The 47,023-nt window shown below is 69.3% G+C and carries 43 protein-coding genes (1 of these 43 only partly in view); 23 read left to right on the forward strand and 20 right to left on the reverse strand.

The genetic code is table 11. From position 1 onward, the window contains the following. Nucleotides 1–59, forward strand: partial view of a GH25 family lysozyme gene (locus CJ197_RS05475; RefSeq protein ID WP_102235730.1) — the 3' end only. 829 nt of this gene lie to the left of the window's left edge; the window shows 59 of its 888 coding nt (coding positions 830–888); its start codon lies beyond the left edge, outside the window; its stop codon occupies nt 57–59. A 94-nt stretch (nt 60–153) separates the two neighbouring features. Here CJ197_RS05475 and CJ197_RS05480 read toward each other — a convergent pair whose 3' ends face one another. The 5 genes from CJ197_RS05480 to CJ197_RS05500 all read right to left on the reverse strand — a co-directional run bounded on the left by CJ197_RS05480 (nt 154) and on the right by CJ197_RS05500 (nt 3,696). Beyond that, entirely contained in the window at nt 154–603 is a 450-nt protein-coding gene (locus CJ197_RS05480; protein ID WP_102235731.1) for an SRPBCC domain-containing protein, read from the reverse strand. A gap of 203 nt (nt 604–806) precedes the next feature. Continuing rightward, on the reverse strand, nt 807–1,604 hold the full coding sequence (locus CJ197_RS05485; RefSeq protein WP_102235732.1) for a thioredoxin domain-containing protein: 798 nt from the start codon (nt 1,602–1,604) through the stop codon (nt 807–809). Between the two features lie 106 nt (nt 1,605–1,710). Then, entirely contained in the window at nt 1,711–2,400 is a 690-nt protein-coding gene (gene pdxH / locus CJ197_RS05490) for a pyridoxamine 5'-phosphate oxidase (protein WP_102235733.1), read from the reverse strand. Between the two features lie 172 nt (nt 2,401–2,572). Beyond that, nucleotides 2,573–3,175: an N-acetyltransferase gene (locus tag CJ197_RS05495; RefSeq protein WP_233190657.1), complete on the reverse strand. Its 603-nt coding sequence runs from the start codon at nt 3,173–3,175 to the stop codon at nt 2,573–2,575. A gap of 89 nt (nt 3,176–3,264) precedes the next feature. After that, nucleotides 3,265–3,696: a hypothetical protein gene (locus CJ197_RS05500; protein WP_102235734.1), complete on the reverse strand. Its 432-nt coding sequence runs from the start codon at nt 3,694–3,696 to the stop codon at nt 3,265–3,267. A gap of 232 nt (nt 3,697–3,928) precedes the next feature. Here CJ197_RS05500 and CJ197_RS05505 point away from each other — a divergent pair, with 232 nt between their 5' ends. Together CJ197_RS05505 and CJ197_RS05510 are read left to right on the forward strand one after the other, a co-directional pair. Continuing rightward, complete coding sequence (locus tag CJ197_RS05505) at nt 3,929–5,146, forward strand: acetyl-CoA C-acetyltransferase (protein ID WP_102235735.1); 1,218 nt, start codon at nt 3,929–3,931, stop codon at nt 5,144–5,146. Further along, on the forward strand, nt 5,146–6,492 hold the full coding sequence (locus tag CJ197_RS05510) for an acyl-CoA dehydrogenase family protein (RefSeq protein WP_102235736.1): 1,347 nt from the start codon (nt 5,146–5,148) through the stop codon (nt 6,490–6,492). The genes CJ197_RS05505 and CJ197_RS05510 overlap by 1 nt, the downstream gene beginning before the upstream one ends. A 164-nt stretch (nt 6,493–6,656) precedes the next feature. On the opposite strand, the gene CJ197_RS05515 is transcribed toward CJ197_RS05510, so the two are convergent. Continuing rightward, nucleotides 6,657–6,956: a helix-turn-helix transcriptional regulator gene (locus tag CJ197_RS05515; RefSeq protein ID WP_102235782.1), complete on the reverse strand. Its 300-nt coding sequence runs from the start codon at nt 6,954–6,956 to the stop codon at nt 6,657–6,659. A 508-nt stretch (nt 6,957–7,464) separates the two neighbouring features. Between CJ197_RS05515 and CJ197_RS05520 the strand changes: the two genes are divergently transcribed. From CJ197_RS05520 to CJ197_RS05540, 5 genes are all read left to right on the forward strand, one after another. Next, nucleotides 7,465–8,511 carry a LacI family DNA-binding transcriptional regulator gene (locus tag CJ197_RS05520; RefSeq protein WP_102235783.1) on the forward strand — a complete coding sequence of 349 codons (1,047 nt, stop codon included), beginning with the start codon at nt 7,465–7,467 and terminating at the stop codon, nt 8,509–8,511. A 215-nt stretch (nt 8,512–8,726) separates the two neighbouring features. Beyond that, on the forward strand, nt 8,727–10,115 hold the full coding sequence (locus tag CJ197_RS05525) for an extracellular solute-binding protein (RefSeq protein WP_102235737.1): 1,389 nt from the start codon (nt 8,727–8,729) through the stop codon (nt 10,113–10,115). Beyond that, the gene (locus CJ197_RS05530) at nt 10,112–10,993 is read left to right on the forward strand and encodes a carbohydrate ABC transporter permease (RefSeq protein WP_102235738.1); all 882 of its coding nucleotides are present in this window, start codon (nt 10,112–10,114) and stop codon (nt 10,991–10,993) included. Before CJ197_RS05525 ends, CJ197_RS05530 begins: the two co-directional genes overlap by 4 nt. 52 nt (nt 10,994–11,045) lie before the next feature. After that, nucleotides 11,046–11,867 carry a carbohydrate ABC transporter permease gene (locus CJ197_RS05535; RefSeq protein WP_102235739.1) on the forward strand — a complete coding sequence of 274 codons (822 nt, stop codon included), beginning with the start codon at nt 11,046–11,048 and terminating at the stop codon, nt 11,865–11,867. 46 nt (nt 11,868–11,913) lie between these two features. Beyond that, entirely contained in the window at nt 11,914–13,191 is a 1,278-nt protein-coding gene (locus CJ197_RS05540; RefSeq protein ID WP_102235784.1) for a glycoside hydrolase family 32 protein, read from the forward strand. Nucleotides 13,192–13,320: 129 nt separating this feature from the next. Here the strand turns inward: CJ197_RS05540 and CJ197_RS05545 are convergent, their stop codons facing one another. Next, on the reverse strand, nt 13,321–14,436 hold the full coding sequence (locus CJ197_RS05545; RefSeq protein WP_102235740.1) for a PLP-dependent cysteine synthase family protein: 1,116 nt from the start codon (nt 14,434–14,436) through the stop codon (nt 13,321–13,323). A 41-nt stretch (nt 14,437–14,477) separates the two neighbouring features. Here CJ197_RS05545 and CJ197_RS05550 point away from each other — a divergent pair, with 41 nt between their 5' ends. From CJ197_RS05550 to CJ197_RS05560, 3 genes are all read left to right on the forward strand, one after another. Beyond that, complete coding sequence (locus CJ197_RS05550; protein WP_146007710.1) at nt 14,478–15,509, forward strand: hypothetical protein; 1,032 nt, start codon at nt 14,478–14,480, stop codon at nt 15,507–15,509. Nucleotides 15,510–15,767: 258 nt separating this feature from the next. Next, nucleotides 15,768–17,945, forward strand: a complete 2,178-nt coding sequence (locus tag CJ197_RS05555; protein WP_102235742.1) for a 3-hydroxyacyl-CoA dehydrogenase NAD-binding domain-containing protein — start codon at nt 15,768–15,770, stop codon at nt 17,943–17,945. Between the two features lie 181 nt (nt 17,946–18,126). Beyond that, nucleotides 18,127–19,188 carry a hypothetical protein gene (locus CJ197_RS05560; RefSeq protein ID WP_102235743.1) on the forward strand — a complete coding sequence of 354 codons (1,062 nt, stop codon included), beginning with the start codon at nt 18,127–18,129 and terminating at the stop codon, nt 19,186–19,188. 63 nt (nt 19,189–19,251) lie between these two features. Here CJ197_RS05560 and CJ197_RS05565 read toward each other — a convergent pair whose 3' ends face one another. Beyond that, nucleotides 19,252–20,481, reverse strand: coding sequence for an aminotransferase class I/II-fold pyridoxal phosphate-dependent enzyme (locus tag CJ197_RS05565; RefSeq protein WP_102235744.1), 1,230 nt, complete (start codon nt 20,479–20,481; stop codon nt 19,252–19,254). 47 nt (nt 20,482–20,528) lie between these two features. After that, nucleotides 20,529–21,110 carry a GtrA family protein gene (locus CJ197_RS05570; RefSeq protein WP_233190658.1) on the reverse strand — a complete coding sequence of 194 codons (582 nt, stop codon included), beginning with the start codon at nt 21,108–21,110 and terminating at the stop codon, nt 20,529–20,531. Between the two features lie 282 nt (nt 21,111–21,392). Here CJ197_RS05570 and CJ197_RS05575 point away from each other — a divergent pair, with 282 nt between their 5' ends. The 6 genes from CJ197_RS05575 to CJ197_RS05600 all read left to right on the forward strand — a co-directional run bounded on the left by CJ197_RS05575 (nt 21,393) and on the right by CJ197_RS05600 (nt 26,468). Further along, nucleotides 21,393–22,196 (forward strand): hydroxymethylpyrimidine/phosphomethylpyrimidine kinase, encoded by an 804-nt coding sequence (locus CJ197_RS05575; protein WP_102235746.1) that lies wholly within the window; start codon nt 21,393–21,395, stop codon nt 22,194–22,196. Nucleotides 22,197–22,332: 136 nt separating this feature from the next. Further along, entirely contained in the window at nt 22,333–23,106 is a 774-nt protein-coding gene (locus CJ197_RS05580; protein WP_102235747.1) for an amino acid ABC transporter ATP-binding protein, read from the forward strand. Between the two features lie 88 nt (nt 23,107–23,194). Beyond that, nucleotides 23,195–24,172 (forward strand): glutamate ABC transporter substrate-binding protein, encoded by a 978-nt coding sequence (locus tag CJ197_RS05585; RefSeq protein ID WP_102235748.1) that lies wholly within the window; start codon nt 23,195–23,197, stop codon nt 24,170–24,172. A gap of 99 nt (nt 24,173–24,271) precedes the next feature. Continuing rightward, the gene (locus CJ197_RS05590; protein ID WP_102235749.1) at nt 24,272–24,973 is read left to right on the forward strand and encodes an amino acid ABC transporter permease; all 702 of its coding nucleotides are present in this window, start codon (nt 24,272–24,274) and stop codon (nt 24,971–24,973) included. Further along, a complete protein-coding gene (locus tag CJ197_RS05595) occupies nt 24,970–25,797 on the forward strand; it encodes an amino acid ABC transporter permease (protein WP_102235750.1) in 828 nt (275 codons plus the stop codon). Before CJ197_RS05590 ends, CJ197_RS05595 begins: the two co-directional genes overlap by 4 nt. Before the next feature lie 182 nt (nt 25,798–25,979). Beyond that, a complete protein-coding gene (locus tag CJ197_RS05600) occupies nt 25,980–26,468 on the forward strand; it encodes an SRPBCC domain-containing protein (RefSeq protein WP_102235751.1) in 489 nt (162 codons plus the stop codon). Between the two features lie 52 nt (nt 26,469–26,520). On the opposite strand, the gene CJ197_RS05605 is transcribed toward CJ197_RS05600, so the two are convergent. Both CJ197_RS05605 and CJ197_RS05610 read right to left on the reverse strand, forming a co-directional pair. Further along, nucleotides 26,521–27,240 carry a type 1 glutamine amidotransferase gene (locus CJ197_RS05605; protein ID WP_102235752.1) on the reverse strand — a complete coding sequence of 240 codons (720 nt, stop codon included), beginning with the start codon at nt 27,238–27,240 and terminating at the stop codon, nt 26,521–26,523. 90 nt (nt 27,241–27,330) lie between these two features. Then, nucleotides 27,331–27,759 (reverse strand): hypothetical protein, encoded by a 429-nt coding sequence (locus tag CJ197_RS05610; protein ID WP_102235753.1) that lies wholly within the window; start codon nt 27,757–27,759, stop codon nt 27,331–27,333. A gap of 311 nt (nt 27,760–28,070) precedes the next feature. On the opposite strand from CJ197_RS05610, the gene fdhD reads away from it, so the two are divergent. After that, nucleotides 28,071–28,943, forward strand: coding sequence for a formate dehydrogenase accessory sulfurtransferase FdhD (fdhD, locus tag CJ197_RS05615; protein ID WP_102235754.1), 873 nt, complete (start codon nt 28,071–28,073; stop codon nt 28,941–28,943). A 17-nt stretch (nt 28,944–28,960) separates the two neighbouring features. Here the strand turns inward: fdhD and CJ197_RS05620 are convergent, their stop codons facing one another. The 3 genes from CJ197_RS05620 to CJ197_RS05630 form a co-directional block, all read right to left on the reverse strand. Further along, nucleotides 28,961–29,500, reverse strand: a complete 540-nt coding sequence (locus tag CJ197_RS05620; protein WP_158239380.1) for an RloB family protein — start codon at nt 29,498–29,500, stop codon at nt 28,961–28,963. 80 nt (nt 29,501–29,580) lie between these two features. Then, the gene (locus tag CJ197_RS05625) at nt 29,581–30,909 is read right to left on the reverse strand and encodes an ATP/GTP-binding protein (RefSeq protein ID WP_158239381.1); all 1,329 of its coding nucleotides are present in this window, start codon (nt 30,907–30,909) and stop codon (nt 29,581–29,583) included. 163 nt (nt 30,910–31,072) lie between these two features. Further along, a complete protein-coding gene (locus CJ197_RS05630) occupies nt 31,073–32,044 on the reverse strand; it encodes a sugar-binding transcriptional regulator (protein WP_102235757.1) in 972 nt (323 codons plus the stop codon). 127 nt (nt 32,045–32,171) lie between these two features. Between CJ197_RS05630 and CJ197_RS05635 the strand changes: the two genes are divergently transcribed. From CJ197_RS05635 to CJ197_RS05645, 3 genes are read left to right on the forward strand one after another with little or no spacing between them, the layout of a single operon-like run. Continuing rightward, nucleotides 32,172–33,965 (forward strand): glycerol-3-phosphate dehydrogenase/oxidase, encoded by a 1,794-nt coding sequence (locus CJ197_RS05635; protein WP_102235758.1) that lies wholly within the window; start codon nt 32,172–32,174, stop codon nt 33,963–33,965. Beyond that, complete coding sequence (gene glpK / locus CJ197_RS05640) at nt 33,962–35,509, forward strand: glycerol kinase GlpK (RefSeq protein ID WP_102235759.1); 1,548 nt, start codon at nt 33,962–33,964, stop codon at nt 35,507–35,509. Before CJ197_RS05635 ends, glpK begins: the two co-directional genes overlap by 4 nt. Continuing rightward, complete coding sequence (locus tag CJ197_RS05645) at nt 35,506–36,300, forward strand: hypothetical protein (protein WP_146007711.1); 795 nt, start codon at nt 35,506–35,508, stop codon at nt 36,298–36,300. The genes glpK and CJ197_RS05645 overlap by 4 nt, the downstream gene beginning before the upstream one ends. A gap of 34 nt (nt 36,301–36,334) precedes the next feature. Here CJ197_RS05645 and CJ197_RS05650 read toward each other — a convergent pair whose 3' ends face one another. Next, nucleotides 36,335–37,807, reverse strand: a complete 1,473-nt coding sequence (locus CJ197_RS05650) for an MFS transporter (RefSeq protein ID WP_102235761.1) — start codon at nt 37,805–37,807, stop codon at nt 36,335–36,337. Nucleotides 37,808–37,902: 95 nt separating this feature from the next. Then, nucleotides 37,903–38,385, reverse strand: coding sequence for an NUDIX hydrolase (locus tag CJ197_RS05655; RefSeq protein ID WP_102235762.1), 483 nt, complete (start codon nt 38,383–38,385; stop codon nt 37,903–37,905). Nucleotides 38,386–38,663: 278 nt separating this feature from the next. On the opposite strand from CJ197_RS05655, the gene CJ197_RS05660 reads away from it, so the two are divergent. Then, the gene (locus CJ197_RS05660) at nt 38,664–39,539 is read left to right on the forward strand and encodes a hypothetical protein (RefSeq protein ID WP_102235763.1); all 876 of its coding nucleotides are present in this window, start codon (nt 38,664–38,666) and stop codon (nt 39,537–39,539) included. A gap of 187 nt (nt 39,540–39,726) precedes the next feature. Next, nucleotides 39,727–41,166: a glyceraldehyde-3-phosphate dehydrogenase gene (locus CJ197_RS05665; protein ID WP_102235785.1), complete on the forward strand. Its 1,440-nt coding sequence runs from the start codon at nt 39,727–39,729 to the stop codon at nt 41,164–41,166. A gap of 299 nt (nt 41,167–41,465) precedes the next feature. On the opposite strand, the gene CJ197_RS05670 is transcribed toward CJ197_RS05665, so the two are convergent. The 4 genes from CJ197_RS05670 to CJ197_RS05685 all read right to left on the reverse strand — a co-directional run bounded on the left by CJ197_RS05670 (nt 41,466) and on the right by CJ197_RS05685 (nt 46,837). Beyond that, the gene (locus tag CJ197_RS05670) at nt 41,466–42,491 is read right to left on the reverse strand and encodes a Sir2 family NAD-dependent protein deacetylase (RefSeq protein ID WP_199173881.1); all 1,026 of its coding nucleotides are present in this window, start codon (nt 42,489–42,491) and stop codon (nt 41,466–41,468) included. A 47-nt stretch (nt 42,492–42,538) separates the two neighbouring features. Next, nucleotides 42,539–43,081: a hypothetical protein gene (locus CJ197_RS05675; protein ID WP_146007712.1), complete on the reverse strand. Its 543-nt coding sequence runs from the start codon at nt 43,079–43,081 to the stop codon at nt 42,539–42,541. A 172-nt stretch (nt 43,082–43,253) separates the two neighbouring features. Continuing rightward, nucleotides 43,254–43,439 carry a hypothetical protein gene (locus CJ197_RS05680; RefSeq protein ID WP_102235765.1) on the reverse strand — a complete coding sequence of 62 codons (186 nt, stop codon included), beginning with the start codon at nt 43,437–43,439 and terminating at the stop codon, nt 43,254–43,256. 521 nt (nt 43,440–43,960) lie between these two features. Next, nucleotides 43,961–46,837, reverse strand: coding sequence for a type I restriction endonuclease subunit R (locus CJ197_RS05685; RefSeq protein ID WP_233190659.1), 2,877 nt, complete (start codon nt 46,835–46,837; stop codon nt 43,961–43,963). Nucleotides 46,838–47,023 lie beyond the last annotated feature (186 nt).

Below are 47,023 nucleotides of genomic sequence, written 5' to 3' on the forward strand. Positions count from 1 at the left end.
AGACCGCCGCGATCGCCCCGGGCGACGGCGCCCTGGAGCCGGACGCCGCCACCGACTGAGCGGCGAGGGATTTCTCAGCTGCGGCGCGGGCAGCGGCGATGAGCGCAGCTGCGCGCATCCGCGAGTGCCCCGGAGATCTCGGAGGGCCGCAGCTCAGCCCGGCAGGTCCAGCACCACTGCACGCTCGCTCGAGCAGGTGTCCACGAGCGCATCCAGCACCCCGGTCCAGTGCTCGAGCAGGTCTTGCCGCTCGGCCGCGCCCAGCAGCCGCTCCTGGTGGAGCGTGATCTGGGTGCCATCGCCCTCGTCCTGCAGGGTCACCTGGAAGATCGTCTCGTGGTCGAGGTCCTTCGGGGTCCAGCGCACACGCACCCGTCGGCCCACATGGGCACCCACCACGCGGCCGCGCAGCACGGCGCCGTCCCGCAGCGGCGCCCCCACCATTTGCGGGACGGAATCCACGCCCAGCCAGCGCGGCAGCCACTCGCTGAGCAGCCGACGCCACACGTCGTCGGGCTCGGCCGGCAGGGTGCGGGAGACGGCCAGGCGCCACCCGGCATCAGGGGTCAGGCCATCGGGGGAGAAGCTGGTCATGCGGTGCATGGCCTCACCGTAGGCAGGGGGCCGACGGGGCGCGAGAGGCCGCGACGAGATATCCGGAAGAGTTCCGCTCCCGGTCAACCCTGCGTCACCTCAGATCGGCGCGTCACCTCAGCCTCGCGCGTCACCTCGGCCCGGCGTCATCGAGCCCGTGCGCGGCCCCGCGCCCTCAGGCCACCAAGCCCGCGGGCAACCTCGCCTTCAGCTCACTGAGCGGCGTCGATCTGGGCGGTGAGCTCTCCGGCCACGGACCAGTCGCCCTCGGCCATGGTGCCGTTGATGAACACGACGGGCGTGCCGGGCGTGGACTGCCGTGCCTCGGGCTCCACGACGTCCTGCAGCCAGCTGACATACGTCTCGCCGGTGACGCAGTCGGTCACGTCGATGTCAGTGGCATCCTCCACGACGCCTGCGAGCTCCTCGGGGCTCATGCCGGCGCCTTCCGCCTGGATCTCGAACAGCGCCTCTTCGGCGTCGAACCAGTCCTCGGGATCCCCCGTCTCGGCGTAGGCGCACACCGCGGCGTTCGCGGCGCGGCTGGAGTAGCCGGGCGGGGTGGTGCGCTCATCGAGCATCGGCCGCGGGTGGATCTGCAGGGTGATCTCGCCTTCCTCGACCATCTCCTCGAGGTCATCGCCGTTCACATCGGAGAACACGGCGCAGTGCGGGCACGCGAAATCGGAGTAGACATCCACCACGACTGGGCCATTGCCCATGGTCAGATACGTCTGGCCGTCCTCGACCCCCGGCGGCAGGGCCATCTGTTCCCCGCCCCCGTCGCTGGCGCCACCGCCGTCGCTCGCGCCGCCGCCGGTCTGCGGATCGGTGGCGGTGGTGACGGGATCACCCGACGGGGTGGGATCCTCCTGGCCGCCCATCCCGAACAGATACCCGCCGGCGATGAGTGCGACCACCAGCACGCCGATGATCAGCAGGCAGGCGGCGCCGAGGATGCCGCCGATGAGCCAGGGGGAGCGGGAACGGGACGGAGTGGGTGCGGACACGGGAATCCTCTGGGGCCGATGGGCTGGACATAGCCGAACACAGGGAGGGTACTCCGCGGATCCGGGCGGTGGCCGTGACGTTCAGCCCGGCAGTCGGGGACTCTGCTCAGGGCTGCAAGCGCTGCCGCTGCCATGCCCCATCGTCGGCGCGCTCATAAACCAGACGGTCATGCAGGCGGTCGCTGCGGCCCTGCCAGAACTCGATCCTCTGCGCCACCACGCGCAGCCCGCCCCAGTGCGGCGGGCGCGGCACGTCCTGGCCCTCGTATCGCTCCGCCACCTGCGCCTGCTGCTGTTCGAGCGCTGCCCGGGAGGCGATCGGTGCGGACTGCTGCGAGGCGCACGATCCCAGCTGCGAGCCGCGCGGTCGCGAGGCCCAGTAGGCATCGGACTCCGTGGCGGGCAGCTGCTCGATGGGGCCCTCGATCCGCACCTGCCGCTGCAGCGGGTACCAGGGCAGCAGCAGCGCCGCCTGCGGGGTCGCCGCGAGCTCCCGGCCCTTGGCGGAGTGGTAGTTCGTGAACAGCACGAAGCTGTCCTCCTCGCGGCCCTTGAGCAACACGGTGCGTGAGCGCGGCTGGGGCACAGGCCCGTTCAGGTCCACGGTGGAGAGCACCACTGCTGATGGTTCGGGCAGGTCTCCGTGTGTCTCGCGGCGGGCGAGGGCGTCCTCGAGCCAGGTGTCGAACAGCGCGAGCGGATCCGTCGGCGCATCATCACCGAGCATGCCGGCGGTGTAGTCCAGGCGCTCGGAGGCCAAGCGGTCACGGGGGTCGACGGGCGGGGGCGTCGTCATGCTTCGAGGATAGGCCGCGCAGGTCAGGTGTGGGCCAGGTGCGGGGCCCGGGGGAGGGGGTGCGCCGTGGTGCTCTCGCGCGGGGGTCTGCGCGGCAGGATGCGCCGACGGGGGTGCCTGCCGCGTCAGCCTGCGGGGTCGAGACCGTCCCCCTGGGGTCTGATCTGGCTGTTCAGCGGATCATGCGCACGTCCACGAGGCCCTCGTACATGGGCTCGACCTTGCGGGCGCCATCCAGGGTGAAGCCGTGCTTGGCGTAGAAGCGGATGGCTCGCGGATTGTCCTCGGCGACCCACACGCTCGCGGGTGCATCGCCGAGCGTCGCCTCGATGAGCGCGGCCCCGAGCCCGGTGCCGAACCAGTCCGGATCCAGGTACAGGATCGCGAGCTCGAGCTCCCGCACCGGCGGCTCATCCCGGGAAGGCGCGGCGACCGCGAAGCCGAGCGGCGTGCCGTCGGCGTCGCGGCCGATGCGGATCGTGAGCGGTCCGGGCAGCCCGGGGGTGCCGGGGAAGGTGCCGGCAGGCAGAGCGCTGTCGGCAGCACGGGGAGCGCCGGTCTGCGGCGCCCCGTCGGCCCCGTCGGCGCTTGTGGTTCCGGGAGCGAGCATCTGCGTCCACTGGGCCTCGCGTCGCTGGATCGCGGGCTGGCCGAACCACTTCTCGCCCGAGAGCACATGGCCGTAGGCGGCTTCCCAGCTGCGCACATGGACGCGCGCGAGCGCGGGGGCGTCGGCAGGACGCGGCGTGTCGAGGGTGAAGGAGGGGGAGGCCACGGAGGGAGTCTGGCATACCCGGGCGGATGCGGGGCGCACCAGGCCGCGCCCCCGGGGGCGTGCCCTCGCAGCCGTGCTCGAAGGGTCAGTCACTCGCAGTGCGCCTCGCCCTGAACCGGCAGCATGCACCACGTCTCCGGCATCTCCTCCGCGCGGATGATGACCCGCGCGCCCTCGCCCTCGCCGTCGGCCGGGTCCAGGGGCTCGATGCGCCAGATGTCGGGCGTGAGCGCCTTGCCGTCGTTCGCCACGTCCAGCTCCACCGCGGAGAGCTCCCGGCGCCCCTCGCGCAGAGAGAGCCGCACCGTGGACGGCCCGAAGATGACGGCCTGCCCCACCTCCTGCACGATGACGGTGCGGCCACCGAGCTCAACCTCGTCCAGGGTGGTGCGCCGCGCGGTGAGCTGCCACCACGCCACCGCCATGATCCCCACGATGACCAGGGCCAGGGCGAGAAGCAGGCTGAGGATGATGAGGACGATGCGGCGAGCGGTGGAGACGCGGTTCGACGACGGAGTCATGACCTGATGATCGGCGTGTCCACCACGTGCGGCGAGCCCGCGCCCGAACCCTCTGCGGAATCTGCACCGCATCCACCAGAACTATCCGATACCGCGAGTATCACTCATCGTGTACGCTCGGTCCCGTCGGCCCGGGTGCCCCGAGCATCCCGTCGGCCGTCGCACGCCCGCTCGGCGTGCTGCGGCACCCGCCCCGAGCTCGTCTGCTGACACCGTCGTCGAAGGAGACCCCGTGCCCGAAGCCGTGATCGTCGCCGCCGCCCGCTCGCCCATCGGCCGCGCCCGCAAGGGCAGCCTCGCCGCCCTCCGCCCCGACGACCTCGCCGCCCAGATGATCACCGCAGCCCTGGACCAGGTCCCGGCGCTGGACCGCACCGAGGTGCAGGACCTCATGCTCGGGGTCGGCATGCAGGAGGGCGTGACCGGCGGCAATATCGCTCGCCCGGTTGCTCTGCTGTCCGGGCTCGCGACCACGCCCGCCACCACGGTGAACCGCTTCTGCGCGAGCTCCATCCAGACCACCCGCATGGCCTTCCATGCCATCCGCTCCGGCGAGGCCCACACCCTGATCTCCGCAGGCGTCGAGTCCATCTCGATGCTCGGTGCCAAGATCATCGACGAGGACGCCCGCAACCCCCGCTTCCAGGACGCGTGGGAGCGCAGCGAGAAGCGGGCCACCCGCGAGATCCCCGCCCCCTGGACCGATCCCACTGAGGACGGCGCCCTGCCGGACCCGTACATCGCCATGGGGCAGACCGCCGAGAACGTCGCCGAGCTGCGCGGCATCACCCGCCGCGAGCAGGACGAGTACGCCGTCCAGTCGCAGCAGCGGGCCGAGCGCGCCATCGCCAGCGGCTTCTTCGAAAGCGACATCACCCCCGTCACCCTTCCGGATGGCACGGTGATCACGGCCGACGATTCGCCGCGTCCCGGCACCACCTACGAAAAGGTCGCGGCGCTGGACCCCGTGTTCCGCGAGGACGGCACGGTCACCGCCGGGAACGCCTGCCCGCTGAACGACGGCGCCGCGGCGCTGGTGATCATGTCCGATGAGCGTGCCCGCGAGCTCGGGATCCAGCCGCTGGCCCGCGTCGTCGCCACCGGCGTGAGCGGGCTGAACCCCGAGATCATGGGGCTTGGCCCGGTGGAGGCGACCCGTCGGGCCCTCGCGAACGCCGGGATGAGCATCGGCGACATCGACCTGGTGGAGCTCAACGAAGCTTTCGCCGCGATGGTGCTGCCCACCGTGGCGGACCTCGGCATCGACCACGAGAAGCTCAATGTCCACGGCGGTGCGATCGCGCTCGGCCACCCCTGGGGCCAGACCGGCGCCCGCATGACCACCACCCTCATCAATTCCCTGCGCGCCCGCGACGGGCAGCTGGGCCTGGCCACCCTCTGCGTGGGCGGCGGCCAGGGCATGGCCCTCATCATCGAAAGGATGTCCTGATGTCTGCCGACGCCTCTGCTTCCGACGCCGCCGCTGACGCCGCCTCTGCTGCTGACGCCTCCGCCCGCCCGCTCGCCTCTCGGCCCGCCGGCACCCCCGTCGGCGCCCTCCCGCAGGGCCGCATCGTCTCCCACCTGCCGGTCGTGGACACTCCCGCCGAGCTGCTGCCCGGGGCGCTCGACCACTACCAGCTGTTCCAGGACGTCAGCGGCGATGATCTCGCCGCCTGGGCCGCGGCCCGTTCGATCGCCCCTGAGGTGATGGAGCGAATCGATGGCCTGTGGGACCGCCACGAGTACGACACCTCGCTGCTGCAGGTGCTCGCCGGGGCCGATCTGCTCACCGACGGCCTCGACGTCCCGGGGCACCGCCAGCTCTCCCCGCTCGGGGCGGGGCTGGTGAACATGGAGCTGTCTCGCATCGACGGGTCAGTCGCCACGATGGTGGGGGTGCAGGCTGGCCTCGCACTGCGCTCGATCGTGCTGTTGGGCTCGGAGGAGCAGAAGCAGCGCTGGGTCGAGCCGCTGGTCACCGGGCGTGAGTTCGGGGCCTTCGCCCTCACCGAGCCCGATCACGGCTCCGACTCGGTAAGCCTGGAGACCGTGGCCCGCCGCGACGGCGAGGACTGGGTGATCACCGGGGAGAAGCGCTGGATCGGCAACGGCGCGGGCGGGCACGTCTCGGTGGTGTGGGCGCGGGTGGATGACCCGGCCGACGCGGCACTGCACGGCCAGGTCTCCGGTTTCCTCGTGGAGCAGTCGCTGCCCGGCTATGAGGCTGAGCGGATCGTGGGCAAGACGGCCCTGCGCGCCATAGACCAGGCGCATATCCGCCTGGACGGCGTGCGGGTGCCCGATGCGGCGCGCCTGCCCGGGGCCCGATCCTTCAAGGACACCGGCCGGGTGCTGTACGCGACGCGGGCCGGGGTGTCCTGGGGCGCGCTCGGGCATGCGCTCGCCTGCTTCGAGGCGGCCGTGGAGTACGCGGGCGCGCGCGTCCAGTTCGGGAAGGTGCTTGCCAAGCATCAGCATGTCCAGGTGCGCCTGGCCCGGATGCTCGGGACGCTCGTGTCGATGCAGCTGCAATGTCTGCGTCTCGCACAGCTCGAGGCGGCCGGGGAGGTGCGGGCCGACCAGGCCTCGCTCGCCAAGGGATTCTGCACCCGCGGTGCTCGCGAGATCGCCGCGGATGCCCGTGACCTGCTGGGCGGCAACGGGATCCTGCTGCAGAACTCCGTGGCCCGGCATATGGCGGACATCGAGGCACTGCACACCTATGAGGGCACCGAGACGATGCAGGCCCTCATCGTGGGCCGCGCGATCACGGGGGTGAGCGCCTTCGCGTGAGGCAGTTGGGGTCGTCCGCGTCGGCTCGTGCGCCCTCGCCTACTCGGGGGTCGTTTCCGCGAAGGGGACTCTCACGACCGGCCGCGTGCATTATGCAGGCGGCCGGTCAACTGAGTGCCGTCCATGGAATCAGGCCCGGCCATAGCTGAATCCGTCTTGTGTGCTCAGCCTTGTGTTGTTGCGACCGGTGGGGCCGGGCGGGGGCTAGACCGGTCCGGGGCGACGTCGATGGAGATGCGCGCTCCGACGGCGAGGGCGTATCGCCGCACCGATGCGAGGGTCGGATTGGCGTCGTAACGCTCGAACTGGGAGACGGCGCTTTGGGTAACCCCCATGCGTTCAGCGACGTCGCGCTGTGACAGGCCCTGCTGTTCGCGCAGGTCCACCAGGTCCTCGAGGAGTCGATCGAGGGTTTCTGCCAGTGCGGCGGCTCGCTCACGGACTGCTTCTGACGTCTCGGACATGAGGTATAGCTTATATCTCGGGAGGTTTGGCGACAGGCCTCCGGGAAGATTCGCGCTGAGCTCGGCCACCCCCCAGTTGTCCACAGCCCCGGTGGTTGCCAAACTCAGTGCGTGGTCGATCTCGATGTTTTGGGCCGCGCTGAGCTTTCATGAGTAGTTGATGGAACTGCCCTTCGCAATCGGCGCGCACGTACTCGTTGATATCAAATCGGTCGACGACCGACATCAGGCGCTCCATGGCTCGCGCCAGGTGCTGGCCGTCCACGCACATGCGCCAGTAGAACTTCACAGGCCTCTTGCGCGAGCAGACGCTGATGTGGGCGGGCATGGTGACGGTCGTCGAGATCTGCGTTCTTCGGCGAATTTGCCATTGTGGATAACTTCTCGCGCTCTCACCCGCGCCGGGCCATGGTGTGCATCCCGGAGGGGGCTGCGGACAAGTCCCTGCGCAGCTGTTCTCTCAAGCGGGGAACGCGAGCTCGGGCATCGGACCACATACCCTGTGGCTGTGACTCCACCTCGCCGCCCCACCTCTGCTGACGTCGCCGCGCGTGCCGGAGTCTCTCGAGCGACCGTCTCGATGGTGCTGAACGGCCGCGTGGCCGGGACAGTCTCGACGGCCACACAGGAGAAGGTGCTCGCGGCCGCGGATGAGCTCGGGTACACCCGCTCCGCCCTGGCGATCTCCCTGCGGGAGCGGCGCACCCGCACCATCGGTCTGATCACCGACGAGATCGCCACATCTCCCTTCGCGGGACGCATGGCCCGAGCTGCCTCGCTCGAAGCCGCTCGGGCCGACTATCTGGTGATCACGGTGGACCTCTCCCTGCGGGAGCAGTCCGTCTCCGAGGCCGCGCGGCTCCTGGCCGAGCGTCAGGTGGACGGTCTCATCTACGCGACGATGGGGCATGTGCGGGTACCGCGCCCCTCGATCCCGCCGGGTATCCCGCTGGTCCTGTTGAACTGTGCACTTGAGAACCCTGAGGATCCAGGTCCGCCCCTGCCCTCGTTCATTCCCGACGACTACGGGGCAGCCCGGCGCGCGGTCTCGCGCCTGCTCGAGGCCGGGCATCGAAGAATCGCCATGATCTCGGGCGAGGACGACTCCGTCGCCGTCCGTGACCGTGAGCAGGGGTTCCGCGACGAGCTCGCCGCGCACGGGCTGGATGGCCGGGTGCTCTCAGCAGGCTGGCAGATGGATGACGGGTACCGGGCCGCATCGCATCTCCTGGACGGTGAGGACGTGCCCACCGGTGTGTTCTGCATTCGTGACCGGGTGGCCGGTGGCGCGCTTCATGCTGCAGCGGCACGCGGAGTCTCGGTTCCCGAGGGGCTCTCCGTGGTCGGGTTCGATGACGAGGAGTTCTTCGCCGCGTACCTCACTCCGGCGCTGACGACCATGGCGCTCCCGCATACGGAGATGGGGGAGCGAGCTATGGCGGCTGTGCTCGCGCAGCTTGAATCTGATGATTCAGCAACGGCGACGGGACAGCCCACCGCGGTCGCGTGCTCCCTGGTCGAACGCAGCTCGGTCGCTGGCCCGTCAGGGAGCTGAGGCCGGCGGCACGGCGCCGTGCCGGCTCCGCGCGCCGGCCCCCCGCGTCTCCCGTCGTCCGCTGGGCCTCTCCGCCAAGCCTTGACACGTGTGAAAGCCCGGGCGCATACTGACGGCACACGACCTAGACACGTGTGAAAGTCGGAGTCGGAGCGCACCAGATCGACCTGGTGCGATACCCGAGCCGAACGCCCGCACTCGACGAAGAGGACCGCATGGCACGTCGATCCACCATCACCCGCCGCGCACTGCTCGGCGCCGCTGGCCTCACCGGCATCGCCGGGGCCGCAGCCGCGTGGCCGCGTCTCACCGGGAGGGACATCCCGGGCCGCGGAGAGGACGCCCTGACCATCCTCATCCTCGGTACCGCACAGGATGCCGCCGGTCGCCAGGTCATCGCCGACGCCTTCATGGAGGAGCACCCGGACATCCCCGTGCTCATCCAGTCCGTGCAGGCCACCGACTGGGGAGACTTTTTCGCCAAGATCCTCACCATGGTGGCGTCCGGTACCCAGCCGGACGTGGTCTACACCGCGACCGAGGGTGCGCAGCTCTTCGCGGAGCGCCTGGCGCTGCCCCTGGACGACTACATCGCTCGTGATGCCGACCAGATGCACGACTACTTCGACGACGTGCACCCCAGCCTCATCGAGGCGTTCATGTACAAGGGCTCGCTGTACCAGCTCCCTTTGGACTTCAACGCCGCCAACATGTACCTCAACCTCGACGTCCTCGAGCGCAACGGCCTCGAAATGCCGGGCGAGGACTGGACGAAGGACGACTTCACCGAGCTCCTGCGCGGCATGCACGGCGACTCCACCCCCTACTACTGGACCAACCGCCTCTTCGGCGGGATCGTCCCCTGGCTCTACGTCAACGACACCTCCTTCCTCACCGAGGAGAAGGCCGATGGTGCCCAGGAGTTCTGGTCCACCTTCTACCCCGGCGAGGAGCGATCAGGCGGATACCTCTGGGCCGGATCGAACGCCGCCGACGAGAGGGTCCACGAGAGCTTCGAGCATCTGCGGGGCCTGGTGCAGGAAGGGCTCGCGGTGCGTCCTGAGGAAGGCGGCGGGAACACCCTGGTCGGCCTATTCGCCTCCGGCCGCATCGGCACGACCCCGGCCGGCGGCTACTGGGTTCAGGGACTGAGTGAGGGAGGCATGTCGCCCGAGCAGTACGACGTCCAGTTCTTCCCGAAATGGCGCACGCAGCGTCACCAGTTCGGCGCCGCGGGCTACGCGGTCATGAGGACCACCAGCAGGGCGGACCAGGCGTGGGAATGGATCAAGTTCAGCGCCAGCAAACAGGCGATGGAGCTGGCGTTCCCCACTCCGGCCACCACCCCCACCCGCCGCTCGATGGTGAACGACAACTTCTACACCCAGATCGGGCCGGAGAACTGGTCGCGCTTCTACGACACCCTCGACCGCTTCCCGACAACCGGCCCGATCCCGGCCCCGCCCCAGCAGGCCGCCGTCGAGACCGCGCTCATCCGGCACGTCTCCACGGCGCTCTCCGGCGGCCCGGACCAAGTGCAGCGCTCTCTGCAAGCCCTCGACCGTGACCTCCGCGAGGTCCTCGCCCAGGAGGAGATCCGATGAACAAGGACCGCAGCTCCGTCGTCCTGCGCTGGCTGTTCCTCGCCCCGACGATGCTCGGCATCGGACTGTTCGTGGTGGTGCCGATCCTCGGGTCCCTCGTGCTGGCATTCTTCCGCTGGGACATCATCACCTCCCCTCAATTCGTGGGCCTGCAGAACTTCGCCGAGATCGCGACCGACTCCACGGTGGCGGTGTCCTTCGCCAACACCGCGGTGTTCGTGGTGGTGGCGGTCATCGCACAGCTCTGCGTCGCCATGCTGCTGGCCGTCCTGGTGCAATCCTCGATGCCGGGATGGCTGAGGGTCTTCTTCCGCTCCACTTTCTTCTTCCCGCTGGTGCTCTCCGCTGCGAGCGTCTCCATCCTCATGAAGTACCTCTTCAACGAGAGCTACGGGGTGGTCAACTGGGCGCTGTCCCTCGTGAACATCCCCGCCGTCCCATGGCTGACCAGCCCACAGTGGGCCATGGTCGTGGTCATCTGCGTCTACGTGTGGCAGAACTTCGGATTCTCTTTCCTGCTGTTCATCGGAGGGCTCGGCGCCATTCCCACCGAGGTCTATGAAGCCGGTGATCTCGACGGCGCCACGGGCCCGCGGCGCTTCTTCCACCTGACCTTGCCGCTGGTGAGCCCTACCCTGCTGGTCGCCTCGGTCATGGCGATCATCTCGGCCCTCCAGGTCTTCGATCAGCCGTACGTCCTCACCCGCGGCGGCCCCGGCGACTCCACCCGCACCGTTGTCATGGTGATCTACGAGAGCGCCTTCCGGCAGCTCGAGTTCGGCCGGGCGAGTGCTATCGGGCTGATCCTCATGGTCCTGATCATGCTGGTCACCGCCGCGCAGTTCCGCCTCGCCCGCCGATTCGTGTTCTACCAGTGAGTCGCCTGACCGCCTCAGCGAGCACCCCCGTGCACCTCCGGAAGGACCTGTGATGCAATCCCGACTCCCGTCTCTCGCCAAGTACGCCGTGCTGCTGGTGGCCGCCGTGCTCACCCTCGGGCCGGTGTGGTGGACCTTCACCACCTCGCTCCGTCCGGCCGCAGAGTCCTTCAATCTGCCGCCGAGCTTCTTCCCGCTGTCCCCGGACTTCTCGAGCTACGCGGCGGTCTTCGAGCAGATCAAGGTCCCTCTGCTCGTGCTCAACAGCGGACTGGTCACGGCGCTCATCGCCGCAGGCCAGATGATCACCGCCGCGATGGCCGGGTATGTCTTCGCCCGCATGGAGTTCCGAGGCAAGAATCTGCTGTTTTCGATCGTGCTGTCCACCATGATGGTCCCGGCACAGGTGACCATCGTGCCGGTGTTCATGCTGATCCGAGGCATCGGGCTGTCGGACACGCTGCTCGCGCTCATCCTGCCCGCGATCCCCACCGCCTTCGGCACATTCCTCATGCGCCAGTACTTTCTGGGGCTGCCGCTCGAGCTCGGTGAGGCGGCTGCGATCGACGGCGCCAGCCCGTGGCGCACCTTCTTCTCGATCTACGCGCCTCTGGCGCTACCCGGGATGGCGATCGTCGGCGTCCTCGCCTTCAACTTCCATTGGAACGAGTTCTTCCGGCCCCTCATCTTCATGATCTCCGAGCAGAACTACACGCTCCCGCTGGGCCTGGTGACCCTCCAGGGCAACCTCGGGACCGGATCGATCTCGATCGTCCTGGCCGGTGTGATCCTCTCGATGATCCCCGCTGTGGTGGTCTTCCTCTTCGGCCAGCAATACCTGCGAGACGGCCTCACCGCCGGATCGTCCAAGTGACCGCCCCCTCCCTTGAACCGTCCCGATGACCCAGGAGAACTGCTCCATGACAACCGACATCGCTTTCCCCGCTCTGCACCGGGTGCACCCGCGCGGCTGGCTCAACGACCCCAACGGCATCCTGCGCAGCGCTGACGGGCGCTGGCACGTGTACTTCCAGTTCAACCCGCACTCGGCCCGCCACGAGAGGATCCACTGGGGGCACATGTCGTCCCCGGACATGGTCACCTGGCGCCAGGAGCCGCTGGGCCCGGTGCCCCGGCCCGGTGAAGCGGACCAGGACGGCTGTTGGAGCGGCGTGGGTCTCATGGACGGTGATACCCCCACCCTCGTCTACTCCGGTGTGGACGGAGCGAACAACCAGTTCTCGCGGGTGATCGTGGCTCGCACGGATCCGTCGGCCGCGGAGCTCATCGATCCTGGCCGCGTGGTCGCAGAGATTCCGGAGGTGGAAGGCCTGATCGGGGTGCGCGATCCCTTCCTCTTCGAGCACGATGGCCGACGCTGGGCGGTGCAGGGTGCGGGAGTGCGCGAAGGCGGCGGCTTCGTCGCCACCCTGCTGCTGTACGACGCGGAGGATCTCGAGGACTGGCGCCTCGTGGGAACCCTGCTGCACGGTGATGACCCGGTCGCGCAGGAGCACGCCCCGGCCGACCTGTGGGAATGCCCCCAGCTGGTCAAGGTGGGGGAGCGGTGGGTGCTGCTGCTGAGCCTGTGGCGCCACCGGGAGAACGGCGACGAAGGCCCGGTCCAGGTGAATCATCTGGTGGGCGACTTGGTCACGACCGACGACGGAACCCCGCGGTTCATCCCCTCCGGGGGCGGACGCGCCGAGCTGGGGCCAGACTTCTATGCTCCGCAGGCCGTGGCGGACAACGGCCGGGCCCTGCTGTGGGGCTGGGCGTGGGAAGAGGCTGAACGGACTCAGGAGCAGACAGACGCCCAGGGCTGGGCCGGCACCCTCACCTCTCCGCGCGTGCTCCGGCTGCGTGGTGACACCCTGCTCATGGATCCCGCCCCGGAACTCGCGGTGCTGCGCGGTGATTCGCTGGAACCAAGCGAGACTGGACTCCAGATTCCTGCCCCGTTCCGGGCCGAGGTCCGTGTCACCGGACCCGCTCACGTGGTGCTGCGCCGAGCCGATGGGGAGGAGCAGGAGCTGCTCGCCGCCCAGGGGCCGGCCACGATCCTTCTGGACGGTGGCCTGCTCGAGGTGCTTGAGCAGGAGAGCACCGCTGCGACCCGTCGCTTCCACCCGAGAAGCGGAGACATCGTGCTCGTGCGTGGGCAGGTCGACGCCGCCTGGGAGCTGCGCCGGCCGTAGTCGATTCCATGAAAGACACGCAGACGGCCGGCCAGCTGCACTATGCGCGCGGTCGGTCGTTTGCGTGCCGTCTGTGGAATCCCACGCCGTACTGCGCCACGGATCGACATCACGCCGCCGGTCCTGCCCTCACCCGCCCTGCAGCGGCAGCATCCCCTCAAGCGCCTCGAGCCATGGCCCCAGCTCCCAGCCCTGCGCAGCGACCCAGGCGTCGTCGAAGTAGGTGTCGGTGTAGCGGTCTCCGGGGTCGCACAGCAGTGTGAGCAGCGAGCCTTCCTCCCCCCGTTCGCGCATCTGCGTGATCAGCTGCGCGCACGCGATGAGATTCGTGCCGGTCGAGGCGCCCACGCGGCGGCCCAGCACCTGCGAGAGGTAGCGCGCACCGGCCACCGAGGCGGCATCGGGCACGCGGATCATGCGGTCCACCACACCGGGCACGAAGCTCGGCTCCACCTGCGGTCGCCCGATCCCTTCGATCCGCGAGCCGCAGCTCGTGGTCACGCCCGGATCGTCCTGCACCCAGCCGTCGAAGAACGCCGAGTTCTCCACGTCCGCAACGCACAGGCCTGTGGGCAGCCGCAGATACCGCAGGTAGCGCCCGAAGGTGGCACTGGTCCCGCCGGTCCCGGCGCCCACCACCACCCAGCGCGGCACCGGATGCGGCTCGAGGGCCAGCTGCGCGAATGCACTGACGGCGATCGAGTTGTTGCCCCGCCAGTCGGTGGCGCGCTCGGCGTAGGTGAACTGGTCCACGAACAGGCCGCCGCATTCATCGGCCAGGCGCTGCGCCTCGCGACCCAGTCCTGCTGCGCCGTCCACCTGGTGACAGGTCCCGCCCGCCGCTTCGATGAGCGCGATCTTGCGGGCACTCGTGCCGTGCGGCACCACGGCCACGAAGGGGATATCCAGCTGGCGTGCCACATGCGCTTCGCTGACAGCCGTGGAGCCGCTGGAGGCCTCGATCACGGGCATCCCTGGCCGCAGATGCCCGTTGACCAGGTGATACAGGAACAGCGAGCGGGCCAGGCGATGCTTCAGGCTGCCGGAGAAGTGCGTGGATTCATCCTTGAGGTACAGCTGGATGCCCCACTCGGCGGGCAGCTGCAGCGGCAGCAGATGCGTATCCGCGCTGCGCCGCCCATCGGCCTCCAGGCGCCGCACCCGCTCGGCCACCCAGCACCGCAGCTCCTCATCGCTGCGATCCACGTCCTGCAGTTCCTGTGGCCACCGTGCGCACTCATCCATGGCATGACCGTAGCGGCTCGCCCGGCCCTATGCTCGACGTCGTGACGAACCAGCGGGCGCAGGCCGACGGGGACTCGGGCGCGCAGGAGGGCGCGCCCGAGGACCCCGAGGTGATCGACGCCGTCCCCCTGGACCCTGAGGCGCTACGCAGTCCCACCCTCCCGAACTTCGGCGAGCACGACATTCCTGGTGTGACCAGCGCCGATACTGCAGTCCGCGGCAGCGCAGCGCCCGGCAGCACCGTCCCCGTTAGCGCAACCTCCGGCAGTGCAGCCACCGACGCCCGTGCCGCCGCGTCGCTCCCGCTCCCGGGCGCGCCAAGCCCCGGCCCCGAGGGTCACCGCATCCCGCGCGGCCTCGATGACCCGGACCTGCAGGACGGCCCGCGCCGTCGCGGCCGGTGGCGTGGCAATCTCCCAGCCTGGGCGATCCTGGGCATCGTCGCCGTACAGGCCGTGGTCGTCGTGCTCGTAGTCGCGATGGTCACCGGCACTGTCCGCACCGCCCTGGCACCACCAGCCCCTGCCACCTCCTCCGCCTCCCCGAGCATCCCGCCGGCGAGCCCGCGCGCCACCCCGTCGGCCACCCCCACCGAGCAGGAGAAGGAACCCGGCACCGTCACTGACGCTGAGGGGGAGAAGATCGCGATCGGCACCGATCCCGATGACCCGGCCGTGGTGGGGGAGCACACCTTCGCCTGGGAGGTGTGGACCAGCGGCACCCTGTCGGTCACCGCCCGTGAGGTGGACACCGATGCGCAGCTGCCCGGCGCGGAGGACCTCGTGGCCGACGGGTATCAGCTGGTCATCGCCACCTATGAGGTGCGGTACGACGGGCCGACCCGCCTCGCGCCCGTCGAGGAGTTGTGGCCGACCGCCGAATCGGCCCGCCGCTACTACCCGGATATCGCCGAAGGGCTCGTCGATGATCCGATGCGGCAGGTGGACGCCCTCTCCAGCGGCGAGAGCGCTACGTTCCGCAGCGTCTTCATGGTGCCGACGGAGGAGCTCGACTCCTTCCTGCTGGCAGTGGAGACCTATAACGGCGAGCGCCTCTACTACGCGGCCGACTGAGCAGCCCGCGAGGGCTCCCGCACCGCCCGCAGACGGCCCGTCCACGCCGGGCCTGCCCCGTGAGTGTGAGCATCCCGCCAGGTGCACGGCCGTTTCCGCGCCGCGGGCCCTCCGCCCGTACCCGGTCCCAGCCGTCGCCCAGCCCTCCGGCCGCGGTGGACAGCCCCCGGGCCCCTGCGGCATGATCTATATGAAACCCGGGGTATCAGGCATTCTTTCTGCACCCCGCCCTCGACGGAGAGACCACGGAAGGCCGCCATGACCAGCTACATCGAGCACGTCACCCGAGTTCTCACCGAGGATCGCGAGCATCCGGGCCTCGGCGCCGTGGCCGTGCTGACCTTCGCCCCGCCGGAAGGGCAGGAGCGCCGCCCCGCGACCCTGGGCCCGCGCTCCATCCAGGCCGTGACCGGCGCGATTTCCACCGCGCTGGACCGCGCCGAAGCCGGGGACATCGCCGCGATCGCCCTGACCGGCACCGGGAAGGTGTTCCTCGCCGGCGCAGACCTGTCGATGTTCGCCGACCCCACCGCCGTGAACCACGTCGAGGAGATGACCCGCGTCGCCCATGACCTGCAGATCCGCGTACGCACGAGCCCCGTGCCCGTGCTCGCACACCTCAACGGCGCAGCGCTCGGCGGCGGCCTCGAAGTGGCGCTCATGGCCGACGTCCGCACCGCCGCTCCCGGCGTGCGCGGCATCGGGCTGCCGGAGACGGGCCTGGGGATCCTGCCCGGCTGGGGCGGCACCACGCTGCTGCAGTCCGTGGTCGACCCCGAGACTGCGGTGCGCATGATCCTCGAGGACCCTGCCCGCGACCGACAGCTGAGCGCCGAGCAGGCCCTCGAGATCGGCCTCGTGGACGCTCCTGCGGCGGACCTTGCGGAGGCGCTAAACCAGTTCGCGGCCCTCATCGCCGCGCATGCGGATGTCGAGGACACCGACGGGGACGTGGTGGATCCCGCCGTGGCGGGCGCCTGGGCGGGCCGCACCCACCCGCTGCCCGATGCCGCCGGCCCCGAGGCCGATGCGCTGCGCGATGCCCTGGATGCCGCCCACGGTCCTGCTGAGTCCCGCCGCGAGTGGGCCCAGCGCCTCGCCGCTGCCGGCGCCCCGGCCGTGGCCCGTGCCGTCGAGCTGCTGGGGCAGCTGCCCGGCTCCACCCTCGAGGACGCCCTGGCCCGCGAAGGTGCGGCGCTCGGGGAGCTCGTGCGCACCGATGCCGCCGCAGCCTCCCTGTACGCCGCGGAGATGCTGCGCCGCGGCAAGCCCGGCCGCACCCCCGTCGATGGTGCGCGCGAGATCCGGAAGGTGGGCGTGGCCGGTGCTGGCCTCATGGCCTCCCAGATCGCTGCTCAGCTGGCGCTGGGCCTGCAGGTGCCGGTGGTCATGCGCGACCTCGACGAGGAGATCGCCGCGAAGGGCCTCACCGCTGCCCGCGATGTCATCGAGCGCGCCGCCCAGCGCGGCCGGATCGACGAGGACACCGCCCGCCGCGTGGCCGAGAACCTCTCGGCCACCACCGATCTGCAGGACCTCACCGGCTGCGACCTCGTCATCGAAGCGGTCCCCGAGGTGCTCGCGATCAAGAAGTCCGTGTTCGCCGAGCTCGAGAGCGTCCTGGACGAGCAGGCGCTGCTGGTCACCAACACCTCGTCGCTGTCGGTCGCGGCGATGGCCGAGGACCTTGAGCATCCCGAGCGGGTGGTGGGTCTGCACTTCTTCAACCCCGTGGAGAAGATGCCGCTGGTGGAGGTGATCCACACCGAGGCGACGAATGAGTCGACCCTCGCCACGGGCCTCGAGGTGGTGCGGCGCCTGCGCAAGTTCGCCGTCCAGTGCGCCGATGCTCCCGGTTTCGTGGTGAACCGCCTGCTGTTCCGTGTGCTCGGCGAGGTGCTCGCGGCTGTGGACGCCGGCGCCGACCCGTCGGAGGTGGATGCTTCCCTGGACTCGATTGGCCTGCCGATGCGGCCTTTCGCACTGCTGGACCTGGTGGGTCTCGCCGTCGCCGACCATGTGGGCCAGGTCCTCGTCGCGGAGCTCGGCGACCGTTTCCACGCCTCCCCGGGCCTCGCCGCGATGGTCGAGCGGAAGGCCCGCTTCACCGAGAAGGCGAAGACCACCGTGCACCCGCCCGTCTCGCCCACCGTCGCCGAGGTGTTCACCGCCGCGAACCCTGAGCGGCCCGCCACGGCGCCCAGCATCTGGGAGGCGCTCGCCGATCGCGTCCGCGAAGGCCTCGCCGAGGAGATCGCGCTGATGCTCGATGCCGGTGTGGTGGAGCAGCCGGAGCAGGTGGACCTCGCCCTGATTCTGGGCGCCGGATTCCCGCGCCACCGCGGCGGCATCACCCCGCACCTGGACGCCTCCGGCGCCGCCGAGCGCGGAGCCGGCCGGACCTTCCACGAGGAGCGGTTCACCCGGCGCTCGTGAGCCGTGGGGAAATTCGCGCTGCGCCGTCCCCGGATCGGGGCCGTGCACGGGGCTGTGCGGCACTGAACATGTGTCGCACAAGAGGTATGATCATGTGAGGTGACCTGCACCGTCGGCGGTCATCTCCGTCAGGGTTCTGCCAGAGAAAGGGGTCGGCACCACCCGGGTGTCGGATGAGAACATGTCGCAGCCGCCGCAGAATGGATGGGGTCAGCCACCCTCGGGTGACGCCTATGGTGCCCAGGGGGCCGACGGGTACGGCCAGCAGGATTACGGCCAGCAGGATTACGGCCAGCAGGGTTACGGCGCGGGCTCGCCCAATGCCGGATATGGCCAGGGTTCAGCGAACGCCGGGTACGGCCAGCAGGATTACGGCCAGCAGGGCTATGGCCAGCAGGGCTACGGCGCGCCCTCCCCGTCCTCGGGCTTCGGACCGGGATCGGCGAACTCCGGGTACGGTCAGGATGCCGCCTTCGCAGCGGGCTACGGCGCCGACTCCACCTTCAGTCAGCCACCGAAGAAGAGCAGCAAGCTGCCGATCTTCGTGTGCATCGGCTGCGCGGTGCTCGCGCTACTGCTGGTCCTGGTGGGCGGCGGGATCTTCCTGTTCACCCGCGGCGGTGATGACACCTCCGGTCGCGCCACCCAGAGCGAGGCGAGCAGCGAGCCTGCCCAGGAGGAGTCCTCGGAGCCGGCCGAGGAGGAGTCCTCGGAGCCGGCCGAGGACGAGAGCAGCGAACCAGCGGAGGAGGACTCCTCCGAACCGGCCGACGAGAAGCCGACCGGCGGCGGTTCCGGCGGCGAGGGCACCCGCGACAACCCCTACGGCGTCGGGGACACCTTCACACTCGATGACGGTGCCGACGGCAAAGTCGAGGTCACGATCGGCGAGGTGAACTGGGACGCCACCGACGCCGTGATGAAGGCCAGTGAGTTCAACGAGAAGCCGGGAGATGGGGAGACCTACATCCTCGTCCCTATCACCGTGACGTATTCGGGTCCGGAGTCCTTCTCGCCGGCGCTGGGGCTCTCCATCGAGTACGTCTCCGGCAAGGGCAACTCCTTCACCTTCGGCGGTGCGCTCACCGAGAACAGCTCCATCGATGTCGGGACGCTGTATGACGGCGGCAATGGCTCCTGGGAGGAGGCGGCCATCGTGCCCGTCGATCACACGAAGGACGGCATGATCTCGGTGCGGGTGCTGTTCAACTTCGGCGGCGAGGACGTGTGGGTGCAGGTCTGATCAGCACTGGCTGATCGGCGTGATGGGGCGGTGGTCCGAGGTGGCCGCCGCCCCGCCCCGTGCTCACCGCCGCACTGCCGCCCAGGCGTCCAGCCGCTCAAGTGCCTGCTCGATCGTGGAGCGGGACTTGCAGAAGGCGAAGCGCAGGCGCGAGGCGGAGCCGTCGGCAGCTGATGGGCTGCGGTGGAAGGCGGTCAAGGGGATCGCTGCGACCCCGGCCTCATGGGGCAGACGCTCCGCCAGATCGTCGGCCGCGGGTTCCCCCAGGGGTGCGGCGTCGGCCACGGTGAAGTAGCCGGCCGCCGGGACAGCCACCTGGAAGCCGATCTCCCGCAGCCCCGTGGTGAGGAGGTCGCGGCGTGCGCGCAACCCTTCTGCGAGTTCGGCGAAAGCCGCCTGATCCATGCCCAGCCCCGCGGCGACGGCGGGCTGGAAGGGGGCGCCGGAGCTGTAGGTCAGCCATTGCTTCACACTCGTCATCGCGCGCACCAGCTGGGCAGGGGCGGTGGCCCAGCCGATCTTCCAGCCGGTCACCGAGAAGGTCTTGCCGGCCGAGGAGATCGAGACCGTGCGTTCCCGCGCCCCCGGCAGCGCCGCGATCGGGCGGTGCGGGGCCTCGAAGGTGAGATGCTCATACACCTCGTCGGTGACGATCAGCGCATCGTGCCGAACCGCCTCCTCGACGATCGCTCGCTGGGTGTCCTCCTCGAGCAGGATGCCGGTGGGGTTGTGCGGTGTATTGACCAGCACCACCCGGGTGCGGTCTGAGAATGCGGCCCGCAGCTGCTGTTCATCGACGCGCAGCAGCAGATCACCGCTGGCCGGATCGGTCGTCGCCGCGAGCGGCACGGTGCGATGCGTGGCGCCGGTGAGGCCGATGAGCGCGGCGTACTGGTCGTAGAACGGCTCCAGGGTGATCACCTCATCACCGGGCTCCACGAAGGCCAGGAGCGCCGCGGCGAGCGCTTCGGTGGCCCCCGTGGAGACCATCACCTCGTTCTGCGGATCCCAGTCCAGGCTGTACCACGCCGCCTGGTGAGCCGCGATCGCCTCGCGCAGAGTCGGCTCCCCAGCCCCTGGCGGGTACTGATTGCGACCCTCGCGGATCGCAGCCACCGCGGCGTCGGCGACGATCCCGGGTGGGGCATCGTCGGGGAATCCCTGCCCCAGGTTCAGTGCTCCCGTTCGGGCGGCCAGAGCCGAGATGCGGGCGAACACGGTGGGCAGGGGCACGCCGTCGCGCAGCAGCCCGGCCGCGGCAGCGGTGCGGATCCAAGGTCCGGTGACGTCCATGACCCCAGCCTCTCACTCCGCGATCGCGGGGCCGACGGGTCGCAGGGCTACCGGGGAGATACGTCGGCCCGGGGGCTGGACTGTCCGCAGGCCGACGCCGGGGCCTGCGCACGCGGGAACACCCAGCGCCCGTAGGTGACGTAGCGGAACGAGGTGGAGACGATCTGCCCGATCAGCGTGCCGGAGATGTTGTCCGCGAGCGGGGAGTCCAGCCCCAGCACGTAGCGGGAGAAACCCAGACACGCCAGCTGCAGCCCCGCCGCGATGATGTTCACCAGCACGAACAGGACCACCGAGCGCCGCGTGTCTGGCCGCGGCCGATCCCCGAAGGTCCACAGCCGATTCCCCAGGTACGTCAGGCACGAGGCGAGAGCGATGGTGAGGACCTTCGCCGTGAGCGGATGGCCGTGCAGCAGCCCCTGCCCCCAGCCGGTCGCCGGGTTCCAGAACACCAGCAGGTTGTACAGCGCCGCATCCAGCAAGAACACCGTCCCGCCCACGATGAGGAACTTCATGGTGGGCCCGGCATGCTCGGCCAGCAGCGCCCCGGTGCGCTCCCGCAGCCCGGTGCGCCGCGGCGCGATGGGGGAGGGGGCGGCGGGCCCCGACGACTCGTCCGGCGTCAGCACGCCCGGCACTGTACCGGAGGCGATACGATCAAGGTTCGGCCGCTGCGACGGGCGGACCCCCGTGGTCATCGTCCTGGGAGCGCGCGGCCCCATCGGCCAGCGCGACGGACACCGGGAGATGCCTCCCGCCCTGGGAGCGCGCGGCCGGCCGCTGCGACGGCCCCGCGGAATGCCCGCGGGACCTGGGAGCGCGCGGCAGCCAACCATCACACCCGCCCGACGGGACGATTCGCGCGCCGCTGCGCGTGCGTCGGCCCCGTCGGCATCACATGAAAGGCACCCATGATCCCCGTCGCCCTGTCCATCGCTGGTTCCGAGGCCTCCGGAGGAGCCGGTGCACAGACCGACCTGAAGACCTTCCAGCAGCTGGGCACCTTCGGCACTGTGGCGCTGACCTGCATCGTCTCCTTCGACCCCAAGAACAACTGGGGCCACCGCTTCGTCCCGGTGGAGCCGCAGGTCATCGCCGACCAGATCGAAGCCACCACCGCCGTGCATGACATCGACACCGTGAAGATCGGCATGCTGGGCACCCCCGCCACCATCGACGCGGTCGCGACGGCGCTCGCCGAGCGCTCCTTCCGCCACGTGGTGCTGGACCCGGTGCTGATCTGCAAGGGCCAGGAGCCCGGCGCCGCGCTGGACACCGACAACGCGCTCAAGCAGCAGATCCTGCCGCTGGCGACGTTCGTGACCCCCAACCACTTCGAGTCCCTGGCCCTGTCCGGGATGGAGAAGATCGATTCCGTCGAGGACCTCACCGAGGCGGCGAAGCGCATCCACGACACCTACGGCGTGAGTGTGCTCGCCAAGGGCGGGGTGGTGCTCGAGGGCGAGGATGCGGTGGACGTGTTCTACGACGGTGAGCAGACCGTCGAGCTGCGCAGCCCCAAGGTGGGTCAGGAGCGCGTGTCCGGCGCCGGCTGCACGCTCGCCGCCGCAGTCACCGCCGAGCTCGCCAAGGGCGCCACCCCGCTCGAGGCCGCCCGCACCGCTAAGGCCGTCGTGGACAGCTCTATCGCCCACCGTCAGGGCGGGAACGCCCCCTTCGACGCCGTCTACCAGGGGTTCTACGGCAAGAACTGAGCACTCCCGCCCGGTCCGCCCCCGCGGGCCGGGCGGCGAGGTCCCCGCTCACACGGGCGGTCACGGGTGCGTATCGACATGTGAACCTGTGTGTCGTCCTCTGGACAATCGCCCGTGGCCGCAGCATTCTCAAGGAATGAACCAGACCAGCACGCCGCCGAGCAGCGCCCCCGGAGAACCGCTGATCTCCGTGCGCGGGGTCAACAAGTACTTTGGCGACTTCCATGCGCTGAAGGACATCGACCTGGACATCCACCGCGGTGAGGTGGTGGCCCTCATCGGCGCCTCCGGGTCCGGCAAATCCACCCTGTGCCGCTGCCTGAACCGCCTGGAGACCATCACCTCCGGCCAGATCACCATCGACGGTGAGCCCCTGCCCGAGGAAGGCAAGGAGCTGACCCGTTTGCGGGCCGATGTGGGCATGGTCTTCCAGAGCTTCAACCTCTTCCCCCACCTGAAGGCCCTGGACAACGTCACCCTGGGGCCCCGCAAGGTGCGCGGCGTCCCCAAAGCGGAGGCCGATGCGCAGGCCCTCGAGCTGCTGGACCGCGTGGGGTTGAAGGACAAGGCGAACTCCCTGCCCACGGCACTGTCCGGCGGACAGCAGCAGCGCGTGGCGATCGCCCGGGCGCTTGCGATGAAGCCCAAGGCGATGCTGTTCGACGAGCCCACCAGCGCCCTGGACCCCGAGGTCATCAACGAAGTCCTCGACGTCATGACCGAGCTGGCGAAGCAGGGCATGACCATGCTCGTGGTCACCCACGAAATGGGCTTCGCCCGCCACGTCTGCGACCGCGTGGTCTACATGGACCACGGCGAGATCGTCGAGCAGGGCGAGCCGGAAGCCTTCTTCACCGACCCGCAGAGCGACCGCGCCAAGGCCTTCCTCAGCAAGATCCTCCCGCACTGACCCCCGCGGCAGACGCCGCGGACCCGACCCGCCGACCCCGTCGGCACCCCCGCCCCACCCCGGGGCGCGAGAGAAACCGGAGAGAACGATGACCCGAACCAGCTTCCGTCCCGGCCGCCGCGCCGTCGTGGCCGCCGCAGCCACCCTGCCCCTGGTCGGCCTGGCCGCCTGCTCCTCCGACACCGGCGACGGCCCCGACCTCGGTGGCGGCGGTGAGGATGGTGAGGGCGGCACCGAGGATGCGATGAGCGAGGTGCTCGCCTCCGGCCCCGTCGCGGACGACGACGCGATCTCCGCGAGCGCCTGGGCGCAGACCATCAAGGACAACGGCCAGCTCAAGCGCGGCGGCACCGTCGCCAACCAGGTGTTCTCCCTGGCCTCCACCTCCGGTGGGCGTCCCACCGGGTTCGACGCCGGACTCACCCAGCTGCTGGCCAAGTACATCCTGGGCGAGGGCGGAGAGGACAAGATCGAGTACATCGACACCACCGTCGAGACCCGCGAGACCCTCGTGCAGAACGGCACCGTGGACTGCGTGATCGCCACCTACTCGATCACCCCGGAGCGGCTCAAGGTCATCGACTTCGCCGGCCCGTACTACATGTCCGGCACCGCCATCCAGGTGCGCGCCGAGGACGCCGAGTCCATCTCCAGCCCCGAGGACCTCTCCGGGAAGAACCTCGTCACCCAGGCGAACTCCACCGGCATCCAGGCCATCGAGGACAATGTCGAAAGCCCCGGCGATGTCTCCACCCTGCCGGACAACGAGTCCTGCGTGGCCGCCCTCAAGCAGGGCCGGGCCGACGCCTACGTGCTGGACCAGGGCGTGCTGCTGGGCAACTCGAAGGCCGACCCGGATGTGGTCGTCGTCGGCGAGCCCTTCGTGGATGACCCCTACGGCATCGGCCTGTCGCAGGAGAACCCCGACGCCGTCGAGTTCGTCAACACCTTCCTGCAGGAGATCATCGACTCCGGCACCTGGGAGGCCCTGTGGTCCGCGACCGTCGGCGAGGTCATCGAAGGCGACGCCCCCGAGCCGCCCGCCATCGGCGAGATGCCCGCCTGATCCCCACCCGGCCCGCAGGAGCATCGACCCTGCGGGCCGGACCGCTCCGGCATCCCGCCCCCGCGGGGCAGCCGGATCCCTTCTCCCCGAAGGAGACCCATGGACGTCATCGTCGAGAACCTCCCGCTGCTCGTCAGAGGCACCGGCCTCACGATCGCGCTGATCGTGCTGGGATACGCGTTCGCCCTTGCGCTGGGCACGGTCCTGGCGGTCTGCCGCGTGAGCCCGATCCCGCCGCTGCGCTGGGCGGCGACGGTGTACGTCGAGATCTTCCGCAACATCCCGCTGCTGAGCCTGCTGATCCTGCTCGCCTTCGGGCTGCCGGACGTGGGCCTGCGCCTGTCCTACTTCTGGTGCGCCGTGCTGGGGCTGACGCTTTCCTCCGCCGCCTTCGTCTGCGAGAACGTGCGCTCGGGCATCAACACCGTGCCGATCGGCCACGCGGAGGCCGCCCGCTCCATCGGACTCGGATTCTTCGGCACCCTGCGCCACGTGGTGCTGCCGCAGGCCTTCCGCACCATGATCCAGCCGCTGGTGAACGTGTTCATCGGCACCGTGATCGGCTCGGCGCTGGCCTCGGCGATCTCCGTCCAGGAGATCACCTGGGTCACGCAGACCCTCACCACCCGCACTGCGCAGGGCGTGACGTTCTTCCTGATCTCCGGCGGGGTGTACCTCATCCTCTCGCTGGGCGGCGCGGTGATCGGCGGGCGGCTGGAGCGTGCGGTCTCCCCGGAGCGCGCCACCGCCCGCTCCCGCACCTCTGAGCAGCTGGACGTCACGGCAGGAGCACAGGCATGAGCAGCACCTCGCACACCGCCACCCAGGTTCTCTTCGATGCCCCCGGCCCCAAGGGGCGGCGCCGCATCCTGCTGCTGAGCATCCTCTCCGCCGCGGTGCTGCTGGGTCTGCTGGGCGCGGGGCTGTGGCAGTTCCACGCCAACGGGCAGCTGGATCCGAACAAATGGGTGGTCTACCTGCGGGCGGACTACCTCGCGTTCCTGGGACGCGGCCTGCTGGGCACCTTGAAGGCGACCGCGATGGCGGCACTGTTCGCCTTCCCGCTGGGACTGCTGCTGGCGCTGGCCCGACTGTCCCACCTGCGCCCGGTGAGCTGGCTCGCGACCGCATGGATCGAGTTCTACCGCGGCATCCCGATGCTGCTGGTGGTGTACGCCTTCCTGCTGGCCCTGCCCGCCTACGGCGTGACCGTGGACCGCTTCTGGATGCTCGTGATCCCGATGATCCTGGTCTCCTCCGCCACCACTGCGGAAGTGTTCCGCGCTGGCATCAAAGCGGTGGATAGAGGTCAGCATGAGGCCGCTGCGGCGATCGGGCTCAGCCGACGCGATGCGATGTTCTCCGTGGTGCTGCCGCAGGCGATCCGCCTGGTGCTGCCCTCGCTGATCCTGGCGCTGGTGACGTTGCTGAAGGACTCCACCCTGGGGTACGTGGTCAGCTACAACGAGCTGCAGTTCCAGGGCAAGACGATGGTCTCCATCACCCGCTACCTGGTGCAGACGTACCTCGTGGTCTCCGTCATCTACATCGCGATCAACTTCCTGCTGACGCGCCTCGCGCTCACGCTGGATGCGCGGATGAAGGCGCGGGCGGCGGCAGGCTGAGCCGACGGGCCGGGGCTGGGCCGACGGGCCGGGGCTGGGCCGATGGGCCGGGGCTGGGCCGGTGGCGCTGGACTGGTCCGGTGGCGCTGGACTGGGCCGATCGCGCGGCGGGACCTACCGGCGGGACGGTGGGCTGACCTGCGGGACGTGACATCGCGGGCCGTGCGCGGCAGGGTGGAGGAATGATGAACACCGAGACCAGCATCTCTGTCACCCGCACGATCGACGCCCCCGCGAAGGACATCTTCGAGGTCCTTACCCTGCCGGCGCGCCACCACGAGTTCGACGGCTCCGGCACTGTCCGCGCGGCCGATGACACCGAGCGGATCACCAAGAGCGGCGAGAAGTTCGTGATGAACATGAACGGCGAGCACATGGGCGGCGACTACCGCACCCACAACTTCGTCACCGCTTACGACGAGAACAAGATGATCGGCTGGCAGCCGGCGCCCGAGGGGGAGGACGGCTCTGCCCCGGAGGGGCCGCTCGGCTGGGAGTGGCTGTACACCCTCGAGGCCGTAGACGCGAACACCACCGACGTCACCCTCACCTACTCCTGGGACAAGGTCACGGACCAGGAGCTGCTCAAGAAGGTCTCCTTCCCGCTGTTCAGCAGCGAGCAGCTTGAGGAGTCGCTGAACCTGCTCGCGGCCGCCGTGACGAACGCCTGAGTTGTTGTGTCAGGGGCCGACGGGGCACTGCCCCCGTCGGCCCCTGTGACGGTCAGCGGTCCGTGCGTTCGCGCACGACCTGCCCAAACGCCTCGGCGATGTGGCGCCCGGCGGCGGCGATCTGCTCATCGCGCGACCGCATCTGCGCCAGCAGCGCCGAGGCGTTCTCGCCGTAGTTTTCGCGCCAGCGCGCCATGAGCTCGGGGGAGGCCTCCGGGTGGAACTGCACGCCGACGGCGGAGCCGAGGCGGAACGCCTGGATGGGGCATTGTGCGGAGGTGGCGAGCAGCTGTGCCTGCTCGGGCAGGCGCGTGACCGCGTCATGGTGGGACTGCGCGGTCCAGAATTCGTCATCGAGCCCGCCGAGCACCGGGTCCTCGCGCCCGGCCGCGGTCAGCTGCACCGCAAAGGCTCCCTCCTGGTCCTGTTCGGCGCTGGCGAGGGTCAGCTCTCCGCCGAAGGTGTGCGCGAGGATCTGGTGGCCCAGGCAGATTCCCAGCACGGGCACTTGCGCGTCGACGGCGGCGCGCAGCAGCTCCCGCAGGGCCGGCAGGAAGGGGGAGGTGGCATCGTCGATCGCATTCCCGCGCCCGCCGAGCACCACGATTCCTTCCCCGCAGTCCGCCAGTGGCGGCACCGGCTCCTCAGTGAGCAGCACCGTGCGGTGTGTACTGGGCAGCCACTGCGTGAAACGGTCCAGCGGAACCGTGGGGTCCGGTTGCAGCACGGTGATCACGGCGGGGGAGGAAGATGCATCGGGCACAGCGGTCATGGGCACAGTGTGCCGCAGCGGAGGGCTGATGGCGCTATGCCGGCTGCGCTTCTCGAAGCGGGTGCCGATGCGACCAGGAACCGCCGCCGGTCACGACCTCTTTGTCCAGAAGTTCATGTAACGGTTCGTCTGCACGTTCCCACCGTTGGCGAGCGTCACGCTGTCCACGAGGTAGGACACCCGCAGATACTGCACGTACGCGGGGTCCGCGTAGCTCATGCGCACCTGGGTATCGAAGTAGGTGGCAGTCCACGGCGCGGGAGGCTTCCCATCGGGAACAGTGGTCCCCGTCGTCGGCCCGGTATAGATGAACTCATAGTGGATGTAGGCCTGCGTGTATCCGCCCGGTGACGTGAGGTTTTGCGACCTGCCGCTGCGGGCCGGATCGAGCTTCCAGTTTCCCTGCACGGAGTAGAAGGGGTCCCTGAGGTATCTCCGGTCGAGGGCGGCGGCGGGGATGTCCACGGTGATACGCAGGCCTGAGACCGTGAAGTTCGTCGTCGGAGAGTCCTCGCTCACGGACCCGTCAATGAAAGGGGACGCGACGATCTGGTACCCGTAGGGAGAGGTGCCGAACCGCGTGACATGGTTGCTCAGGTAGAAATACCCGGCACCGACGTCGTACCGCCAGCTCAGGCTGGCGCGGTCGCGATACTCCAGGAGGGAGGCCGCGATGGCGGGCGCGGCGGTCGCGATGATGAGGCTGGGGGCGGCCCAGGCGGTGCCCTTGAGGACGGCGCGGATCTCACTCGTTAAGATGCCGCCTTCTCACATAAAAGGTGAGTGTACAGCTTCGGTTGCGCGGATGGGCCGCCGACTATCCTGGGACGATGGGCAGGGTCACCGAGCAGGCGCGCATCCGCACCATCCGGGTGCGGGACGGGAAGCTCTATGCAGGTCGCAAGGGTGATCACGTTGCGGTCGAAGAGCCGCTGGATATCCGGCTGAACGGACAGAAGCTCTCGCTGACCATGCGCACCCCCGGGCACGACGTGGAGCTGATCCACGGCTTCCTGCACGGCGAGGGCATCATCGCCTCCCGTGAGGACATCAGCGAGGCCCGCTACTGCGACGGTGCCGTGGTGGAGGACGGCTCCGGCTTCGCCCGCAACACGTACAACGTCATGGACTTCACCACCGCCCGGCCGCAGCTGATGCCCCTGCACACCAAGGCCTTCACCACAACCTCCGCCTGCGGGGTGTGCGGCTCGGAGTCCATCGACGCAGTGCGGAGCAAGAGCCGCTACACGCTCGTGCAGGACTGGGCGGTGGACCCGCGGGCGCTGCTGCAGGCCGCCGCCGATCTCACCGCGCAGCAGACCGTGTTCGCCCGCACCGGCGGGGTGCATGCGGCCGCCCTGCTCAGCCGCGATGGTGAGATCCTCGCCGTGCGCGAGGACGTGGGCCGACACAACGCCGTGGACAAGGTGATCGGCTGGGCGCTCATGAAGGACATGCTGCCGCTGCGCGAGCACATCCTGCTGGTCTCCTCCCGCGCCAGCTTCGAGATCGCCCAGAAGGCCTACATGGCGGGGATCCCGCTGCTGGCCTGCGTCTCCGCCGCAAGCTCCCTCGCCGTGGACACCGCCCAGGCGGTGGGGCAGACCCTCGTCGGCTTCACCCGGGCGTTCGATGACGGTGACGGGCGCATGAATGTCTACACCCACCCCGAGCGCCTGGACCTGGCCGCGGCGGAGGGGTGAGCGAACGCATCGACGAGCTACGCGTCGGGGTGTTCGCCGCGCATGAGATCTACGAGGACAGGCATCGCCGTCGACGGATCCGGCCCCATGCGCCCTGCGGTCAGTGCAGGATCTGCCTGGTGGGCGATGCGATGAGCCTGCTCCCACGACGGGAAGGGAAATCGTGGGGAGAGCCGTTTTCCGGCGAGCAACCCGAGCGCCTGCAGCTCAGCGTCGAGCTGCCGCGAGGTCAGCACGGAACGGCGTGATGACGCATGCCAGCGCAGCCAGACCTCGAACTTCAGATTGCTGATGAGAAGCAGGATTCCCTCCTGCTCAGCGCGAGCGATCGGGCGCTCGAGAGTCCCGTGACGATCGACATCCACCAGGCATACGTAGTGGTCATACGGGGTGCCCTTGCGGCGATCCGCACCACGGTGTTCGATGCAGCGCTCGACCACGCGTAAGGGGTCCTTGCCCACCTTCACCGCTCGTACGTCTGCCGTGGTCGCGCGGCTGCGCAGATGCTGCTGCAGCCCTTCGACATAGGCCGGTTCCGTGACGGTGCCTTCGGTCATCACGAGAATACGAGTGCGCATCGGACGTCGAGGTGCCCTGCCCCTGCGTGCGGTGCGTCGTGAATGTCGCGAAGCCACGGTCAGGTCTCCGAGGTGACCAATGCCGAGAGCAGGCTGGGGGCGAGGCGCGGAGTTCCGCCGTAGCGACCGGTGAGGTAGCGCTTGGCGACGTTCGCATCCCGGTGGCGATGGAACTCGGCCAGACTCGTCAGCTCCGTGACACCGTCGGCGTTCTTGTCGGTGAACCAGACCTGCTCGGGGTCGAGAGCGGTGGTGCTCAGCGGTGACAGCACGTAGGACTCGTGGCTGCTGAAGATGATCTGGGCGCCGTGCTCGTTGATCGTCTGATCCTCGAAAGCTCCCAGCAGCAGGTCCATCAGGTGGGGGTGCAAGCTCGCGTCGAGCTCATCGACCACCAGCAACCCGCCGCGACGCAGCGTCTCCAGCGCCGGAACGGCGATGGCGAGCCAGGCCACCGTGCCATCGCTCTCATCCTGGATGGAGAACGGGGGGCAGTCCTCGTCGGCGCCCGCGTGCGTGAACAGCAGCCGGCGGACCACCTGTTCCAGAACCGGATCATCGAGCTGATCATCTGAGTCCAGCTCGTCTTCAGCGTCAGGCTCGACCTCAACGGCATCGGCGGGGGAATCGGCCGCCCGGAGACTCCTATGGAACTGTGCGAGAGCAGCCCGGAAGGCCTGCGGCAGATCCTGCTCCTCGATCCGCACAGCGGTGACCCCGATATCTGCGATGCGCAGGAGTGCCTGCAGGTCATCGACGTCGATCGCGCCGCTGGCCAGCATGTCCGCGATCATGCTCAGGCGTGCCTCGCGGTAGGAGTCCTTGACGAGCACCACGTCGAACTCATCCACGAGCCGCCGTGCCACATCGTGCAGCGGGGACTGCGGGAAGTGCAGGGCGCGACTCAGCACCAGCTCCCGGTCCGTGACCTGCGTCGACGGTCGCAGGACCCGATCGTCACGGTCCCGCTCCAACCGCATCCTCCAGCGGGACGACGGGACATCCCGCAGCCACTCCCTGGCTACCCCGCGAGCATCGACCTCGAACCCATACTCGTGCCGACGTCCGTCGAGCACGAACTCCAGCACGTAGGTGCTCGCCTTCTCGCGGGACGCCGGGTCCAGCCGGAAGGGCGCCCTCTGCATGGTCCGGGATGCCTGCCAGGAGGTCGAGGAGTCGCGGATGGCCGAGAAGGCGTAGACCATCGCGTCCAGCAGCGCTGACTTGCCCGTGGCGTTGCCGCCGAAGATGCCGCAGGTGCGGTATGTGGCCGCCGTCCAATTGCCGTCGCGCGGCTGCAAGGTGCGCAGCGAGGTCCGCGTGAGGTCCACCGTGACCTCATCGCGGAGGCTCTTGTGGTTACGCACGGTGAAGCGCAGCAGGATCATGTGCATGAGCGTAGCGTCTCAGAGTTCCGATCTCTACGAATTTCGTGGAAAATCGCTCTCTGAGCGCAAGGGGCGGTGCTCTCAAGCGGCGAGCCCGTTCGGCGACGCAGAAGCGTCGTGATGAGATGATCATCGCGGCAGAGAGGGAGGCGTGGGCGAAGGATCAGGCCCTGTCCTCATGCAGCGCCAGCATCCGCAGCGCGGTGCTCTCATCGACCACCAGGTGCGTGGCAACCCGGGCGCGCAGGGCGGCCCCCAGCGCCCGGGCCTTGCGTGGCCCAGCCGCGACCAGCAGTCGCCGCGGGATCCGGGCCAGCGCCTCCGGGGTGGGGCCGGTGGAGCGTTCGTTGATCCGGATGTCCCGCCAGCTGCCATCGGCCCGCAGCATCACCGTGCACACATCACCCACGGCGCCGTCCTCTCGCAGCTGCGCCCAGTCCGCCTCGTCGAGATAGTCGGTGGTGTACACGTGGCTGGGGACGTCCGCTTCGAAGGCCCCGACCCCGAACACGGCCAGCTGCACCTGATTCTGCAGCTCCAGGATCCGACGGATCGAACGCTCGCGCCACAGCGCTTCCCGGGCCTCGGGCTGCTCGAAAAAGGTGGGCACCGGGAAGTGGTGGACCGACGCCTCCCACAGCGACCCCACCCGATCCAACATGGTCCCCACGTATTCCAGGCCCGAGCCCTGCGTGTTGATCACCCCGTTCAGCTGCACCACTCGCAGGTCTGAGGACGGCCGGGGCCTCAGCTGCTCCACGAGGGTGCCCACTGTCGTACCCCAGGCCATGCCGACGGTCATGCCCGGCTGCAGCATCTGCTCCAGCAGCCTGGCGCCGGCGCTCGCCACGGTCCGTAGGCGTTCCCCCTCGGTCTGCCCTGGTGCAGTGGGGATCACACGTACCTCCACGTGATGGCGCCGACGGATCCGCTCGGCCAGCTCCTCGAGTCGGGAGCTCTCCGGGGGCTGCAGGGTGATCCGCACGATTCCGCAGCGGCGCGCATCGCGCAGCATCCGCGAAACGGTGGAGCGGGAGACGCCCTGCGCCCCGGCGATCGCCTCCATCGTCTGATCGTCCTCGTAGTACATCCGTGCAGCCTCGTAGAGCTGATCGGAGCGGGAGGGGCGCATCATCCGGCCAGTGTTGCACGTTCGTGCAAGCAGCTTGCGCTCAGATGCACCATCCCTTCAGCATGTGCCCCAGTCCTCAGCGGTGCCGGCCCCGAACGGCCATCCCGCCTCGTCGAGCGAAGGAGCGTCCGTGTCCACGCAGCAGCGATCCGTCCTCAGCCCCGCCGCCCGCACTGAGCATCTGGGCCGACTGCGCGCAGCCACCGCCGAGGCGCCACTGGACGTCCTCGTGGTCGGCGGCGGGGTCAACGGCGCCGGCGCCGCCTTCGACGCCGCGACCCGCGGACTGAACGTCGGCCTCGTGGAGAGCGAGGACTGGGCCAGCGGCACCTCCTCGCGCTCCTCGAAACTCATGCACGGCGGCCTGCGCTACCTGCAGATGCTGGACTTCACCCTGGTGGCCGAGGCACTGCGCGAGCGCGATCTGCTGCTCACCCGCACCGCCCCGCATCTGGTGAAGCCCGTCAAGTTCGTCTTCCCCTTCTTCCGCAAGGTGATCGACCGCGGTTTCATCGGCTCCGGGGTGGCGCTGTATGACGCGATGCAGTCCTTCGGCCGAAAGCGCGCCGTGCCGTTCCACCGCCACCTGCTGCACCGCAAGATGCTCGAGGTCTTCCCGGGCCTGGACGGGGACAAGGCCGTCGGCGCTCTCGAGTACTACGACGCGCAGATGGATGACGCCCGCTTCGTGATGATGCTCGTGCGCTCGGCCGCGCAGCACGATGCGGCCGTCGCTTCCCGCACCCGCGTCATCAACTACCTGCATGAAGGCGGGAAGGTCGTCGGCGCCCGCGTGCGCGATGAGCTCAGCGGCGATCAGTTCGACATCCACGCCCGCGCCACGATCCTCGCCGGCGGTGTGTGGACGCAGGACCAGCAGGACCTGGCCGGCGCCGAGACAGGCCTAGAGGTCCTGGCGTCCAAGGGCATCCACATCGTGGTGCCCCGCGAGAAGATCGCTGCCGCACCCGACACCGGCATCATCACCCAGACCGAGAAGTCCGTCCTGTTCCTGATCCCCTGGGACGAATACTGGGTCATCGGCACCACCGACACCCCGTGGGAGCACGACCCCCGCACTGTCGCCGCGACCGGCGCGGACATCGACTACGTCATCGATCACGCCAACGCCGTGCTCGGTGAGCCGCTGACCCGCGAGGACGTCATCGGCGTGTACGCGGGGCTGCGGCCCCTGCTGCAGCCCGTCCGCAAGGGCTCCGACTCCGGCAGCGCGAAGGTGTCCCGCGAGCACACCGTGATGGAGGTCGAGCCGGGCCTGTCCGCGATCGCCGGCGGGAAGTACACCACCTACCGGGTGATGGCCGAGGACGTCGTGGACTTCGCGCTGAAGGATCTCGACCCCGCGCGGCGCAGCCTCACTCGCGCGATCCCCGTGATCGGCGCCCAGGGCTACCCGGCGCTGGTGAAGGACAAGCAGCGCCTGATGCGCGAGTACGGCTTCGACGAGGTGCGCGTGGACCGCCTGCTGTTCCGCTACGGCGACCTGCTCACCGACGTCCTGGCCCTGGTCGCGGAGGACCCTGACCTGGGTCTCCCGCTCGAGCACGCCCCCCGCTACCTGCGGGCCGAAGCGCTGTACGCGGTGCGCGCCGAGGGTGCCCTGCACCTGGCCGACGTGCTCGAGCGCCGCACTCGCCTGGACTACGAGACCCGCCACCGCGGCGTGGACGCGGCCGAGGAGATCGCGGCGCTGATCGGCCCCGAGCTGGGCTGGGATGAGCAGACCGCGCGCGCCGAGATCGAGGCCTACCGCGCCAAGGTCGCTGCGCGTCTCGAGGCGGAATCTGTGCAGACCGATGAGCAGGCCGCCCAATTGCTGGGCGCCGCCCTGGATACTGGTGCGGAGACACAGAATGCTGGCGCGACGACCACGGATGCTGATGCGACGAAGGAGTCCCGATGACCGAGCAGTCCGAGATGTACATCCTGGCGATCGACCAGGGCACCACCTCCACCCGCGCCGTCGTGGTGGACCATGACGGTCGCATCATCGCCACCGGCCAGAAAGAGCATGAGCAGATCTTTCCTCGATCCGGCTGGGTGGAGCATGACGCGAAGGAGATCTGGAAGAACACCCGAACTGTCGTCGGTAAGGCGCTGGTGGATGCGGAGATCAACCGCCACCAGCTGGCCGCCGTCGGCATCACCAACCAGCGCGAGACCACCGTGGTGTGGGACAAGTCCACCGGCGAGCCGGTGTACAACGCGATCGTCTGGCAGGACACGCGCACGCAGAAGATCTGCGACGAACTCGCCGGCGAGGACGGGCCCGACAAGTACAAGGACCGCGCGGGCCTGCCGCTGGCCACCTACTTCGCCGGCCCCAAGGTGAAGTGGATCCTCGACAACGTCGACGGGGCGCGGGAGAAGGCCGAGGCCGGCGAACTGCTGATGGGCACGATCGACACGTGGCTGCTGTGGAACCTCACCGGCGGCACCGACGGCGGCGTGCACATCACCGACGTCACCAACGCCTCGCGCACCCTGCTGATGAACATCGACACCCTGGACTGGAACGAGGACATCGCCTCCGACATGGGGATCCCGATGTCGATGCTGCCGGAGATCCGTTCCTCCTCCGAGGTGTACGGCAAGGGTCGCAAGCGTGGCCTGCTCATCGACACCCCGATCGCAGGGGCCCTGGGTGATCAGCACGCGGCGATGCTGGGGCAGGCCTGCTTCGAGGTGGGGATGGGCAAGAATACGTACGGCACCGGCAACTTCCTGCTGGTCAACACCGGTGACAAGCCTGTGCACAGCGACAACGGGCTGCTGACCACCGTGGCCTACAAGCTCGGGGACGCCGCTCCGGCGTACGCCCTCGAGGGCTCCGTGGCGGTCACCGGTTCGCTCGTGCAGTGGGTGCGGGACAACCTGGGTCTGATCACCGATGCCCCGCAGATCGAGGACCTCGCCACGCAGGTGGACAACAGCGGGGGACTGTTCATCGTCCCGGCCTTCTCCGGGCTGTTCGCCCCGCACTGGCGGTCCGATGCGCGCGGCGCGATGGTGGGCATGACCCGCTTCCACAACAAGTCCCACATCGCCCGGGCGGTGCTGGAGGCTACGGCCTTCCAGTCGCAGGAGGTCGTCGAGGCGATCGAGGCGGACGCCGAGTCGGTGGGCGTGGAGTTGACCGAGCTCAAGGTCGATGGCGGCATGGTCATGAACGAGACGCTCATGCAGTTCCAGGCCGATATTCTGGGCGTGCCTGTGGTGCGTCCGGAGGTCATCGAGACCACCGCCCTGGGTGCCGCCTACGCGGCGGGCCTGGCGGTCGGGTTCTGGGACGGCATCGAGGACATCGGCCGTAACTGGTCCGAGGACAAGCGCTGGGAGCCGCAGATGGACGAGGAGACCCGTGAGCGGTACCTGCGTCTGTGGGCCAAGGCTGTCGAGCGCACCTTGGACTGGATGGATGACGACGTCGAGGAGCTGTTCCGGTGACGAACGCCCCGCCCCCTGGTCCCGATCCCGCGGCCTCGCCCGCACCGACGGCGGCGGCGCCGTCTGCACCGCAGTGGCGCGTCGCGGATCGGGATCCGTCGGCCCCTGCTGGGCGGGGGCCGACGGGGGCGGGCGCTGGTGGTCCCGCGGGCAGCTCGGGCCGGGACCTGGCCGGGATCATCGTGTTCTGCCTGGGTGTCGCGGCGGTGGTGCTGTATCCGGTGGTGACGTTCCTCAACTACGGAGCCATGGGTGCGACCGTGACGCAGATCGGGTTCATGAGCTCCGGGCTGCGCATGCTCGTGCACCTGATCAGCGCCGTGCTCATGCTCGCGGGGGTTTGGTTGATGGCCCGCCCGGTCGCGGACCGCGGCTGGGCGAGCGCCGCCGTGGTGGGTGTGCTGCTCGTGCGGGTGGTCGTCGGGTTCGGCAGCAACATCGTGATCGGGATGATCGCCTCGCAGCTGAGCGGCCTCACATCGTGGATGGTGTTCAGCGTGCTGCAGAGCCTGCTGACCAACTTCCTGGTCACAGTGTTGACGCTCGTGGCCTGGGTGCTCGTGCGCGGATGGCGCGGACTGCCGGTGTTCCTCGCCGCGGCGGGGCTCGCGCTGGTGGTCGCTGTGGTCAGCGCGGTGCAGCTGCTCATGGGCTACACGATGGCGCCGATGGGCGGATACGGCCTGGGCGGGGTGCTGCTCGCGGCGATCCCGTCCCTGCTGTTCGCCCTGTTGACGCTCGGGGCGATGGGTGTGCTGACCGTGATGGGGCGGCGCGCGGTGCGTCGCTGAAGGTCGGGGCGGCTCCGGCATTGGCCGCGCCAGTTCAGTCCGCGAGTGCCTTGCCCCGCTGCTCGGGCAGGGTGAACGCTGCCGCGGAGGCCACGGCGAAGGCCAGGGCGAAGGCCACGAAGGCGAGCACCTGCCCGCCTGTTCCCACCAGCACCGGCACCATGAACGGCGCGAGGATCGACGCCACCCGCCCGAATGCCGCCGCAGCACCCGTGCCGGTTCCGCGCACCGCGGTGGGATACAGCTCCGGGCCGATCGCATACAGCGCGCCCCACGCCCCCAGGTTGAAGAAGCTCAGCAGGCAGCCGGCCAGGATGATCATCGCCTCCGTATCGGCCAGGCCGTAGCCCACCGCGGACAGCGCCGAACCGGCCAGAAACGCTGTGAGCGTCCACCGCCGTCCGATCACCTCGATCAACCACGCCGCCGCCGCATACCCCGGGATCTGCGCGAGCGTGATGATCAGCGTGAACGTGAAGGACCGCGTGAGGTCGAAACCGCGATCCACCAGCAGCGTCGGGATCCAGATGAACGCCCCGTAATAGGCCAGGTTGATGCAGAACCACACCGTCCACAGGCCCGCCGTGCGGCCGCGCAGCCCCCGCGACCAGATCCCGCCCTCGCCCACCTGGTCGGCCTCCGGCACGGCGCCCACCGCATCGGCCGACACCCGGCCGCCCGAGGCACGCCCCTGGCCCGACGACCCCTGCCCAGACGCCGCCGCATCGGCCGCCCCCGGATCACCCGGGACATGCCCCGAGCCCGGCGCACCCCCGTCGGCCCCCATCCCGGCGGAGTCCTCCAACTGGCGGACAATCTGCTCGGCCTCCTCATGTCGGCCCTTCTGCTCCAAGAACCGCACCGACTCCGGCATCCCCAGCCGGATTACGAGCGACCACAGCGCTGGCATCATCCCCAGGGCGAGCGCCCACCGCCAGCCCGTCGGCCCGGATGCCGCCACGAACGTGCCGATCACGGCCGCGAGGATCCAGCCCAGCGCCCAGAACGCCTCGAGCCACACGATCACGCGGCCGCGGATCCGCGCCGGCGCGAACTCGCTCATGAGCGTCGAGGCCACCGGCAGCTCCGCCCCGAGCCCCAGCCCCACCACGAAGCGCAGCGCGATCAGGGCCCCCACGCCCATCGCGAGGGCCGACGCGCCCGTGGCCAGGCCGTAGACCAGCAGCGTCAGCGCGAACACCGACCGCCGTCCGATCCGGTCCGCCAGCAACCCACCCAGGCTCGCCCCGATCGCCATGCCCGCAAATCCCGCAGACGCGATCAGCGACCCCTCCTCCTTGCCGATGCCCCAGTGCATCCCGAGTGCCGCGATGATGAAGGACACGAGCCCCACATCCATCGCATCCAGCGCCCAGCCGATGCCGGAGGCCCCCAGCATCTTCCCGTGCTGGCGGGTGAACGGCAGGCGGTCCAGTCGCTGCGAACGGGTGAGGGGTGCGGCCGACGGGTCGGTGTCGGGCACGGTCGCGGAACGGGTGCGGGTCATCAGGGGCCTCCGGGGAGAGGAGCGCGGGGCAGAGGAATGCCCCCACATGATGTCACTGTGGCAGGAAGTATGTCTCGGCGGCGCCCCGCGGCGCCTCACTCCGCCACGAGATCCACGCCCGCCTCCCCGCGCAGCACCGCGAGAGCACGCCAGGCACGGGCCGCATTCCACCGCCCCAGCATCCCCAGCTCCGCCTCGGGCACGAGCCGCCAGCCGTCCAGCTCCTCCTGCTGCACCACCACGCTCGCCTCGAGCTCTGCCGCGGGGATCACCCCGGCGTCGAACAGGAAATGCACGCCCATGGGGGAAGAACGCATCGCATCGGAGCCCTTCCAGTCCACGGTCAGCAGCTGCCCCACCTGCACAGTGAGGCCCAGCTCCTCGAGGACCTCGCGCTCGGCGGTCTGCCGCGGATCCTCCCCGGGATCCACGCTTCCGCCCGGCAGCAGCCAGTGCGGCTTGTAGTTCGGGTCCTCGATGAGCACCCGCCCGGTCTCATCCCGCAGGATCACCGCCGCGGAGGAGATGACCTTGGGCAGGGAGGCAAAGTACGCGGGCGCAGGCAGCAGGCGAGGCATAGGCCCATCGTGTCATCTGGGGTGAGCGGGAGTGAGGGCGCGGGTTCGGGGGAAGGGAGTGCCGGGGCAGGCTGTGCCGGGTGTGGGCGGAGGAAATGACCTCTCAGCGGCATGAGCCCTGCATATTGCACGCACCGTGCCGCTGAGAGGTCGATTCCCTCCGCCTCCCCCGGTGACCCTGCCGCCCCGTGCCGTCCTGCGCGGCCTCGCGCTACCCCGCCCGGCCCCACCCGGCCCCGGCCCCGCGCCGCCCCACCCCGCATCAGTAGGCTCGAAGCATGCCCACCGCGCCGCTGCCCGAGAACCCCACCGAGGTGCCGGACCTGCCCGCGGGCATCGGCGGCACCGACCCGCAGGCCCCCGCCGCATACACCCCCGCGGATGTCGCCGCCGCGAAGGAACTGTTGACCGGGGCCGATGACAGCGAACCGCAGCTGGTCACCGCGCTGACCGATGAGCAGCTCGCCGGTCTCGACGGTTACGCCCGCCCGCAGTTCGTGGCGCTGCCGTGGCTTGAGGAGCACCGTGAGCAGCGGGCCTTCGTCGCTGGTGTCGCCCTGCGCACCCTTATCGCTGCGGAGCAGGTGCTCGTGGCCGTGGATCCGGAAACCGGTGCGCGCAGCTGGCGGGCCGCCCCGGATCTCGCCGCCTGCCTGGTGCTGCGCCGCACCGCCGCGGTGTTCACCACCGCCGAGCGCACCGTCCCCACCGACTCCGGCCAGCAGGTGCACCGCCTGCACACCTACGCCCACCCCTCGGGCGTGCTCGAGGAGGAGGTCACCGCCTCCGGCATCCACCGCTTCACCGCGCTGGGCCCACAGCTCGCCGCCGAACGCCTGTCCGCCTTCGTCGATCCGCTGCAGGCCCCCGCCGCGCAGACGCAGTCCGCGCAGGTCTCCGCCGCGCAGCTGGCGGCGCATCCGCTCGCCCAGCGCCTCGCCTCCGCGCGGGCGCTCACGGTCCTGACTCGCGTGACCACTGCCGATGGGGCTGTGCAGCAGCTGAGCACGTACGCTACCCCGGAGGGCCTCATGAGCGTGGAGGCGATCGACCCCGCGGCCGCGGATCCGATGCTTGAGATCCGCACCCTGACCCCGGCAGATCTGCGAGCTCTCACCACGGTCCTCACGGCGTCCGGCACACCGGACGCGTGAGGGGGTAGGCGGCGGTTCCCGCACCTCAGCGCCGCCTACGATGGCGGTGATGGGTCGAGGACGCCCCCGTCGGCCCTGATTCCTGCACGCCCCTCATCCGGTGCCCGCGGTGCGGCAGCGTTGCCGCCGGTGCCAGCAAGGACAGCGCCCCGTGGCTCAGCAGCCCTCCGATCAGACCCCCGCCCAGATGACCCAGGCCGTGCTCGAAGCCTGGCAGGACGCCGAGACTCTCGCCGAGCAGATGGTGCCGCTGATCGGCACCCTGCACCGACGCCACAATGTGGTGCTGTCGATCTACGGGCGGCCGCTGGTGCGCCGCGGCGTGATCGACATCCTCAAGGCACACCGCTTCGCCCGCCAGGTCGATGAGGCGGAGCTGCCGATCGCCCGCACCTTCCCGCTGGTCCAGGAGATGGCCCAGATGGACCTCGGCGCCGCGAGCGTGGACCTCGCGCTGCTCGCCAACGGCTTCGCCCGCAGCGAGCACACCGATGTGCGCGCCTACCTCAACGAGGCTCTCGCGGACATCGTCGGCGGCAGCGGACAGGGCGTGAAGGAGCCCACAGATGTGGTGCTCTACGGTTTCGGGCGCATCGGCCGTCTGCTGGCGCGGATCCTCATCGGCCACGCCGGCGGTGGCTCCACCATGCGCCTGCGCGCCGTCGTGGTGCGCAAGAACTCCGAGGGTGACATCCATAAGCGCGCCTCCCTGCTGCGGCGCGACTCGATCCACGGCGCCTTCGCCGGCACCATCACGGTGGATGAGGACGCGAACACGATCACCGCCAACGGCACCCGCATCCAGGTGATCTACTCGAACGACCCCGCGAGCGTGGACTACACGCAGTACGGGATCCATGACGCGATCGTGGTGGACAACACCGGGCGGTGGCGTGACGAGGAGGGTCTCAGCCAGCACCTGCGCGCCAAGGGCGTGGCGAAGGTGCTGCTGACCGCGCCGGGCAAGGGCGGGCTGAAGAACATCGTGTACGGCGTGAACACGCAGGACATCACCGACGAGGACACGATCCTCACAGCCGCCTCGTGCACCACCAACGCGATCACCCCGGTGCTGAAGGTGCTGCAGGACGAGTGGGGGATCGAGCACGGGCACGTGGAGACCGCGCATTCCTTCACCAATGACCAGAACCTCACCGACAACTTCCACAAGGGCCCGCGTCGCGGTCGCGCGGCGACGCTGAACATGCTGCTCACGGACACCGGCGCCGCGAAGGCGGTCGCGAAGGCGCTGCCGGAGCTCGCCGGGAAGCTCACCGGCAACGCGATCCGCGTGCCCACCCCGGATGTGTCGATGGCGGTGCTGAACGTGCGGCTGTCTCGGCCCACCACGGTCGAGGAGCTGAACCGTCGGCTGCGCCGTGAATCGCTGCGCGGACCGATGCGCACCCAGATCGACTACATCGCCTCCCCCGAGGTGGTCTCCACCGACTTCGTCGGCTCCTCGCGCGGAGGGATCGTGGACGGGCTCGCCACGATCGTGTCCGACGAGGGCCGCACCGCCATCGTCTACGTCTGGTACGACAACGAGTACGGCTACTCCTGCCAGGTGGTGCGCGTGCTCGAGCGCATGGCCGGCGAAGTGCTGCCGACGTTCCCGAAGGAGTGAGGGAGCGGGGGTGCGCTGAGCGCCGGACGCGGCGCGGCGTGCGCTGCGTCGGGAGGGGCGCAAGGTGCAGCGTGTGCTGCGCCGGGAGGGGTGCGGCGCGCGCCGCGCTGACACCCGCCCCACGCACCCCGCCTTCACCTTTCCCCGCAAATGCGCGATCCCGTGGCATGTTGCGCGCCAGGATGCCTCGGTATCTCACATGTGTGCGGGGTGGGCGCTGCGGAGGCAGCACGATAGGGCGCGCTGCGGGAGCAGCACCCTGCAGTGCGGTGGCGGCACGAGCTGTTGCGCGCTGACGCTCACGCCTCCCCGGCCCACCGCCTTAGCAGCACATCGAGCCGGCCGTGCAGCCGGGCGGTGGCGTGCTCATCCCCGCGGGTGGGGCCATCGCCGAGGATCACCACAGGCTTGTCCGCCTTCCGCGCCGCGCGCACGAACCGCAGCCCGGACTGCACGGTGAGGGAGGATCCGAGCACCAGCAGCGCCTGGGAGGCCTCGAGCGCGGCGAAGGACTGCGCGACCACATCGGGCCGGGCGGATTCGCCGAAGTAGACCACGTCGGGCTTCAAGATCCCGCCGCACAGCGGGCATGGTGGGTAGCGGAACGTGCTGGTCCGATCCACTTCCGCGTCCCCGTCCGGGGCCTGCGCGGCGTCGCGCGCGAGGTCCGGCAGCCGCACGGCGAGCTCGGGGTTCAGCTGCAGCAGCCGCGCATGCAGCCCGGCCCGGGCGGAGAGCGCATCGCAGCTCTGGCAGCGCACCCGATCCAGCCGCCCGTGCAGGTCGATCACGGGATCTGACCCGGCTTCCTGGTGCAGGCCATCCACGTTCTGCGTGATCACGGCGGTGACGTCGAGCGGCTCCGGGGCGAGCTGCGCGAGCAGGTGATGCGCGGCGTTCGGGCGGGCGGTGCGGAACTGCTCCCACCCCACGGTGGAGCGCGCCCAGTACCGCCGCCGCGACAGATCCGAGCCCATGAACTCCTGGTACGTCATCGGCATTCGCGGCACCGCGTCGCGGCCCCGATAATCCGGCAGCCCCGAGTCGGTGGACATCCCCGCGCCGGTCAGCACTGCGACCGGCAGCCCGCGCAGCAGCTCGAGCGCCGCCGCGGACTCCGCCTCGCTGCTCAGCTGCCCGTACTCGGCACCTGGCACCGGCCCCCAGGCCGGCATGCGCAGGATGCTGCGGGCCGACGGGGCGGCGGCCGGGGCACCGGCGCGCGCGGCGGTGGAGAACCAGCGGCCGACGTCCGCCGCGGGACCCGCGAGCCCAGCACGCGACGATGCGCTGCGCGGGTCTGGGGAGGTCGAGGAGGTGCTCACGCCTCGAGGGTAGATGCACGCTGGCCATGTCTTGCCAGCGGAGTCAGTTACAGAGCCCGGAGTCGCCCATGATGGCGCGGAGGGGGAGTGTCCTCGGGAGGTGAGATGGAGTAGCCCATCGAGGTCAGGGCCTCGATAGCCGCCTCGGGAGCATCGCGTACGGCGGCCTTGGTCTGCGTCAACCGCCAGGTTTCGCGTTGCTCGGCGAGAACCTCGCGCGCGTCAAGTTCATGATCAAGATTGAACTCGTCGATGAGCATCTCGACGACATCCTCCAAGGCGGGCCGGAACCGGTGCCCTCCGAGGGGGAAATGAAGATCCTGAAGCTTGGGAAGTCCGTCGGTCTTGGCCGAACGCCCTGGTCGTTTCGATGTGCGACCCACGGTAGTCATGACGTACGTCATCGCATCTCTGTGTGCGTGTACCTGCAAGTGCGCGGCAGGCACACTGTTCGCGCCGCGTACGTACTCGAAGCGGAATAGAGGCTCGCGGCTCACGGACGCGAGCACCTCGATCTTCGATGAGTGGACCGCCAGGAACTTCCTCTCAAGGTCCCATTCGCAGGACATACTGACCTTCAAGGAGAGCACAGGCTGATTGCTCGCGTGAAGGGTGATGCCTCCAGGGTCTCCCTGAGTTATAGCAACGCGATTGTCCACGTATCGCGCAGTGAACGGGGCGCACGAGGGCGCGACCGTTCGGGCGATCGCCGTGAGACCGTCCGCGAGCTCCCGTGCCTTCTGCTCGAGCTCGCCGCCGCGGTCAGTCCCGTCCAAGGAGGAACTCAAGGCTCAACAGCTCGTCGTAGATCGCAGCATCGTCGGCGTCGAGCTCATAGTTGGCCCCGCGCTCCTTGAAGCCGGCGAGATCGGAGACCTGGCGAGCGAGCTCCTCGTAGCGATGCTGAGCCTGCTCTTCAGACATGTACGTCACTGTGCTGATGCTCATCGCGGGCACCTCCTCAGGGCTTTGAGTCTAGAACGATAGATCAGCCATCCGACAGAGGAGCGGAAGGTGAGCTGGTCACGCCGGTGCTCGTGGGCTATAAGACAAAATGTGTGTGCGGGCAGGCCTTCTTGAGGCGCCCTGAGAAACAAGCAACCCCACACCGTCGGGTGTGGGGTTGCCGGAGTATTCGCGACAGTCCTAGCCCGTCGCTCGATGGTCCGACCGTAGCATGACCGCCATGTCCGCTGAAGAGGTTCTCCCCGTGCTTCTGGGCACAGCGCGCCATCAGGCATACCTTGATGTCGCTGGGGGCGACGCGCGGCGTGCCGCCGAGCTCTACGAGCCACGACGACTTCCCGGACCTCGTCATGGTGCCGAACGCCCTGCGCCAGCTAGTAGCCGCCGACCCCCGCAAGGGATGGGGCGCGCCGTAGCCCTTGCGTTGGATGACCCGAGTCCACAGCGACACCGCGCAAGGGCGCTCAAGTGTCCTCAGCGAGCACGGCCCGCGAGCACCACCGCTAGCCCTTTGTCTCCTCCCCCTCATCCCCCTGAATCTTCTCCCACAGCCCGAACGCCTCCACGAGTAGCTCGAGCAGCTGCTTCGACCCGACGTTGTTGCGGCTGAACTTGATGACAGCCTCCTGGGACTGCTCGGTGCTCCACAGCGCGTCCTCGAGGGCGCGCACGGCGCCGGAGGAGCGCATGAAGTCCGCGGCGGTGTTGGCTTTGGCGATGCCGCGCACGGTGGGGTTCTCCAGCATCTCCCCGGTGAGGTTCTCGAGCATCCCCACCACGTACTCGGGTCGCTCGTCCAGGTCGCCGAAGTACTTGTTGACCTTCTCGATCACGGCGGCGCGGCTGGCGCGCTCGCGCTCGCGGGACTGCGCCATCCCGGCCTCGGTCATGCCGCGCAGCCCCTCCGCCTGGCCGGGCGAGAGCTCGAGCTGCTCTTCGCGGAGCTTCTCGAGCTTGTAGTGGGTGAGCACCACGTCATCGACGTCCACGGCCCCGGGGTCCACGTCCTGGTCGGAGAACAGGCGCAGCTTGCGGGAGAGCAGGTCGGCGAACACGGAGAATTTCTCGAACCGCGGGTCGCCGAAGTGGAGGATCTGGGAGAAGAACGCGTAGCTGGTGACGTACTGCCGCAGGGTGGAGCGGAAGTCCAGCAGCTCCTCTCGCGCGGTGGCATCGCCGTCATAGATCGCCCGCTGCCAGCGCACGGCGAAGCGTTCGACGGCCTGCTCGAGGGCGGGCGCGAGCCCGGAGGGTCGCCCGCCTTTCTTGATCCAGGCCGCCCACACCTGTTCCACTTCGGCCTGGGTGTAGATGCCGGTGGCGTCGAGCTTCATGAGCAGGTTCGCCACGAGCTCGGGGTCGGAGCTCTGCTGGATCTGCGCGTCTTCGTAGTACTCCTGGAACGCGGCTTCGATCTGTTCGGCCTGGTCCTGGAAGTCCAGCACGTAGGTGGCGCTTTTGCCGGGCATGGTGCGGTTCAGCCGCGAGAGGGTCTGCACAGCGGTGATGCCCCGCAGCTCCTTGTCGATGTACATCGCCACCAGCAGCGGCTGGTCGAACCCGGTCTGGTACTTGTTGGCGACGATGAGCACATGCTGCCCCGGCTCCTCGAACACCTTGGCGAGGTCCCGCCCACGCAGCTGCTCGTTCATCGACGCTTCGGTGACGGTGCGCCGCTCCTTTCCGGGAACCTCCGGCACCTCCGGATCGGGCACCTCCCCGGAGAACGCGACGAGGGCCTGCAGGTCGTGGCCTTCAGCCTCGCTGATGGCCCGGAATCGCCGCGCGTATTCGACGGCTGCGGCGCGGGAGGCGGTGACGACCATGGCTTTGGCCCGCCCTCCCAGCTCGTGCTGCACCACGCCCGTGAAGTGCCGGATGATCTCGCGGACCTTGGAGTCGATGTTCGTGGGGTGCAGCTCGACGGCGCGGATGTAGGCGCGGGTGCCGGTGCGGATGTCGATCTCGTCTTCGGTGCCGCCGGCCTGCCCGTTGCGGGCGATCCGCGCGGCCATCTCGTAGGTGGTGTAGTTGCGCAGCACGTCGAGGATGAACCCCTCTTCGATGGCCTGTTTCATGGAGTACAGGTCGAAGGGCACGGCGGACTCGTCGGGGGAGGGTTTGCGGCCGAACGTCTCGAGCGTCCCCACCTTCGGGGTGGCGGTGAAGGCGAAGAAGCTGATGCGCCGGGATTCATCGGCGCTGGCGGCCATGCGGGTCAATGCCTCCTGGTCCGCATCCGCATCCATCTCTTCCTCCGCCTCAGCGTCCGCGGAGTACAGCAGGCGTTTCAGGGCGGAGGAGGCGCTGCCGGTCTGCGAGGAGTGAGCCTCATCGGCGATCACGGCATAGTTCTTGCCCGCCAGCTTCCCGTCGCTGTCCTTCATGGCCTCGAGCGCATACGGGAAGGTCTGCAGGGTCACGCCGATGATGGGGACTCCGCGGATCAGCGCGTCGGTGAGCTGCTGGGTCTTGGAGCCCTCGGCGCGGGTGATGGGCTCGAAGGTGCCGGTGCGGGTGACGAGCTGATCCACGGCGTCCTGCAGCTGCCGGTCCAGCACTTGCCTGTCGGCGATGACGATCACGGAGTCGAACACCTTGGTGCCGCCTGGGGTGTGGAGGGAGGCCAGGCGGTGGGCGGTCCAAGCGATCGAGTCGGTCTTCCCGGAGCCGGCCGAATGCTGGATGAGGTACTTGTGTCCGGGGCCTTCCACTCTCGCGGCGGCGACGAGGGCGTTGACGGCCCGCCACTGGTGGAAGCGGGGGAAGCGGATCTGGTTGCGGGTGGTGCGCTCGCCGGTGGCGGGGTCGGTGCGTTCGGAGTGGTTGACGTAGATGAATTTCGCGAGCACGGTCAGCCAGGCGTCGCGGTCCAGGACGTCTTCCCAGAAGTACGCGGTGCGGTGGCCGACGGGGTTGGGTGGGTTGCCGGCTCCTTTCCCGTGGCCCTTGTCGAAGGGGAGGAAGAACGTACTGGGACCGGACAGCGCGGTGGTCATGGCGACGGCGGTGTCGGTGACGGCGAAGTGCACGAGCGCGCCGCGCAGTGGCGTGAGCAGCGGTTCGTGGTGGGGCTGACGGTCATCGCGATACTGCTTCTTCGCGGCCTCGAGGCTCTGGGTGAATCCGACCTTCAGCTCGATCGTGGCGACGGGAATGCCGTTGGTGAACAGCACCAGGTCGATCCGGTCCGCCTTGTGCTGGGAGTAGACGACCTCCTGCATGACGCGCAGTCGGTTTTCCTGGTAGCGCTCGATGAGCCGCGGGTTGCGGTCATCAGCGGGCGGCATCTGCATCATGGAGAAGGGCCGACGGGCGCCGATCACCTGGAAACCTTTGCGCAGCACATTCAGGGTGCCACCGCCTTGCACCTCCGGCATGGCGAGCACCCGCTCGAGCCGATCCAGGATCTGCTTCTCGCCCTTCGCGCGGACCTCCGGGGAGGCATCCGGTGGGACGAGGCGCTCGAAGTTCTCGGGGTCCGACCTGACTTGGACCTCTTTAGTGTGTCACTCGCTGAAGGACGTGTCGGGCGTCGTCGGTGAGTTCGGGGCTCGCGGTGATCT

The sequence above is a fragment of the Brachybacterium sp. UMB0905 genome, from assembly GCF_002871795.1.
Lineage (GTDB): Bacteria > Actinomycetota > Actinomycetes > Actinomycetales > Dermabacteraceae > Brachybacterium.

Coding starts and splice junctions, on each gene's coding strand:
- CJ197_RS05480 (WP_102235731.1), bottom strand. CDS start 603: ATGCACCGCATGACCAGCTTCTCCCCCGATGGCCTGACCCCTGATGCC.
- pdxH (WP_102235733.1), bottom strand. CDS start 2,400: ATGACGACGCCCCCGCCCGTCGACCCCCGTGACCGCTTGGCCTCCGAG.
- CJ197_RS05500 (WP_102235734.1), bottom strand. CDS start 3,696: ATGACTCCGTCGTCGAACCGCGTCTCCACCGCTCGCCGCATCGTCCTC.
- CJ197_RS05510 (WP_102235736.1), top strand. CDS start 5,146: ATGTCTGCCGACGCCTCTGCTTCCGACGCCGCCGCTGACGCCGCCTCT.
- CJ197_RS05515 (WP_102235782.1), bottom strand. CDS start 6,956: ATGTCCGAGACGTCAGAAGCAGTCCGTGAGCGAGCCGCCGCACTGGCA.
- CJ197_RS05525 (WP_102235737.1), top strand. CDS start 8,727: ATGGCACGTCGATCCACCATCACCCGCCGCGCACTGCTCGGCGCCGCT.
- CJ197_RS05530 (WP_102235738.1), top strand. CDS start 10,112: ATGAACAAGGACCGCAGCTCCGTCGTCCTGCGCTGGCTGTTCCTCGCC.
- CJ197_RS05535 (WP_102235739.1), top strand. CDS start 11,046: ATGCAATCCCGACTCCCGTCTCTCGCCAAGTACGCCGTGCTGCTGGTG.
- CJ197_RS05540 (WP_102235784.1), top strand. CDS start 11,914: ATGACAACCGACATCGCTTTCCCCGCTCTGCACCGGGTGCACCCGCGC.
- CJ197_RS05545 (WP_102235740.1), bottom strand. CDS start 14,436: ATGGATGAGTGCGCACGGTGGCCACAGGAACTGCAGGACGTGGATCGC.
- CJ197_RS05555 (WP_102235742.1), top strand. CDS start 15,768: ATGACCAGCTACATCGAGCACGTCACCCGAGTTCTCACCGAGGATCGC.
- CJ197_RS05560 (WP_102235743.1), top strand. CDS start 18,127: ATGTCGCAGCCGCCGCAGAATGGATGGGGTCAGCCACCCTCGGGTGAC.
- CJ197_RS05565 (WP_102235744.1), bottom strand. CDS start 20,481: ATGGACGTCACCGGACCTTGGATCCGCACCGCTGCCGCGGCCGGGCTG.
- CJ197_RS05575 (WP_102235746.1), top strand. CDS start 21,393: ATGATCCCCGTCGCCCTGTCCATCGCTGGTTCCGAGGCCTCCGGAGGA.
- CJ197_RS05580 (WP_102235747.1), top strand. CDS start 22,333: ATGAACCAGACCAGCACGCCGCCGAGCAGCGCCCCCGGAGAACCGCTG.
- CJ197_RS05585 (WP_102235748.1), top strand. CDS start 23,195: ATGACCCGAACCAGCTTCCGTCCCGGCCGCCGCGCCGTCGTGGCCGCC.
- CJ197_RS05590 (WP_102235749.1), top strand. CDS start 24,272: ATGGACGTCATCGTCGAGAACCTCCCGCTGCTCGTCAGAGGCACCGGC.
- CJ197_RS05595 (WP_102235750.1), top strand. CDS start 24,970: ATGAGCAGCACCTCGCACACCGCCACCCAGGTTCTCTTCGATGCCCCC.
- CJ197_RS05600 (WP_102235751.1), top strand. CDS start 25,980: ATGATGAACACCGAGACCAGCATCTCTGTCACCCGCACGATCGACGCC.
- CJ197_RS05605 (WP_102235752.1), bottom strand. CDS start 27,240: ATGACCGCTGTGCCCGATGCATCTTCCTCCCCCGCCGTGATCACCGTG.
- fdhD (WP_102235754.1), top strand. CDS start 28,071: ATGGGCAGGGTCACCGAGCAGGCGCGCATCCGCACCATCCGGGTGCGG.
- CJ197_RS05620 (WP_158239380.1), bottom strand. CDS start 29,500: ATGACCGAAGGCACCGTCACGGAACCGGCCTATGTCGAAGGGCTGCAG.
- CJ197_RS05625 (WP_158239381.1), bottom strand. CDS start 30,909: ATGATCCTGCTGCGCTTCACCGTGCGTAACCACAAGAGCCTCCGCGAT.
- CJ197_RS05630 (WP_102235757.1), bottom strand. CDS start 32,044: ATGATGCGCCCCTCCCGCTCCGATCAGCTCTACGAGGCTGCACGGATG.
- glpK (WP_102235759.1), top strand. CDS start 33,962: ATGACCGAGCAGTCCGAGATGTACATCCTGGCGATCGACCAGGGCACC.
- CJ197_RS05650 (WP_102235761.1), bottom strand. CDS start 37,807: ATGACCCGCACCCGTTCCGCGACCGTGCCCGACACCGACCCGTCGGCC.
- CJ197_RS05655 (WP_102235762.1), bottom strand. CDS start 38,385: ATGCCTCGCCTGCTGCCTGCGCCCGCGTACTTTGCCTCCCTGCCCAAG.
- CJ197_RS05660 (WP_102235763.1), top strand. CDS start 38,664: ATGCCCACCGCGCCGCTGCCCGAGAACCCCACCGAGGTGCCGGACCTG.
- CJ197_RS05665 (WP_102235785.1), top strand. CDS start 39,727: ATGACCCAGGCCGTGCTCGAAGCCTGGCAGGACGCCGAGACTCTCGCC.
- CJ197_RS05680 (WP_102235765.1), bottom strand. CDS start 43,439: ATGAGCATCAGCACAGTGACGTACATGTCTGAAGAGCAGGCTCAGCAT.
- CJ197_RS05685 (WP_233190659.1), bottom strand. CDS start 46,837: ATGCCGGAGGTGCAAGGCGGTGGCACCCTGAATGTGCTGCGCAAAGGT.